The sequence below is a fragment of the Nocardia sp. NPDC055050 genome (assembly GCF_053608345.1).
In genome coordinates, this window is the sequence record NZ_JBSGVG010000008.1 from 171,262 (window position 1) to 228,733 (window position 57,472).

At 67.9% G+C, this 57,472-nt stretch carries 53 protein-coding genes (2 of these 53 running past the window's edge); 37 read left to right on the forward strand and 16 right to left on the reverse strand.

Going from position 1 to position 57,472, the window contains the following annotated elements:
* A protein-coding gene (locus ACWGCN_RS11115) for an amidohydrolase family protein (protein WP_379312666.1) crosses the window boundary here: on the forward strand, positions 1-364 show its end. 518 nt of this gene lie to the left of the window's left edge; 364 of the gene's 882 nt are visible here — the last part of the coding sequence; the start codon falls outside the window, past its left edge; it ends in the stop codon at positions 362-364.
* A 109-nt stretch (positions 365-473) separates the two neighbouring features.
* Here the strand turns inward: ACWGCN_RS11115 and ACWGCN_RS11120 are convergent, their stop codons facing one another.
* The 4 genes from ACWGCN_RS11120 to ACWGCN_RS11135 form a co-directional block, all read right to left on the reverse strand.
* Positions 474-2,759, reverse strand: a complete 2,286-nt coding sequence (locus ACWGCN_RS11120) for an NACHT domain-containing protein (protein WP_452457652.1) — start codon at positions 2,757-2,759, stop codon at positions 474-476.
* Between the two features lie 203 nt (positions 2,760-2,962).
* Positions 2,963-4,012 carry an alpha/beta hydrolase gene (locus tag ACWGCN_RS11125; protein WP_378659772.1) on the reverse strand — a complete coding sequence of 350 codons (1,050 nt, stop codon included), beginning with the start codon at positions 4,010-4,012 and terminating at the stop codon, positions 2,963-2,965.
* A 204-nt stretch (positions 4,013-4,216) separates the two neighbouring features.
* Complete coding sequence (locus ACWGCN_RS11130; protein WP_378992002.1) at positions 4,217-4,849, reverse strand: response regulator; 633 nt, start codon at positions 4,847-4,849, stop codon at positions 4,217-4,219.
* Positions 4,846-6,006: a sensor histidine kinase gene (locus ACWGCN_RS11135; RefSeq protein WP_378992001.1), complete on the reverse strand. Its 1,161-nt coding sequence runs from the start codon at positions 6,004-6,006 to the stop codon at positions 4,846-4,848. The genes ACWGCN_RS11130 and ACWGCN_RS11135 overlap by 4 nt, the downstream gene beginning before the upstream one ends.
* Positions 6,007-6,256: 250 nt before the next feature.
* Here ACWGCN_RS11135 and ACWGCN_RS11140 point away from each other — a divergent pair, with 250 nt between their 5' ends.
* Both ACWGCN_RS11140 and ACWGCN_RS11145 read left to right on the forward strand, forming a co-directional pair.
* On the forward strand, positions 6,257-7,759 hold the full coding sequence (locus ACWGCN_RS11140) for a multicopper oxidase family protein (RefSeq protein WP_452457653.1): 1,503 nt from the start codon (positions 6,257-6,259) through the stop codon (positions 7,757-7,759).
* Between the two features lie 13 nt (positions 7,760-7,772).
* Positions 7,773-9,125, forward strand: coding sequence for a TIGR01777 family oxidoreductase (locus ACWGCN_RS11145; RefSeq protein ID WP_452457654.1), 1,353 nt, complete (start codon positions 7,773-7,775; stop codon positions 9,123-9,125).
* Between the two features lie 194 nt (positions 9,126-9,319).
* On the opposite strand, the gene ACWGCN_RS11150 is transcribed toward ACWGCN_RS11145, so the two are convergent.
* A complete protein-coding gene (locus tag ACWGCN_RS11150; protein WP_378991997.1) occupies positions 9,320-10,156 on the reverse strand; it encodes a MerR family transcriptional regulator in 837 nt (278 codons plus the stop codon).
* 172 nt (positions 10,157-10,328) lie between these two features.
* Between ACWGCN_RS11150 and ACWGCN_RS11155 the strand changes: the two genes are divergently transcribed.
* From ACWGCN_RS11155 to ACWGCN_RS11185, 7 genes are all read left to right on the forward strand, one after another.
* Positions 10,329-10,922 (forward strand): lipocalin family protein, encoded by a 594-nt coding sequence (locus ACWGCN_RS11155; protein ID WP_452457655.1) that lies wholly within the window; start codon positions 10,329-10,331, stop codon positions 10,920-10,922.
* The gene (locus ACWGCN_RS11160; RefSeq protein WP_449962919.1) at positions 10,919-12,229 is read left to right on the forward strand and encodes a cryptochrome/photolyase family protein; all 1,311 of its coding nucleotides are present in this window, start codon (positions 10,919-10,921) and stop codon (positions 12,227-12,229) included. The genes ACWGCN_RS11155 and ACWGCN_RS11160 overlap by 4 nt, the downstream gene beginning before the upstream one ends.
* A 61-nt stretch (positions 12,230-12,290) precedes the next feature.
* Positions 12,291-13,208, forward strand: a complete 918-nt coding sequence (locus ACWGCN_RS11165) for an alpha/beta fold hydrolase (RefSeq protein ID WP_452457656.1) — start codon at positions 12,291-12,293, stop codon at positions 13,206-13,208.
* Between the two features lie 120 nt (positions 13,209-13,328).
* Complete coding sequence (locus tag ACWGCN_RS11170) at positions 13,329-13,976, forward strand: fasciclin domain-containing protein (RefSeq protein ID WP_378991992.1); 648 nt, start codon at positions 13,329-13,331, stop codon at positions 13,974-13,976.
* A 113-nt stretch (positions 13,977-14,089) separates the two neighbouring features.
* Positions 14,090-14,737: an ECF RNA polymerase sigma factor SigK gene (sigK, locus tag ACWGCN_RS11175; protein ID WP_378991991.1), complete on the forward strand. Its 648-nt coding sequence runs from the start codon at positions 14,090-14,092 to the stop codon at positions 14,735-14,737.
* Positions 14,734-15,465: an anti-sigma factor gene (locus ACWGCN_RS11180; protein ID WP_378991990.1), complete on the forward strand. Its 732-nt coding sequence runs from the start codon at positions 14,734-14,736 to the stop codon at positions 15,463-15,465. Before sigK ends, ACWGCN_RS11180 begins: the two co-directional genes overlap by 4 nt.
* Before the next feature lie 48 nt (positions 15,466-15,513).
* Positions 15,514-17,055, forward strand: a complete 1,542-nt coding sequence (locus tag ACWGCN_RS11185) for a molybdopterin-dependent oxidoreductase (protein ID WP_452457657.1) — start codon at positions 15,514-15,516, stop codon at positions 17,053-17,055.
* A gap of 9 nt (positions 17,056-17,064) precedes the next feature.
* On the opposite strand, the gene ACWGCN_RS11190 is transcribed toward ACWGCN_RS11185, so the two are convergent.
* Both ACWGCN_RS11190 and ACWGCN_RS11195 read right to left on the reverse strand, forming a co-directional pair.
* Entirely contained in the window at positions 17,065-17,538 is a 474-nt protein-coding gene (locus ACWGCN_RS11190) for an SRPBCC domain-containing protein (protein WP_452451440.1), read from the reverse strand.
* A complete protein-coding gene (locus tag ACWGCN_RS11195) occupies positions 17,535-17,900 on the reverse strand; it encodes an ArsR/SmtB family transcription factor (RefSeq protein ID WP_387444282.1) in 366 nt (121 codons plus the stop codon). The genes ACWGCN_RS11190 and ACWGCN_RS11195 overlap by 4 nt, the downstream gene beginning before the upstream one ends.
* A gap of 109 nt (positions 17,901-18,009) precedes the next feature.
* On the opposite strand from ACWGCN_RS11195, the gene ACWGCN_RS11200 reads away from it, so the two are divergent.
* A complete protein-coding gene (locus tag ACWGCN_RS11200; RefSeq protein WP_387444280.1) occupies positions 18,010-19,137 on the forward strand; it encodes a magnesium and cobalt transport protein CorA in 1,128 nt (375 codons plus the stop codon).
* 13 nt (positions 19,138-19,150) lie between these two features.
* Here the strand turns inward: ACWGCN_RS11200 and ACWGCN_RS11205 are convergent, their stop codons facing one another.
* From ACWGCN_RS11205 to ACWGCN_RS11220, 4 genes are all read right to left on the reverse strand, one after another.
* Positions 19,151-19,474 (reverse strand): hypothetical protein, encoded by a 324-nt coding sequence (locus tag ACWGCN_RS11205; RefSeq protein ID WP_378991983.1) that lies wholly within the window; start codon positions 19,472-19,474, stop codon positions 19,151-19,153.
* A 199-nt stretch (positions 19,475-19,673) separates the two neighbouring features.
* Positions 19,674-20,771, reverse strand: a complete 1,098-nt coding sequence (gene meaB / locus ACWGCN_RS11210; RefSeq protein WP_387444275.1) for a methylmalonyl Co-A mutase-associated GTPase MeaB — start codon at positions 20,769-20,771, stop codon at positions 19,674-19,676.
* Positions 20,768-23,032 carry a methylmalonyl-CoA mutase gene (scpA, locus tag ACWGCN_RS11215; protein ID WP_387444273.1) on the reverse strand — a complete coding sequence of 755 codons (2,265 nt, stop codon included), beginning with the start codon at positions 23,030-23,032 and terminating at the stop codon, positions 20,768-20,770. The genes meaB and scpA overlap by 4 nt, the downstream gene beginning before the upstream one ends.
* The gene (locus ACWGCN_RS11220) at positions 23,032-24,903 is read right to left on the reverse strand and encodes a methylmalonyl-CoA mutase family protein (protein WP_452457658.1); all 1,872 of its coding nucleotides are present in this window, start codon (positions 24,901-24,903) and stop codon (positions 23,032-23,034) included. The genes scpA and ACWGCN_RS11220 overlap by 1 nt, the downstream gene beginning before the upstream one ends.
* 173 nt (positions 24,904-25,076) lie before the next feature.
* Between ACWGCN_RS11220 and ACWGCN_RS11225 the strand changes: the two genes are divergently transcribed.
* From ACWGCN_RS11225 to ACWGCN_RS11255, 7 genes are all read left to right on the forward strand, one after another.
* Positions 25,077-25,751 (forward strand): TVP38/TMEM64 family protein, encoded by a 675-nt coding sequence (locus ACWGCN_RS11225; RefSeq protein WP_452457659.1) that lies wholly within the window; start codon positions 25,077-25,079, stop codon positions 25,749-25,751.
* 53 nt (positions 25,752-25,804) lie between these two features.
* Positions 25,805-26,743 (forward strand): hypothetical protein, encoded by a 939-nt coding sequence (locus ACWGCN_RS11230; protein ID WP_452457660.1) that lies wholly within the window; start codon positions 25,805-25,807, stop codon positions 26,741-26,743.
* A gap of 255 nt (positions 26,744-26,998) precedes the next feature.
* Positions 26,999-28,417: a condensation domain-containing protein gene (locus ACWGCN_RS11235; RefSeq protein WP_452457661.1), complete on the forward strand. Its 1,419-nt coding sequence runs from the start codon at positions 26,999-27,001 to the stop codon at positions 28,415-28,417.
* Positions 28,418-28,419: 2 nt separating this feature from the next.
* Positions 28,420-29,676, forward strand: coding sequence for a glycosyltransferase (locus ACWGCN_RS11240; RefSeq protein WP_387444264.1), 1,257 nt, complete (start codon positions 28,420-28,422; stop codon positions 29,674-29,676).
* Positions 29,673-30,626: an ATP-binding cassette domain-containing protein gene (locus tag ACWGCN_RS11245; RefSeq protein ID WP_378991975.1), complete on the forward strand. Its 954-nt coding sequence runs from the start codon at positions 29,673-29,675 to the stop codon at positions 30,624-30,626. The genes ACWGCN_RS11240 and ACWGCN_RS11245 overlap by 4 nt, the downstream gene beginning before the upstream one ends.
* A gap of 29 nt (positions 30,627-30,655) precedes the next feature.
* Positions 30,656-31,471, forward strand: coding sequence for an ABC transporter permease (locus ACWGCN_RS11250; RefSeq protein WP_452457662.1), 816 nt, complete (start codon positions 30,656-30,658; stop codon positions 31,469-31,471).
* A gap of 11 nt (positions 31,472-31,482) precedes the next feature.
* On the forward strand, positions 31,483-32,859 hold the full coding sequence (locus ACWGCN_RS11255) for a hypothetical protein (RefSeq protein WP_452457663.1): 1,377 nt from the start codon (positions 31,483-31,485) through the stop codon (positions 32,857-32,859).
* A 4-nt stretch (positions 32,860-32,863) separates the two neighbouring features.
* Here the strand turns inward: ACWGCN_RS11255 and ACWGCN_RS11260 are convergent, their stop codons facing one another.
* Positions 32,864-33,262, reverse strand: a complete 399-nt coding sequence (locus tag ACWGCN_RS11260; protein WP_378991972.1) for a DUF779 domain-containing protein — start codon at positions 33,260-33,262, stop codon at positions 32,864-32,866.
* Between the two features lie 157 nt (positions 33,263-33,419).
* Between ACWGCN_RS11260 and ACWGCN_RS11265 the strand changes: the two genes are divergently transcribed.
* From ACWGCN_RS11265 to ACWGCN_RS11295, 7 genes are all read left to right on the forward strand, one after another.
* On the forward strand, positions 33,420-34,415 hold the full coding sequence (locus ACWGCN_RS11265; protein WP_452457664.1) for an MsnO8 family LLM class oxidoreductase: 996 nt from the start codon (positions 33,420-33,422) through the stop codon (positions 34,413-34,415).
* Between the two features lie 382 nt (positions 34,416-34,797).
* Complete coding sequence (locus ACWGCN_RS11270) at positions 34,798-35,847, forward strand: 3-oxoacyl-ACP synthase III family protein (protein WP_378631287.1); 1,050 nt, start codon at positions 34,798-34,800, stop codon at positions 35,845-35,847.
* Between the two features lie 8 nt (positions 35,848-35,855).
* Positions 35,856-36,755, forward strand: coding sequence for a hypothetical protein (locus ACWGCN_RS11275; protein ID WP_452457665.1), 900 nt, complete (start codon positions 35,856-35,858; stop codon positions 36,753-36,755).
* Positions 36,752-38,410, forward strand: coding sequence for a fatty acid CoA ligase family protein (locus ACWGCN_RS11280; RefSeq protein WP_452457666.1), 1,659 nt, complete (start codon positions 36,752-36,754; stop codon positions 38,408-38,410). Before ACWGCN_RS11275 ends, ACWGCN_RS11280 begins: the two co-directional genes overlap by 4 nt.
* The gene (locus ACWGCN_RS11285) at positions 38,407-39,450 is read left to right on the forward strand and encodes an NAD-dependent epimerase/dehydratase family protein (protein WP_379312617.1); all 1,044 of its coding nucleotides are present in this window, start codon (positions 38,407-38,409) and stop codon (positions 39,448-39,450) included. The genes ACWGCN_RS11280 and ACWGCN_RS11285 overlap by 4 nt, the downstream gene beginning before the upstream one ends.
* 77 nt (positions 39,451-39,527) lie before the next feature.
* On the forward strand, positions 39,528-40,730 hold the full coding sequence (locus ACWGCN_RS11290) for a peptide synthetase (RefSeq protein WP_452457667.1): 1,203 nt from the start codon (positions 39,528-39,530) through the stop codon (positions 40,728-40,730).
* A 52-nt stretch (positions 40,731-40,782) separates the two neighbouring features.
* A complete protein-coding gene (locus ACWGCN_RS11295) occupies positions 40,783-40,944 on the forward strand; it encodes a hypothetical protein (protein WP_378631280.1) in 162 nt (53 codons plus the stop codon).
* Positions 40,945-41,381: 437 nt separating this feature from the next.
* Here the strand turns inward: ACWGCN_RS11295 and ACWGCN_RS11300 are convergent, their stop codons facing one another.
* On the reverse strand, positions 41,382-42,836 hold the full coding sequence (locus ACWGCN_RS11300; protein WP_452457668.1) for a PLP-dependent cysteine synthase family protein: 1,455 nt from the start codon (positions 42,834-42,836) through the stop codon (positions 41,382-41,384).
* 277 nt (positions 42,837-43,113) lie between these two features.
* Between ACWGCN_RS11300 and ACWGCN_RS11305 the strand changes: the two genes are divergently transcribed.
* The 8 genes from ACWGCN_RS11305 to ACWGCN_RS11340 all read left to right on the forward strand — a co-directional run bounded on the left by ACWGCN_RS11305 (position 43,114) and on the right by ACWGCN_RS11340 (position 51,426).
* Positions 43,114-43,854: an IclR family transcriptional regulator gene (locus tag ACWGCN_RS11305; RefSeq protein WP_452457669.1), complete on the forward strand. Its 741-nt coding sequence runs from the start codon at positions 43,114-43,116 to the stop codon at positions 43,852-43,854.
* 322 nt (positions 43,855-44,176) lie between these two features.
* The gene (locus tag ACWGCN_RS11310; RefSeq protein WP_452451414.1) at positions 44,177-45,259 is read left to right on the forward strand and encodes an ABC transporter substrate-binding protein; all 1,083 of its coding nucleotides are present in this window, start codon (positions 44,177-44,179) and stop codon (positions 45,257-45,259) included.
* Positions 45,256-46,119 carry an ABC transporter ATP-binding protein gene (locus tag ACWGCN_RS11315; protein WP_452457671.1) on the forward strand — a complete coding sequence of 288 codons (864 nt, stop codon included), beginning with the start codon at positions 45,256-45,258 and terminating at the stop codon, positions 46,117-46,119. The genes ACWGCN_RS11310 and ACWGCN_RS11315 overlap by 4 nt, the downstream gene beginning before the upstream one ends.
* Positions 46,112-47,008, forward strand: a complete 897-nt coding sequence (locus ACWGCN_RS11320) for an ABC transporter permease (protein ID WP_452457672.1) — start codon at positions 46,112-46,114, stop codon at positions 47,006-47,008. The genes ACWGCN_RS11315 and ACWGCN_RS11320 overlap by 8 nt, the downstream gene beginning before the upstream one ends.
* 13 nt (positions 47,009-47,021) lie before the next feature.
* Positions 47,022-48,362, forward strand: a complete 1,341-nt coding sequence (locus tag ACWGCN_RS11325) for an LLM class flavin-dependent oxidoreductase (RefSeq protein ID WP_378991958.1) — start codon at positions 47,022-47,024, stop codon at positions 48,360-48,362.
* A gap of 108 nt (positions 48,363-48,470) precedes the next feature.
* A complete protein-coding gene (locus ACWGCN_RS11330; RefSeq protein WP_387444240.1) occupies positions 48,471-49,406 on the forward strand; it encodes a TauD/TfdA dioxygenase family protein in 936 nt (311 codons plus the stop codon).
* A gap of 92 nt (positions 49,407-49,498) precedes the next feature.
* Positions 49,499-51,091 (forward strand): FAD-binding protein, encoded by a 1,593-nt coding sequence (locus ACWGCN_RS11335; protein WP_449962984.1) that lies wholly within the window; start codon positions 49,499-49,501, stop codon positions 51,089-51,091.
* Entirely contained in the window at positions 51,088-51,426 is a 339-nt protein-coding gene (locus ACWGCN_RS11340) for a 4Fe-4S dicluster domain-containing protein (RefSeq protein ID WP_379315814.1), read from the forward strand. Before ACWGCN_RS11335 ends, ACWGCN_RS11340 begins: the two co-directional genes overlap by 4 nt.
* Here the strand turns inward: ACWGCN_RS11340 and ACWGCN_RS11345 are convergent.
* Positions 51,416-52,135, reverse strand: a complete 720-nt coding sequence (locus ACWGCN_RS11345; RefSeq protein WP_452457673.1) for a 2'-5' RNA ligase family protein — start codon at positions 52,133-52,135, stop codon at positions 51,416-51,418. The genes ACWGCN_RS11340 and ACWGCN_RS11345 overlap by 11 nt on opposite strands.
* A gap of 184 nt (positions 52,136-52,319) precedes the next feature.
* Between ACWGCN_RS11345 and ACWGCN_RS11350 the strand changes: the two genes are divergently transcribed.
* Positions 52,320-52,661 carry a hypothetical protein gene (locus tag ACWGCN_RS11350; protein WP_452457674.1) on the forward strand — a complete coding sequence of 114 codons (342 nt, stop codon included), beginning with the start codon at positions 52,320-52,322 and terminating at the stop codon, positions 52,659-52,661.
* Here ACWGCN_RS11350 and ACWGCN_RS11355 read toward each other — a convergent pair whose 3' ends face one another.
* Together ACWGCN_RS11355 and ACWGCN_RS11360 are read right to left on the reverse strand one after the other, a co-directional pair.
* Complete coding sequence (locus tag ACWGCN_RS11355; protein WP_378991950.1) at positions 52,662-53,063, reverse strand: YybH family protein; 402 nt, start codon at positions 53,061-53,063, stop codon at positions 52,662-52,664. It abuts the gene before it with no gap.
* 78 nt (positions 53,064-53,141) lie between these two features.
* Positions 53,142-53,708, reverse strand: coding sequence for a hypothetical protein (locus ACWGCN_RS11360; RefSeq protein WP_452457675.1), 567 nt, complete (start codon positions 53,706-53,708; stop codon positions 53,142-53,144).
* 784 nt (positions 53,709-54,492) lie between these two features.
* Here ACWGCN_RS11360 and ACWGCN_RS11365 point away from each other — a divergent pair.
* The 3 genes in view from ACWGCN_RS11365 to ACWGCN_RS11375 are tightly spaced (at most 4 nt apart) and all read left to right on the forward strand, a layout consistent with a single transcriptional unit that may run on beyond the window.
* Entirely contained in the window at positions 54,493-56,025 is a 1,533-nt protein-coding gene (locus tag ACWGCN_RS11365) for a condensation domain-containing protein (protein ID WP_452457676.1), read from the forward strand.
* A gap of 4 nt (positions 56,026-56,029) precedes the next feature.
* Positions 56,030-57,349, forward strand: coding sequence for a glycosyltransferase (locus ACWGCN_RS11370; protein WP_452457677.1), 1,320 nt, complete (start codon positions 56,030-56,032; stop codon positions 57,347-57,349).
* Positions 57,346-57,472: the 5' end (the start) of an ATP-binding cassette domain-containing protein gene (locus tag ACWGCN_RS11375; protein WP_378991943.1), read on the forward strand. It continues 821 nt past the right edge of the window; only the first 127 of its 948 coding nucleotides appear in the window; the start codon lies at positions 57,346-57,348; its stop codon lies beyond the right edge, outside the window. The genes ACWGCN_RS11370 and ACWGCN_RS11375 overlap by 4 nt, the downstream gene beginning before the upstream one ends.

Consider the following 57,472-nt stretch of genomic DNA (forward strand, 5'->3'; position numbering starts at 1 on the left):
ATTCACCGGGCCCGCGCCCATCGCCGAACTCCTGCGGCGCTTCCCGACCCTGCGCTTGATCATCGCGCACATGGGGACCCCCGAGTACAGCGAGTTCCTCGACCTGGCCGAGCAGTACCCGCGGCTCTACCTCGACACCACCATGGTGTGGACCGATTTCAGCGAAGGCGATGCGCCCTTCCCACCCGCCGAACGAGAACGCCTGCGCCGCTTCGCCGATCGCATTCTGTTCGGCAGCGACTTCCCCAATATCCCGTATCCCTACGCCGAGTCCGTCGCCGCGCTGGAACGCCTCGACCTCGGTGCGGAGTGGCTGCGCAAGGTCTGCCACGACAATGCGGCGCGGTTGTTCGAGCTCGACTGATCAGAATGTAAACCGGGAATTTCCCCACCGCGATACCCACCGCCGACGTCGTCCGACAATTACCAAGCGACGCCCGATGAGGCAAAATACACACTCACAGTCAACTACCTCACCGCTCTTCCAGCCGGAACTCTCCTGGCTTCTCGAGCGCACGCATTGCATCTGCGCGTTTACCCTTCACCGGCAAGTAGAGAATATTGCTGCCAGCTGACGATTTTTGTATTAGATTGAGCGATTGCAAGGCAGACAATACACCAGGAACATGTTCGCGACTTGCTTGGTCCAAGCCCCTACTCAAAGCACTTTCCTTTCTGCCCGATCCTCGCTGATTGTAGATCTTCTTCAGAATCGTCAGCGCAACCTTATCCTGCGTGTTCAATCCCAGTTGCATGATACCTGCCGTTGTATGCGATTGCTGGGAATACTCCTCGATAGAGCAATTTTTAAAGCTCGAAGCCAACCAATCAGGTATCGATGAGACACCGTCCAAGTAGCCGATAATACAGTTTGAGAATTCCGGGAAAGGTCGCCCCATCTCGGTCAGCGATATATCCAAATAGTGGAATACACAATTTAGAAATGTAACGGATGCAAATATGTTCGAATCAACCGAGAGGTTTAGTTCTGAGAACTCAACACCATCGACTATGAAGTGTTGATGCTTCGAAGCATCATTAGAGCCCAGCGCCGACGCAACCCGGATCGAGTCCGCCAGTACAGCATCGAATTGCCGCTGATTCTGCCGATGGGCGGCGGCCTTCAATACAGATTTTGCATTCATTCCGCGATCATCTAACGTTGCCGCCGCTACTTCTACACCCAAGTCTGTCGCCGACTCGATCCACGATGCAACTGACACCAGCGGATGCTGCTTATCATAAGGGTTTGCCAGATAGTCAGCCAGATCCTCACCGTAGGCAGCATCCGCTAGATTTCGGTCGACGAAGACACGAGTATCATCACCAGCATCTGATATCGCCAACCCCGGGAGTCGAAGTAGTAATTGAATCCCTTCGCCGTCGGGCTGGCGTTTGTTAATATCAATAAACGCCTGACGCATGGTATCCATATCGATCGGACCGGTGATGTAGCCTTTTGACCTTGCGAGCGTGGCTACGCGGGTCATGATCATCTTGATCGTTTCGGGCCGAACAGCTGTAAACATGCGAGCTTCGCGCTTACAAATCGAGTCGAAGAATCTCCGCCAAGCCGAAGCCTGATCAATCTGAATGGTTACGTCCAAATCTGCAAAAGAATCGAACGCAACAAGGTATCCAATCAGGAGTGGTCGAGCAGGTAGCCACTCTGGAACAGCCCACGTCACACCAGCTTGATGTAGATATGCACCAACCTGTTCATCAGTAAAATTCCGCAAATCTACTACGTTCTGAAGAGGGAGACCCAGCGCGCTCGTCATCTCTGCCTCGGATGAGAAATAGTGCGTACGACCACAGACCACAATGCCAACACCGTCAGGCGTTGCTTCAATTAGACGCCGAACCGGTTCCAATGCCGCATACCGCACATCCTTCAGATCGACTGGACCACCCAGCCAACGCGACGGCGAGATTTCGTCAAAGCCGTCGAGCAATAACACACATGCACCGGCACGCCACGCACGAATCAAACTGTCTGGATCAAATCCAATTTCCTCCGCGTGCCTTCTTAAAACCTCGGTTTCGCTACGCAGCCCGACGCAATCCCGGAGGTTAATGTATGCAGGAAATGGCGACCTACTACTAGTCTCGAAATGACGTTTCCGCAGATTCCAATACAACTCCCGAAGGGCATGGCTCTTTCCGACGCCGAATTCTCCGACAATCAACGCACGGTATCCGTTCACCACCCGATCCGCCAGTGTCGGAATATCCGTTAGCGCACCGTCCTTATCGGTAAGAATCGCATCCACTTTAATATTTCGATGGTTAGAATTTCCAGACCGCTGCGCCTCCACGGAATAGGAAATACTCCCAAACGGCCCATTTCCTCTGAGCTTGAGATACTCAGTGGAATTGCAAAGGCGGTTCGACAGTGCGGCAATGCTGATCGCATGGATTCGAACATTTCCGCGTCGGGCCTCTTCCTCGACCACACTTCTTTGATCAGCAGTCGGTTCATCACGCGTAACAAACCACCCCGTAAGACTCTTGTATCTATTTTCTGGGCGATTCAATACAGCAAGTAGAATATTCCTTATCTTAGATGCATCTTTTTGCGCCTTTTGCTTCTTTCGGTCCACCGTAAATTCATATGCGTGAATAGCTTCTTCGGTCACAAATAACGCATCATGCTCTCGGCCCCCATGCATCACAGATCCCTGCTCGCCCCGCGGATCGTGGATCGACCGAGCGAGTGCAAGCCCCCTCATTTCGAACTCATGACCCGACTCGTCCATCCATGCCTCCACTAGTGCAGATCTCCGCTCTTACCAGACTTCGTCAAGTATCCATGGAGCCGATATCTTACGGTGCTGTGGATCATGATGCGGTTAAATGTCCGATCCTGGTCCACGTTTCCGATCACATATTCCTATGCGAGCCCGTCGCCGCATCGGATAGGCCATGATATTACGTCGCTGTTACTCGCGACGAGAATTGATCAGGCGGGGATCTCCATCCCCTCGGCCAGCAGCGGCCAGGAGTTCTTGAAGGCCTTCTGCCAGTAGCCCCACGAGTGGGTGCCCTGGGTCGACAGGTCGAAGGTCGCGGGAATGTCCAGTTCTTCCAGGCGATTCTGCAGGTTCTTGGTGCACCAGCGGGTCGTGGCCTCGATGACGCCGCCGACGACGATCTGGTTGGCCAACCCGACCGGGCCCCAGGTCACCAGGTGCGAGTCGCCGAGCTTGTCGAACTCGCCGGGCAGTCCGTTGCCGTTCGAGACGTAGAGCTTGGTGCCGCGCAGCCCCTCGGCGTTCACGACGGGGTCGTTGGCCGCCCAGGCCGGATCACCGGGCGGACCGTACATGTTCGACGCGTCGCCGCCGCCGGTTCCGACCACGACATTGACGAACTGCCTACCCACCGGGTCGCTGATCTGGGCGCAGCCGCTGTAGGCGGCGACCGAGCGGAACAGTCCCGGTTTCGCGATCGCCAGCTGTAGCACGGAGGTGGCCGTCATCGAGTTCGCCGCGATCGCGTTCCTGCCCGTCGTGGCGAACATCGTGTCGACGAGCGTGGGCAGTTCGTCGAGGAAGAAGGTCCGCCATTTGTTCACGCCCAGCATCGGATCCGGCTCGCGCCAGTCGGTGTAGTAGCTCCACGCGCCACCGATCGGCATGACGACGTTGACGTCCTTGCCCGCCAAGAAGTCGACGACGTCGGTGTTCTGTTCCCAGGTGGCAGTGTCCTCGCCGCCGCCCGCGCCGTTCACCAGATACAGCGACGGCCGCGGTACCGAGGTGTCGGCGGGGCGCTGAACCTTCACCGAGACCTCGCGACCCATGGCGGCCGAGTGGATCCGTACGGTCACCTGCCGACCGTCGATCGCGGTCACCTCGGCCCGCGAACCGTCGATTGTGACGGTCTGATTCACCACCGCGGCAATCGGTTCCGGCTCTTGCGCATGCGCCCCGCTCACGCCCATCATCGAGCCCACCACGACGAGCACCGCCGAAACCGCGCTGCGGCACCTCACCGATCCAACCTCCATGCGAAAACCGACCGCTCAGTGCGGCTCGTCACAATATCGGGCTGGATCACACTGTCGTTACCGGTTTCTTACCGATTCGTCACCGAACACCACGCCGATTCGGCGAATCATCGTGCCGCGACGGTGAATCGGGCCCGCCGATGCGCGGGCCCCTCCGCCTCGAGCAATGCCACCGCGAAGCCCACCATGGAGATTCTCGAGATATCAGCGGCCGATGACCTCTGCCGCGTAGACGGCGAGGCGAACACGGTTGTCGGTGCCGGTCTTGCCGAGCAGGTTGGCGATGTGGGTCTTGACGGTGCTGACGCCCAGGTGGAGCTGGTCAGCGATCTCCTGGTTGCCGTACCCCTGGGCCACGAGACGAAGGACGTCGAGCTCCCGTGGCGTCAGATCAGGAGTGCGGACCAGCGCCGACGGCGCCGCGAGCGCCCGATCGACCAGGCGGCGCAGCAGCGCGGGCGAGAACATCAGATCGCCCTCCACCGTGCGCCGGATCGCATCGAGCAGCACGGCGGGCTCGGTGTCCTTGACGAAATAGCCCGCGGCCCCGGCCGACAGCGCGGGAAACAGGTGTTCGTCATCGTCGAAAGTGGTCAGCACCAGCACTTTCGCGCGTGGTGACGCGGCCAGGATCTGCCGGGTCGCCGCGACACCGTCGAGTCCTGGCATCCGCAGGTCCATCACGACCAGGTCGGGCGCGAGCTCGGCGTAGAGCCGCACCGCCGCGACACCGTCGGCCGCCTCCCCGACGACGGCGAGGTCGGTGGTGTCCTCGATGAGCATCCGCAGGCCCGCGCGCACAAGGCGCTGATCGTCGACCAGCAAGACCGTGATCACGACAGCCCCATTCCCCTCGTGGTGTCCGGCAGCCGAGCGCGCACTGTCCACGTCGCGTCGCCGTTCGCGACCGTACCGACGGTGAGAGTGCCGCCGGCGAGTTCGGCGCGCTCGCGCATCCCGACGATTCCGTGTCCAGGAGGCGCCGTCGCCCCGTCGCGTCCGCCGTTGACGACTTCGATGGTGACCCCGCCTTCGCACCGGAGAATTGCGAACCGTACCGGCACATCACGAGCCGCGTGTTTCATCACGTTGGTCAGCGATTCCTGGACCAGACGCAACAGCGTGAGCCTGCTGATCGCGTCGAGTCCGCCGAGGTCGGTGTCGATTTCGGTCACGACAGTGAACCCGGCAGCACGAGCCCGAGCGAGCGCGGCCTCGACCTCGGTCGTGACCGCGTCGGAGTCAACCAGGGCGACCGTGCCGAGGGCAGGATCGCGCAGGGCGGCGAGCAAGCGGCGAATGTCGGCGAGCGCATCGGCCGCGGTGTCGCGCACATCGTCGAGCACCGCGACCACCCGCGGATCGGCTTCGCGCACAACATGTCCCGCCACCGAGGTCCGCAGCACGATCGAGGCCATATGGTGAGCGACCACATCGTGGAGCTCCCGCGCCAGCGCGGCGCGCTCGTCGAGGCGGGTACGCGCTTGCGCCTCCTCGGCGCGCACGCGCAGATTCTGCGCCAGGTCACGCTGCCCCCGCAGGTACAACCCGAGCAGCAACGGAAGTCCCACATATGCCGCGGCCTCGACGAGGGTCGACGCCCGCCCGATCGAGTTGTCGTGGAGGCCGACCCGCCCGAGCGTCACAGCCGCGGCCCAGCCCGCGGTCGACACCGCGACCGTCGACCACCGGTGGGTGCGCGCCACCACATCCACCAGGGCCACCGCGCCGAGGTACGGCGCCAGCCCGGACACTCCCCAGGCATCGGTGCGCAGCATCGGCACAGCCAGCGCCGACAGCGCGAGCGACACCGCGAGCGGCCACCGAGCGCCGGCCAGAAACACCACGGCCGCGGTCATCGCCAGCAGCCAGTAGTGCGGCGGCACGCGGTACTGGCCCGGGTAGGTGCTGGCCAGCAGCAACACCGGGATCAGCGCCAGCGGCAGCCACCGCAGCAGCCCTCGCCAGTCGCGGTGGGCGCGGATGTCGATCACGCCCCCACGGTAAGCGACCGAGTGGTTCGGGCCGCGCGAGTAGGCGGTCGGCGCGCCCGTGCGAGAGCGGGCGCGATCCGCGAGGGGGCTCGATCGGCGAGTCGTTCTGGATCGGCTCGGAGTACCAGGCGAACTGCGCGCGCGCAAGGGCCGCGCGGGTGGAATCCCGCGGACCGAGTCGGGCCGTTCGGCGGAGTCCCCGCCGCCGCCCCCGAACGAAGCTGGAGGTTCCCGCACAGAAGGAGCACACGTGGTCTCGCGACGAGGATTTCTCACCGGGCTCGCCCTCGCACCGGTGGCGTACGCGGCCGGGTGTTCGATCCGCCCCTCGGCACCTGATTCAGCACCCGGGTCGACGCGACCGTTGCCGATCCCACCGCTGGCCGCATCCACCGCCGGCGCGGACGGCGTCCGCCGATTCACGCTGCGGGCCCAGCCGGGCACGACCGAGATGATCCGGGGCAAGCAGACCCCGACATGGAGGTACAGCGGTTCGGTCCTCGGACCCACCGTGCGGGCTCGACGCGGCGAGAAGGTGGCCTTCACCATCACCAACGACCTGCCCGAACCCACGTCGGTGCACTGGCACGGCATGCACCTGCCCGCGAAGTTCGATGGTGGCCCCCATCAGATGATCGCGCCGGGTGCCCAGTGGGCGCCGCAGTGGACCGTGCAGCAGCAGGCCGCGACGCTCTGGTACCACCCACATCCGCACGGCGCGACCGAAAAGCATGTCCAGCGCGGCCTTTCCGGCTTCTTCCTGATCGACGACGACGCGTCGGACGCCCTGGATCTGCCGAAAGACTATGGCGTCGACGACATTCCGCTGGTGATCCAGGACCGCCGGTTCACCGCCGACGGCGCCCTCGACGATTCCGACGCCACCGACGTCGGCCTGCTCGGCGACACGATCGTCACCAACGGCATCGCGAACGCCCACCTGCCCGTCACCACCGACCGGGTCCGGTTGCGGATCCTCAACGGCTCGTCGGGCCGGCTCTACCAGCTCGCCTTCGGCGACGGCAGAACGTTCCAGCTCATCGCCACCGACGGCGGTCTGCTCGCCGAACCCGTTGCGCTGAAGCGGATTCAGGTCAGCCCTGGCGAGCGTGTCGAGCTGGTGGTCGCCCTGGATCCGGGCGAGAACATCACGTTACGGTCGCTGCCGATCACCGAGCGCGCGGGTATCGACCGCGCGGGCGAGTTCGGTTTCGACGACACCTTCGACATCCTGACACTGCGTGCCGGCGCCACCGTGCGACCCTCCGCCGCACTACCGGCGACGCTGATCCCGATGCCCGCCCTCGCCGCCGCGACCACCCCACCGACCCGTTCGTTCGACCTCCAATGGTTCATGATCAACAATCGCCGCATGGACATGAATCGCATCGACATGACCATTCCCGTCGACACCACCGAAGTCTGGACGGTCCGCAACAAGGACAACTGGCCCCACAACTTCCACGTCCACGACGTCCAATTCCAGATCGTCGCCGTCGACGGAACACCGCCTCCCCCAGCCCTTTCCGGCTGGAAGGACACCGTCTACACGACCCCGGGCGCCACCTACACCCTGGCCATGCACTTCGCCGACCACACCGACCCCACCTATCCGTACATGTACCACTGCCACCTGCTCCACCACGAAGACCAGGGCATGATGGGCCAGTTCCTGGTGCTGGCCCCCGGGCAGCAACCCGCACCTGCGCTGATGGACATGGACATGGGAGCCATGGATCACGGCGGATCGTGACTACAGTCGAGGGATGGGCATCGAGTGTTCTGACATCGTTGCAACACCCCGATCCGACGTTTTCGCCTGGTTCGCCCGTCGCGGTGCGTTCACGCGATTGGCGCCACCATGGCAGCCGGTCACCCTGATCTCCGAAGCCGATTCGCTGGCCACCGGGCGAGCGGTGCTCGGCCTGCCCGGCGGGCTGCGCTGGATCGCTCAACACGACCCCGAGCAGTATCGGCCGCCCGAGCGGTTCGCCGATGCCGTCGCGGCGGGCGGACCGGCCTCGTGGCCGGTCTCCCGGCTGTTGCCGTGGCAGCATATCCACGAGTTCGCCGAGGTCGGCGCCACGCACACCCGTGTCATCGATCGGGTGCGGACGCCGATTCCGGAGTCGGTGTTGCGGCCGATGTTCGAGTTCCGCTATCGCCAGCTCACCGACGATCTGGCGAGCCACCGCCGTGCGGCGCAGGCCGGCCTGCCGACCACGACGATCGCGATGACCGGCGCGTCAGGGCTGGTCGGCTCCGCGCTGAGCGCCTTCCTCAGCACCGGCGGCCACCGCGTGGTGCGGTTGGTCCGCCATCGCGCACAGCATCCCGACGAACGACAGTGGGACCCCGACGCGCCCGCCGCCGACCTGCTCGCCGACATCGATGCCGTGGTGCATCTGGCCGGGGCGTCGATCGCGGGCCGATTCACCGCCGCGCACCGGCGTGTGGTGGCCGACAGCCGCATCGAGCCGACCCGGCGGCTCGCCGAGCTGGCCGCGGCCTCGGGCGTCGAAACCTTCGTCAGCGCCTCCGCCATCGGTTATTACGGCTATGACCGTGGCGAGCAGGCGCTGACCGAGAAGTCCGAGCGCGGTGACGGATTCCTGGCCGATGTGGTCGAACAGTGGGAGGACGCGTGCGAGCCCGCCGCGGTGGGCGGAGTCCGGGTCGTGCGGGTGCGTACCGGCATCGTGCAGTCTCCGCGTGGGGGCACCCTGCGGTTGCTGCGGCCGTTGTTCAGCGCCGGTCTCGGCGGTCGGATCGGGGACGGCCGGCAGTGGTTGTCATGGATCGGTATCGACGATCTCGTCGATGTCTACCACCGCGCCCTCTGGGACGACACGCTGGCCGGTCCGGTCAATGCCGTTGCGCCACAGCCGGTTCGCAACAGCGAGTACACCCGCGTGCTGGCGCGAGTGCTGCATCGCCCGGCGCTGCTGCCGGTCCCGAGCTTCGGCCCGGCGGTACTGCTGGGCAAGCAGGGCGCGCGCGAACTCGCCGAGGCCAGTCAGCGGGTGACGCCGACCCAGCTGACGAAGGCCGGGCACCTCTTCCGGAGCGAGGATTTGGAGCAGACGCTGCGGCACCTGCTGGGGCGGACGGCGGGCTGACACGGTCCGGCACCGGTCGTCGCGAGCGGACGATGCGTGTCAGCGAGTTCGCCGACGTGGGAGTCGACTAGTTCCTGTATCGCATCGCCTGCGCATCGTTCGATGGTCGGCAGGTCAGATCGCGCGGTTGTGTCCAGCCGGGAGCGCGGTTGATCGGCGACACCGAGGCGCAAACATGATGTCCCCGAACGCATTCAGCGCAGCGCGTCGACCGCGGCCGTCAGGCTACCGATCCGCTCGACCGTGTCGGGCAACAGCACGGCGTCCCAGCCCGGGCCGCCGACGAGCACCCGGGCGCCGGACCCCGCGCAGGCGAGCACCGCCGAGGTCAACGCGGTCGACTCACGTTGCGACCACAGCAAAACCGAGGCCTCGTTCGAATGCCGGGCGAGCGCATCGGACAACGCGACCGTCGGCACGTCAGCGCCCAGCATGCGCGCACCTACCCCGGCCTGCGCCAAAGCGGCACGCAGCACATCGAGCGGGAGCGAATGCGTTTCGCCGCTGGTGCACGCGAGCAGCACGGGCGCGCTGCTGCGCGCCGGTCTCACCTGCTGCATGACCGCCGCGATGGACCACGACAGCAGGTGTTCGACGTCGATGCAGCCCTCACCGCCGCCCTGACGCGCGACGATATCGGTGAACGCGGGGCGGCACAGGGCCTCCCAGGTCTGTACGACGCCATGAGCCCGCACATGGGCGTCCAGATGGGCACAGACGGTGGTGGTGTCCAGCGCGAAGGCCGCGTCGAGCAGGCCGGCACGGTCACCGAGGGCAGGCGCGGGTCCACGGGCCGCCGCCGCGGCCCCGGCGGGACTCGCGCCCCCGCCGATCAGCTCGAGCATGTGCTCGAGCACAGCGATATCGGTGTCGGTGTAGAGCCGATGGCGGCCGGGCCGGTCCTGGGCGGGACCGATGCCGTACCGGCGATTCCAGCTCCGCAGGGTCGCGGTCGGGATGCCGAGACGGTCGGCCACCGCGCGAACCGTGAAACCGGCCGCGGCGGAGACAGGAGCAGAACCGGCGGGCATCGCCTCATTCTGCCCGGAACGCCTCGGCAGGCGTGTCACGGCCCGGCCTCCGCGCGTCGGCGCCCGGTCTCGCCCGTCGAGCCGACAACCCGCTGAACCGTCCACATCATGCATCAATAGTGCATCAATTACTGTTAGCATGGAAGAACACCGACTACGCGAGGAGTTTCCTGTGCGCACCCGATTCGGCCCGTGGACCACCGCCTTGCTGATCGCCGCCGGCCTCACCGTGGCAGGCTCCGGCTCCGCGGCCGCCGAGCCACCCGCACCGGTGCCGAGCCTGGACCTCGACCGCTATCTCGGCGATTGGCATCAGCTCGCGGCAGTACCGCAGGTGTTCAACCTCAATTGCGCACGCGACACCTCCGCGAACTACAGCCTCGACGCGCGCGGCGACATCGCCGTCCACAATCGCTGCCACACCTGGAGTGGCGGCGTCGACGAGATCCGCGGTACCGCGACCGTGAACGACCCGGTCACGAACGCGCAACTGCACGTGAGCTTTCCGGACGTCATCGGCCAGGACGGGCGCGAGGGACCGACGAACTACCTGGTGACCGCACTCGGCCCGGACTACTCGTGGGCCCTGGTCACCTCGCCGAGCAGACTGTCGGGTTTCGTCCTCTCCCGCACCCCGGCCCTGGACGAGAGCACCTGGCAGCGGATCGACGAGGCGATCAGAATCGCGGGCCAGGACCCGTGCGTCTACCTCACCTCACCCACGACCGGCGGCCGCGAGGGTGTGCTGCCCCTCTGCGCACGATGAGCGTCGCGATCGCGCTGTTCACCCGCGACCTGCGCGTTCACGACAATCCGGTACTCACCGCGGCCGTTCGCGAAGCCGACCGGGTGGTACCGCTGTTCGTCGTCGACGAGGTACTGGTGCCCGATCGCTGCCCGCCCAACCGCGCGCACTTCCTCGCCGCCGCACTCGCCGAACTCGACAAGGAGCTGCGCTCGCTCGGCGGACCGCTCGTCGTGCGCCGCGGCATGGTGGCCGATGTCCTCGACCACGTGATCGAGGAGACCGGCGCCACGAGCGTGCACCTGGCCGAGGATGTCAGCCGCTACAGCAGGCAGCGCGAGCAGGCACTGCGCCGCAACCCCGGCATCGTCGTGCACTGCCATTCCGGTTCCGTCACAGCCACCTCCGCCGAACTCGTCCCGTCGACCGGACGCGATCACTTCGCCGTCTTCACCCCCTATTTCCGGCGCTGGAGCGCGGCCCACCGCCGCACCCCGCTGCCCGCGCCCCGCTCGCTGTCGGTGCCGCCGATCCACAGCGAACCGCTGCCGGAGCCGACGGATCTCGGTTCCGGGCAACCGTCGCCGCAATTGCGGGTCGGCGGGGAATCCACCGGACGTGCGCTGCTGCACGACTGGCTCGACGGCCCGATCACCGGCTATGCCCGCGACAACGACGATCTCGCCGCCGACGCCACCTCCCGGCTCTCGCCGTACCTCCACTTCGGGTGCGTGTCCCCCACCGAGGTGGTGCGCCGGGTCGATACGGCGACCGACGGCGGACTCGCCTTCGTCCGGCAGCTGGCCTGGCGCGATTTCCACCATCAGGTGCTCGCCGCCCGTCCCGATGCCGCCTGGTCGGACTACCGCACGCGGGTGGCCGCGGGCCCCGACGACGAACAGGCCGTCGCGGCCTGGCGAGACGGGCGCACCGGCTACCCGATCGTCGACGCGGGTATGCGCCAGCTCCGTGCCGAAGGCTGGATGCCGGGGCGAGCACGGCTGATCGCGGCGAGCTTTCTCGCCAAATCACTGCGCCAGGACTGGCGGGTCGGCGCGGCCCACTTCCTGCGCTGGCTCGTCGACGCCGACCTCGCCAACAATCAGCTCAACTGGCAGTGGGTCGCGGGCACGGGCACCGACACCCGGCCCAACCGGGTCCTCAATCCGCTGCGCCAGGCCGAGCGCTACGACCCCGACGGCGTCTATGTGCGGCGGTGGCTGCCCGAGTTGGCGCACCTACCCGGTGCGAGCATTCACCGACCGTGGCGCGCGGCCATCGACCCGGCGGACTATCCCGCGCCGATCATCGACTGCGTGGGCAGCTAGACCGATGAATTCCGGCTGCGGAGATCGTCTTTTCCACAGACGCAACCGCAGAGGAGTCGCCATGCCGCTTCATGGTCAGGGATCGCCCGAGCACACGGTCGCCGTCGGTGACGTCGACCTGTGTGTGAGCACCTTCGGGCACCGGCGCCATCCACCGGTGCTGCTGCCGAACACGTCGAGACTGTTCTGGGAGGACCGGTTCTGCGACCGGCTCGCCGACGCGGGCCGGTTCGTGCTGCGCTACGACATTCGCGATACCGGCCGGTCGACCGCCTCCGCGCCGGGCGCTCCCGGCTACAGCCTCCGGGATCTGGTGGCGGATCTCGTCGGGCTGATGGATGTCTTCGAACTTCCGCGAGCCCACCTGGTGGGTTTCTCGGTGGCCGGATGGATCTGTCAGCTCGCTGCCCTCGACCACCCCGATCGGGTATCCGCCCTGACGCTGATCAACACCCGTCCGACCGCCCCCGGCCCGGCGGACCCGGATCTGCCCGAGCACTCGGACCGGATCATGGCGTTCTTCACCGAGAGACCCCACCCGGACTGGTCCGACCGGGCGGCGGTGATCGATTACGGCGTGGAACAGGCCCGGGTACGCGCGGGCACACACGGATTCGACGAACTGCGGGCCCGTCGGCACGCGACCCACATGGTCGACCGCACCACCGACATGGCCTCCAGTGTGCTCAACCTGGCATATGTCGAGGCCGGCGACCGGTGGCGGGAACGTCTGGGCGAGATCGCCGTGCCGACCCTGGTCGCGCACGGCACCGATGACCCGTTCTTTCCGTACGGCAACGGAGAGGCCATGGCTCGCGAGATCCCCGGCGCCGATCTCCTCCCGCTGACCGGCATCGGCCACGAACTTCCCGACGTCACGTGGGATCGACTGCTCGCCGCCATGCTGGTGCTCCACCCGGAATCGGTGGCCGAGGACGCCGTCGGACGAGGGTCGTCCGGTTCGACGCCCGGGCGCTAGCACCGTGTCGGGAATATCGACGGCCACGGTCGGCAATCCGAACCGCCGAGCCAGCCGAACTCCGTTGCATCCAACATCTGCGCGGCACCTCGCCGCCTCGACGGAAGTGACGGAACCACCATGCGATCCTTGCCAAAAGCCCTCGTTGCGGCGATGCTCCTCGGCTCGGCACTCGGCCTCTCTGCCTGTTCCGACGACGACTCGAGCACCACGTCCGCGAGCTCCTCCGCGCCGATGACGTCGGCACCGATGACCACCGGCGCGTCCGCGGCCGCCGACCTCGTCGGGCCCGGTTGCGCGGCATATGCCGCCCAGGTTCCCAGTGGTCCCGGCTCGGTCAGCGGGATGGCCCAAGAGCCGGTCGCCGTCGCCGCGTCCAACAACCCGATGCTCACCACGTTGACCTCGGCGGTCTCGGGCAAACTCAATCCCGACGTCAATCTCGTCGACACCCTCAACGGTGGCCAGTTCACCGTCTTCGCGCCCGTCGACTCGGCGTTCGCGAAGATCGATCCGGCTACGATCGACTCGTTGAAGACCGACTCGGCTACGCTCACCTCGATCCTCACCTATCACGTGGTGCCGGGCCAGATCGCGCCGCAGAGCATCGCGGGCACGCACAAAACTGTCCAGGGCGCCGACGTGACGGTCAGCGGCTCGGGTGACACGTTGAAGGTCGGCGACGCGAATGTGATCTGCGGTGGCGTGCGCACCGCGAACGCCACCGTGTACATGATCGACAGCGTGCTCATGCCGCCCGCGGCGTGATGACGGCGACGGCGCTTTTCCCGGCGTCGCCGCGGAAATTTCCCGGCGGCGCCCATCCGAACCCGAAGGCAGGCCGAAATCCCTCTCATGCTGATGCAAGCAGGGACCCTCCGATGACGGCCCGGCGCGGCTCCGCACCGATCAACCTGCGATCGGTCACCGAGCCCGCTCCGGCCTGCCCGACGGGCGACCGCCGCGACCATGCCGTCCAAGAGCAGCTGGTCGACCTGCTCGACGATGTCGCGGCAGGCGATCGGGCGGCGTTCGCCGAGTTCTACCGCGCCACGAGCCCGCGGGTGTTCGGGCTCGCGCTCCGCGTGGTGCGCAACCACGGCGCCGCCGAGGACATCGCTCAGGAGGTGTTCCTCCAGGTCTGGTCGCTGGCCGGACAGTACGACGCGACCAAGGCCAGCCCGATCGGCTGGCTGATGATGCTGACCCACCGGCGCGCGGTCGACCGGGTACGGGCCGAGCAGTCGGCCACCCGCCGCGACATCGTGTTCGGCCACGCCCACCTCGGCCGCGACCACGACGTCGTGGCCGAGGAGGTCACCCAGCGTCTCGACGAGCAGTCGGTGCTGGACTGTCTGCAGACCATGACCGAACTCCAACGCCAAGCGGTGGCGCTGGCGTACTACGGCGGGCGCACCTATCTCGAGGTTTCCGAGACCTTGGCGGTGCCGTTGCCGACGGTGAAGAGCCGCATCAAAGACGGCCTGAAAAGGCTGGAGAACTGTTTGACCGGAGGGAATACCCGATGAGCGAGACCGATCGGCGGACCCCTTGGTCGTGGCTGGACGAGGCTTACCCCTATGCCATCGACGCGCTGGATCCACCACAGCGACAGGCGCTCGAGGAGTGGCTCGATGCCGCAGGCCCCGACCGGGTGGCCGAGTTCCAGGCCGCCGTTCGCCGCATCCAGGAGACGATGGCGGACCTGACCGTGTTCGACTCGGTCCCGCCACCGGCACGCCTCGAAACCGCGCTGATGCGAGCACTGGATCGGTACGACACACAGCCGTCTCCGCTCGCGCGGCGCGGCGCGACCGGCAGACGCTGGCACCTTCGATGGTTGACCGTGGCCGCGGCGGCGATCGTGGCGGTCGGTGCCGGTGCCGGTATCGGGGTGGTGATCGAACGCGCGAACGACGGGACGGGTGCGGTCACCGCGCAGCAGGTGCTCGACCAGCCCGACAGCCGGGAGTCCTCGGTGGCGGTCACCGGTGGCGGCGCGATGACGGTGTACGAGTCGAAGTCGCTGGGCGCGGCCGCGGTGTCGTTCCAGGACATGCCCGCGCTGCCTGCCGACCGCGCGTATCAGCTGTGGCTGATCCGCGCGGGCACACCGACATCGGTGGCGGTGATGGACGGTCCGGCCTCGGTCGTGACCACGGTCGACGTCGCCGACACGCTCGCGGTGACGGTCGAACCCGCCGGTGGTTCACCCGGGCCGACCACCTCCCCGATCGTCAGCATGACAGTCGGCTGACCCGCTGCGGCGGGCCGTGCCGACACTCGAAACCCCAGGAGTGACAGCATGGTCCGCCGTTTCAGCTTCACCCGTCGCCATCCGGGCCGGTTCGCGGCGGCAGTCGCGGCCGCGGCCGCCGCCGCGCTGGTCCTCGGCGTCGGACACCTCGTCGCCGTGTTCATCGACCCGGTGTCCTCCCCCTTCTTCGTCCTCGGTGCCACCGTGGTCGATCACACGCCGAAGTGGTTGAAGGACAGCGCGATCCGCTGGTTCGGCACCAACGACAAACTGGCACTGGCCGTCACTATGGCCGCGGTCATGGCCGTGGCTGCCGCGATGATCGGCTTGGTGGCCCGCCGCAGCCCGGCGTGGGCGGCCGGTCTGCTCGGCGCTCTCGGTATCGCCGTGAGCGGCTTGGCGCTGCTCCGCCCTACCGCCACACCGCTGTTCGCCGTTCCGGCGGTGGTCGGTGCACTGACGGGGATGGCGGCGCTGTGCGCGCTGTTCCTCGTGCCCGCCGAGGCCGACCGGCGGGCCGGGCCGACGCGGCGCGGGTTCCTGCTCGCTCTGACGGCAGTGACGGCCGGCGCAGTGGCGGCCGGGGCGGCGGGCCGAGTCATCGGTAGCCGTCTGCGCGATATCGCCGCCGACCGGGCGGCTTTCGTACTCCCCCGGGTCGCGGCGCCGGTGCCACCGGTCACCCCCGAGATGGACCGAGTCGTGCCCGGGCTCACCCGATTCATCACTCCCGCACCGGATTTCTATCGCGTCGACACCGCGCTGCAGCTTCCGTCGTTGACTCGCGCGCAGTGGCGATTGCGCATCCACGGGATGGTGGAGCGCGAGATCCGGCTCGACTTCGACGAATTGAGCGCCCGGCGCGCGGTCGAGTCACTCATCACGCTCACCTGTGTCTCGAACGAAGTCGGCGGAGACCTCGCCGGAACCGCGCTGTGGACCGGCTACCGCCTGGCCGATCTCCTGGCCGAGGCGGGGCCCTCCCCCGATGCCGACATGATCCTGTCGCGCAGCGTCGACGGATTCACCGCGAGCACGCCATCGGCCGCTGTGCTGGGCAACCCCGACGCCCTGCTCGCCGTCGCGATGAACGGCGAGCCACTGCCTGTCGCTCACGGCTACCCGGCCCGGATGATCGTGCCCGGTCTCTACGGCTACGTTTCGGCCACCAAGTGGGTTGTCGATCTGGAACTCACGAGATTCGACCGCGCACAGGCGTACTGGACGCAACGCGGCTGGGCGACTCGGGCACCGATCAAAACCGCATCCCGGATCGACGTCCCGGCGGCATTCGCGCACCTGGACGCCGGACCGGTGATCGTGGCAGGCGTGGCGTGGGCCCAGGGGCGCGGAATCGATGCCGTGGAAGTCCAGGTCGACGACGGACCGTGGCAACCGACCACACTCGCCGCCGCCTACTCCCTCGATACCTGGCGCCAGTGGACCTGGACGTGGGATGCCTCGCCCGGCACGCATTCGCTTCGCGTGCGCGCGGTCGACGCCACCGGAGCGGTGCAGACCGACGCCAGGGCGACCCCGTTCCCCGACGGCGCGACGGGCAGGCACTCGCGCGTGGTCATGGTGGGGTGAGCGATTCGCTCAGGCTTGACCGGCGAGATAGGTCACCAGGGCGTCGACGAGACCGAGGGTGCCTTCCTCGCGTTGGTCACCGGTGTCGAAACCGTCCAGGTGGGCGCCGAATTCGACGAGGGTGAGCTTGGTGCCGGTGGTGGTGGGTTCGAATTCCCAGGTGGCCACCGAGGTGGAGATGTGGGAGCCGTTGAGCCACATGTCGTAGGTGTAGACGAGGCGTTCGTTGTCGATGATGTCGGTGTAGGTGGCGACGAAGCGGGAGGTCATCGTCTGCTGGAAAGTGCCTTCGTTGATCTCGCGGCCGCCGACCTGGAAGTCGATCGAGGACTCGCCCTGCTCCCAGCCTTCCTCGCCGCCGAACCACTTCGCCTTGATGGCGGGGTCGGCGAAGGCCTGGAAGACGACGGCGGGCGCGACGGGCACCTCGCGTTCGATGGTGAACTGGGCGTGGTTGATGGAGCGGGTCGCCGTGTCGGTCATTGTTGTTCTCCCTCTGAGTTTCTGGTTGATTCCACGAGTAGTGCCGTGAGCCGGTCCACCTGCCGTTGCGCCGGTGGACGGTGGCCGTGCAGCCAGTCGATCGCCGTTGCGAAGGCGTCCGGCACCAGTTGGTAGGTGCGCACACGGCCGATCTTCGCCGAGCTGACGAGCCGACCGGCTTCGAGCGCTTTCAAGTGCTGCACGATCGTCGGGAGCGCGACCTCGAACGGTGCGGCGAGATCCGATACCGATGCGGGCCCGCGCGCCAGCCGTTCGACGATCGCGCGACGAGTCGGATCGGCCAATGCCCGAAAGACACTGTCGAGTCCTCCGTCCGGTTCGCCGCTCGAATACTTAGGCACATACCTAAGTATTCACAGTTGGATCGATCTGCGCAACCCCCCGCTTCGGTTGCGTCCGCATCGGCCGCCGTGGGATGCTGCGGCACGATCGAAGAGAGCGAGGTGAACGATGGTCGACGGCCCTCGCATCACACCCGCTCCCACCGCGACCCGGCGCGGTATCGGAGCCCGGGTGGCGGATTCCCCGTTCCTGTCGCGCAGCCGACGGCGAGTGGAAGTCGTCCACAAACCCTCGGTACCGACCGCGCGCGCCATCATCGACTGCGCCGCCTATGTCGACGGCAAACGTCTGCCCGGCCGCTTCACCCCCGAGACCGCGCTGACCGAAATCCGCAGGCGTGGCACAGGTTTCGCGTGGATCGGCCTGTTCGAACCGGACCTGCACCAGATGGGCGAGATCGCCGCGACGTTCGGGCTGCACGAACTCGCCGTCGAGGACGCCGTCACCGGCAGACAGCGCCCGAAGTTCGAACGCTACGACGACACCATGGTCACCGTGATGCGGACCGTCGCCTACGTCGAGCACGATATGCACACCGTCAGCGAGATCGTGCAGACCGGCGAGATCATGGTCTTCCTCGGCGCCGATTTCGTGGTCGCGGTCCGCCACGGCGAACACAACGAACTCACCGCCGTGCGGCACCGGCTCGAAGACGAACCCGATCGCCTCGCGCTCGGCCCCGGCGTCGTGCTGCACGCGATCGCCGACCACGTCGTCGACACCTACATCGACGTCACCCAGGCGACGGAGTTCGACGTCGAGTCGATGGAGGAAGAGCTCTTCAGCCCGCGGAGCAAGATCCCGATCGAGGCCATCTACCAGCTCAAACGCGAGATCGTCGAGCTACGCCGCGCCGTTCGCCCGCTCGCGGGCCCGCTGCAAACCCTCACCGCGCCGCGTACTCCCCTGCCCAAGGAAGTGCGCCGCTACCTGCGCGACGTCGCCGACCATCACAGCGGCGTCGCCGAACGCATCAACGACCTGGACGAAACCCTCACCACCCTCGTGGGCGCCGCGGTGGCCAAGATCGCCGTCCAGCAGAACACGGACATGCGTAAGATCTCCGCCTACATCGCGATCCTGGCGGTTCCCACCATGATCGCCGGCATCTACGGCATGAACTTCGATCACATGCCCGAACTCCGGCAGACCTGGGGTTACCCCGCCACTCTGATCGTCATGGCCACCATCTGTGCCACCCTGATCGTCGCCTTCCGACGTATCCGCTGGTTGTGAAAATCCGGCCCGGTCAGACGAGTCGACCCCATCGGGTCGCCACGAACCCGCAGAGCGCGATGGCGGTGCTCATCCGCTTCCAGAGTCGCACCATCGCGAGCTCGAGGATGATGCCGATGCGGTCGGCACAGGTGGTGGCCTCCGCCAGTGCCATCCGGTCATAGACCAGGGCCGGATCACTGAGGATCTCATCCAGCCTCAGTCCTGATATCGCCTGATCGGACGTCAGGCCGAGTTCTGGCAGCCAGGTGAGCCGCCAGCGACCGTCGCCCCCGAGAATCGCCCGCTCGGGCGTCCTGTCGCTGCTCATGGTCCGATTCGTGCGGAAGATCGTCATCACTACCTCCTCGGCCGTCAGCTCTCGACGTCCACTTCCGAGGATCCTCGGAAATCGGCACAGGCAACAGCTGGCAAAGGAGACGAAATCGGAATATCATCCACAAACCCCGACGTGAAAGCCGAAAATCCCCGGCGATCACCCTGGATACGACTCACTGACGATGCCATCAGCTACCGGTGGGCACCGTGCAGGTGTCTCAACTCCGGTCGAAGGCCGTGAGGATCTGTTCGGCGGCGAGGGCGGGAGTGAGCGTTCCGGCGCGGACAGCCGATTCCACCTGCGCGCGAACATCTTTCACGTTCGGATTGTCGGCCAGGCGGCGCAGGATCTGGTCGTGCACCATGGTCCAGGTCCAGTCGACCTGCTGGCGGCGGCGCTTCTCGGCGAATTCGCCTGCCTCGGTGAGGACCCGGCGGTGGTCGAGGACGGTACCCCAGAACTTGTCGAGGCCGACACCTTCCAAACCGCTCATGGTGAGTACCGGCGGTTTCCACAGGGCGTCGTGCGGGTGGATCAGGCGCAGGGCGCCCGCCAGTTCGCGCGCGGCGCCCTTGGCTTCGATCTCGTGTTTGCCGTCGGCTTTGTTGACCGCCACCAGCTCGGCAAGTTCCAGCACGCCTTTCTTGATGCCCTGCAACTGGTCTCCGGTGCGGGCCAGCGTGAGGAAGCAGAACACATCGACCATGTTGGCGACGGTCACCTCGGACTGGCCGACGCCGACGGTCTCCACGAGGATCACGTCGTACCCGGCGGCCTCCAGGAGCACGATCGTCTCCCGGGTCGCCTTGGCCACGCCGCCGAGGGTGCCCGCCGTCGGGGACGGCCGGATGAAAGCGTCCGCCTCGAGCGACAACCGCGCCATCCGCGTCTTGTCACCGAGGATCGAGCCACCGGTGCGGGTCGAGGACGGGTCGACCGCGAGGACCGCGACCCGATGTCCCTTGGCCAGCAAGTACATCCCGAGCGCGTCGATGAACGTGGACTTGCCGACACCGGGAACACCGGTGATGCCGACCCGGTTCGAGACGACGCTGCCCGGTTCCGCCGCCACCCGCAGCAGCAGCTGCTGCGCGAGTTCCCGGTGATCGGAGCGGGTGGATTCGACCAGCGTGATCGCACGGGCCAGCGCCGAACGCTGCCCTGCCTTGACCTGCTCGGCGAGCGCGTCGACATCGATCGTCCGGCGAACGCCCACGGCGGTGCGCCCCTCGTTGCGTGGCGAGCCGACGCCCGCGGTGGTCCCGAGCCGAGGGTGCGCGTCGGCACCCCCGGCCACCTGTGCGCCGTCGCTCATTCGGCTGTGCCGCCACCGATCTCGTGCCCGAGTGCCGCGCCCAGTTTCTTCAGCAGGTCGATGGCCGCGTCGGCGATGACGGTGCCGGGCGGGAAGATCGCGGCCGCACCGGCCTCGTAGAGCTCGTCGAAGTCGCCGGGCGGGATTACACCGCCCACGATGACCATGATGTCGGGGCGACCCACGTCGGCCAGTGCCTGCCGCAGCGCGGGCACCAGCGTGAGGTGACCGGCGGCCAGCGAGGACACACCGACAATGTGCACGTCGTTGTCGGCGGCCTGGCGAGCCACCTCTTCGGGCGTCTGGAACAGCGGGCCCACGTCGACGTCCATGCCGAGGTCGGCGAACGCGGTCGCGATCACCTTCTGGCCGCGATCGTGTCCGTCCTGGCCCATCTTGGCGACCAGAATGCGCGGACGGCGTCCCTCGGCCTCGCCGAATTCCTCGACCAGCGCGATGGCGGCGCCGATGTTGGATGCCTTGCCTGCTTCGTCACGGTACACACCGGACAGGGTACGGATTTCGGCCTGATGACGGCCGTACACCTTCTCCAGCGCGTCGGAGATCTCACCGACCGTGGCCTTGGCGCGCGCGGCGTCGATGGCGAGCGCGAGGAGGTTGTTCTCCATACCGCCTTCGGAAGACGCTGCCGCACGGGTCAATTCGGACAGCGCCTGCTCCACCGCGACCGAATCACGGTCGGCGCGCAGCCGTTCCAGCTTCTCGATCTGCTCGGCCCGCACCCGCGAGTTCTCGACCTTGAGGACTTCGACGGCGTGGTCCTCTTCGACCTGGTACTTGTTGACGCCGATCACCGGCTGCTGGCCGGTGTCGATGCGCGCCTGGGTTCGCGCGGCGGCCTCTTCGATGCGCAGCTTCGGAATACCTTCCGAAATCGCCTGCGCCATACCGCCGTGCGCCTCGACCTCGGCGATGTGGGCGCGCGCCCGCTCGGCGAGCTGGTGGGTGAGCCACTCGACGTAGTACGAGCCGCCCCACGGGTCGATCGGGCGGGTGGTGTTGGACTCCTGCTGGATGAGCAGCTGGGTGTTGCGGGCGATGCGGGCGGAGAAGTCCGTCGGCAGGGCCAGGGCTTCGTCGAGCGCGTTGGTGTGCAGCGACTGGGTGTGTCCCTGGGTCGCGGCCATCGCCTCGATGCAGGTGCGCGCCACGTTGTTGTAGGCGTCCTGCGCGGTCAGCGACCAGCCCGAGGTCTGCGAATGTGTCCGCAGCGACAGCGATTTCGCGCTCTTGGGTTCGAACTTCGACACCAGCTCGCTCCACAGCAGCCGCCCCGCGCGCAGCTTGGCGACCTCCATGAAGAAATTCATGCCGATGGCCCAGAAGAACGACAGACGCGGCGCGAACTTGTCGACATCCATGCCCGCGGCGATGCCGGCGCGGATGTACTCCACACCGTCGGCGAGGGTGTAGGCCAGCTCCAGATCGGCTGTCGCACCGGCCTCTTGGATGTGGTATCCGGAGATGGAGATCGAGTTGAACTTCGGCATCTTCGCACTGGTGAAGGCGAAGATGTCGGAGATGATCCGCATCGAGGGCTTGGGCGGGTAGATGTAGGTGTTGCGGACCATGAACTCTTTCAGAATGTCGTTCTGAATGGTTCCGGCCAGCTGCTCGGGCGTCACGCCCTGCTCTTCGGCGGCGACGACGTAGAGCGCCAGGATCGGCAGCACCGCGCCGTTCATGGTCATCGACACCGACACCTGGTCCAGGGGGATCTGGTCGAAGAGCTGGCGCATGTCCAGGATCGAGTCGATCGCGACACCGGCCATACCGACGTCACCCTGGACGCGGGGGTGGTCGGAGTCGTAGCCACGGTGGGTGGCGAGGTCGAAGGCGACCGAGAGCCCCTTCTGGCCCGCCTGCAGGTTGCGGCGGTAGAAGGCGTTGGAATCGGCGGCGGTGGAGAAGCCCGCGTACTGGCGGATGGTCCACGGCTGATTCACGTACATGGTCGGGTACGGGCCACGCAGGAACGGCGCGACGCCGGGCACGGTGTCGAGCGGATAGCCCTGCGCGACCACAGCATCCCGATCGGCCTTGGTGAACACCGGCGGAACGTCGATGCCCTCCGGGGTCGACCAGACCAGCTGTTCGGGCGTGGTGTGGTTCGCCGTCGCCGCGTCGGCCACGAACGCGCGGACCTGCTCGGCGTCGACGTCGGCCGGCGCGGACGCGTGATCGGTCAGCGGCACCTCGGCGAAACTGCCGATGACGTGCTCGATATCGGACGTGGTCATCAGGCTCCCACCTTCTCCAGCAGCTGCGACAGAACCGCGACCGCGTCGATACGCAGGGCCAGGTACCCGTCGGGACGCTGCGTCCCGCTGAATTGCTCGACCGCCTTCTCCGGTCCGGCCAGCAGCACGGTCTCGATTCCGGCGGCGCGCAGGGCGTCGGTGGCGGCTCCCGCCTGCTCGCCGTAGCGCTTGTCCGCACCGCACAGAACCGCGATGCGCGCACCGGACTCGGTGGCGGCGGCAGTGATCGCGTCGACCGTGAGCGGACCGGGGTTGACCGACTCGATGCCGCCCGAGGCGAGCACGTTCGCGGTGAAGATGGTGCGCGCGTTGTGCTCGGCGACCAGGCCGAGCGGCACGATCAGCGCCTTCGGACGGGCACCGTTGGCGGCCAGGTAGGCATCGGAGCGGTTGCGCAGCGCTTCGAAGGCAGCGCCGTAGCGCGCATTCGGGCCAGGCTCGCGCGCCTGCTCCGAGAGCGGGGTCTCGGCGAGGTTGGGGAACTCGTTGACGCCGGTGACCGCGGTGCGGCGATGGGCGACGTCGGCAGCGCGCGCGGCGGCCGTCTCGGCGATCCGGGCCGCGAGCACACCGGTGTCGAGCGCGGCGAGGTAGCCGCCCGCCGACTCGAGCTCCTGCATGAACTCCCATGCCTTGGCGGCGAGTTCGTCGGTCAGCTTGTCGACGTACCAGGAACCGGCGGCCGGGTCCTGCACGTGCCCGAGACGGGATTCCTCGAGCAGCAGCAGCTGGGTGTTGCGCGCCAGGCGCTGGGAGAACGTCGTGGATACGCCGAGTTCGCCTGCGGGCAGGGCCGCGTCGAAGGGCAGTACGGTCACCGAATCGGCACCGCCGACGCCGGCGCCGAATGCGGCGAGCGTGGTGCGCAACAGGTTCACCCAGGGATCGCGCTGGGTCATCATGGCGGCCGAGGTGATCGCGTGCTGCGGGGCGGCGCCGAAGGCGGGCGCACCGGAGACCTGGGCCACTCGGGCCCACAGGCGCCGGGCCGCCCGGAATTTCACGATGGTGGCGAATTGGTCGTCGGTCGCCGCGAAGCGGAACTCGAGCTGACCGAACGCGTCGGCGATGTCGACCCCGGCACCGGTGAGCAGGCGCAGGTAGGCCAGACCGGCCGCGACGGCGGCGCCCACTTCCTGTGCGTCGGCGGCACCGGCGTTGTGGAAGGCGATGCCGTCCACCGTGATCGCGCGGACCGTCTCGGGCCGGGCGATCGCGCGCACGGCCAGCGCCACGGTCTCGGCGTGGTCGAGGTCTTCGGCACCGGTGAAGGCGCTGGTCAGCGGGGCCGCGCCGAGGCCGACCCGGATCTGCGTGCGATCGGCGATCGAGTACCCGTCGAGGACGCCGAACACCCGCTCGGCGGCCGTGCCGGTCGCCGCACCGGCCACCAGCGTCAGCGGTGCCAGCTCGAACAGCAGCCCACGCAGGGCAAGGGGGATGTCGTCGACGGCGACGCCGTAGGTGCCCACTCCGAGCGCGATCGCGCTCACGCCGTTCTCCAGACCGGTCAGAATCGCCCGGTTGGTGGCCTCGGCATCGTCCTCACCGGCGAACGCGCCGACGAACCAGCCGCGCTGCGGGTCGCGCGCGGCGTCGCCACCGCGCACATAGGGGAAGGCGCCGGGCAGCGGCTGCTCGGGCAGCTCGTCGCGGCGGGTGTAGAGCGGGGCGATCGTGAGCCCGTCATAGGTGGTCTCGTCGAGCAGATGTTCCGGTTCGGCGGGGAGCTCGGAAGCCTCGACCCGTCGCGCTTTCGCCAGCACACCCGCCACGCCCTTGCGCCACGCGGCGTACTCGGGCACCGGATCCGGTGCGAGCCCCGCCCCGGACTCTGAACCAATCGGCATAGCTGCTGTTCTCTCTTCCATTCGACGACCGCACCCCGGTGTGCTGCCGGTCCGTGAAATCCCACAAACGGGCCCACAGCGAACCAGGATGTATCCGGTTCCCTGATGATGCTATCTGTGACAGGGTGTCCGACCACCCGGGCCATCCCCTACCGGCCGGTACGCTTACCCGGGTGTCTCGACTGATCCGCTCCCCGCGCCTGCTCATCGCCCTGGCCGGGCTCGCCGCGCTGTTCGTGGTGGCGATGATGGTTCCGTTGCCGGGCCCGCAGCAGATCCGGGACTGGGCCGGCGACGCCGGGCCGCTGTTGCCGCTGCTGTTCTTCCTCTTCTACGCGGCGGCTGCCGTCGCGCCCGTTCCGCGCACCGTGCTCACCGTGACCAGCGGTGTGCTGTTCGGTCCGATCCTCGGTTCGGTCATCGCCCTGGCCGCCACGGCGGTGAGCGCGACCGTGGCACTGCTCGGGGTACGCAGGCTGGGCCGCGACCGGGTCGCCGAACACCTCACGCACCCGGCGGTGCGGGCGGTCGACGACCGGCTGGCCCGCCGTGGCTGGCTCGCGGTGGCCGCACTGCGGCTGATCCCCGTCGTCCCCTTCTCGATCCTCAACTACTGCTGCGGTCTGTCGTCGGTCCGCCTTGCCCCGTATCTCGCTGCGACAGTGGCCGGTTCGGCCCCCGGCACGATCTCGACGGTGGTGCTGGCCGGTTCCCTGGCAGGCGACAGCCACCCGATCGCGATCACCGTGTCGGCCATCTGCCTGTCGGTCGGGCTCATCGGGCTGATCGTCGACCTGCGGCTACCGGTCGACCCGGCAGCGCCGGAGCCGGAACCCGCCACCTCCTGACCGACGGCGCGCCTACCCCGAGCCGTCGCGATCCGCGCGGATAATCCCAGGTCATGGCGATCACGGTGGGACGCAGATCCGCACTCGCACTTCTGGCGGGACTCCCACTCCTGGCAGCGGGCACGGCCCGCGCGCAATCCTCGCTCGGCCCCGGGGTGGGCATCGACGCCCACCGCACCCCGGTCCGGTACACGATGACGGCCTTCCGTGCCGACAGTGATACCACCCTCGCGGTCTACGAGTCCGCGGACGGCACCGATTTCACCCCGGTCAGCGAGCACGCGTACGTGCCGCCGACCGGCCTGGTCCGCGATCCGAGCGTGCTGCTACACACCGACGGGAACTACTACCTCACGTACACGATCGCCGGTGACGCCGCCGCGATCGGCTTGGCCCGCAGCCGCGACCGGATCACCTGGACGTTTCTCGCCAACGTGCCGATGCTGGTAGCGGGCAGGCTCGAAGGCGCGTGGGCGCCGGAGTGGTACGCCGACGCGGCGGGGCGAGTCGGCATCATCGTGTCGCTGACCTGGGGGCACGGCTTCACCCCGCACCTGCTCATCCCGCTCGATGCCGGGCTCACCGTCTGGGCGCCGCCGGTGCCGATGCTCGGGCTCGGCACTGCCGGGCCCGGCTCACTCGGCCATATCGACACCACCTTGGTCCGTCTGGACGGACGTCTGTTCGCGTTCGTGAAGAACGAGGACTCCAAGCTGATCGAACTCGCCGTCGCCGACCGCCCGCTCGGGCCGTACAGCTTCGTCGCCGCCGGCGACTGGGCGGGGTGGGGCGGGCCACGGGAGGGACAGTCGATCGTCCGGCTTCCCGACGGCGGGCACCGCATCTACCTGGACGCCTACACCGAGGGCCGGTACCTCTTCAGCGACAGTGTCGACGGCTTCCGCACGTGGTCGCCACCGGTCGAACTGCCAGGTCTGTCGGGTCTCATCCGGCACGGCACGGTGCTGACCGAGTTCAGTCCGGTGATCTGAACTAAAACCCCATTACTCCAGGGGCACCTGATCTAGGTTGTGATTCGGAACAAATATGAAAGTGAGCTTCTTCACACTGCCCAGTTGTGAAGAAGTAATATTTCAGAAAACTCTCAGAGTTATAGACTCCGAATAGCCCAGGGTTCGCCAGCTACGTCCGGTGCGGGATCCAGAGCAACATCCGGTGACGCGCCCGCGATCACCGAATCCCCGTCGCGCCGTTCTCGGCTTGCACTCCCCATGAGGTGACCCGCCATGGAATACACCCATCTCTCCGAATTCCGGATCCGCTCCGGCGACCTGGTGATCTGGACCCCCGAGCTCACCTCCCCCGACGCCTGGCGCGACGACGAACGCCCCCTCGCCAGCGTCCACGAGCAGTACCTCGGGTTCCTCGACCCCGAAGACGCCCGCCCCGGCCGCGGCCGCTGGATCGGCACGATCTTCGAGATGGACGCCCCACTCGACGCCGACGCCTGGGCCACGACCCTGCGGCTGTGGCACGACCGCCACGAGGGCTTCCGCACCACCGTCGCCCCCACCGGCGACGGCGGCTACCACCGTGTGACCACCGCGCCCGGCACCGTTCGAGTCACCGGCGCCCCGGTCGCCGATCTCTCCGACGGCGGCGAGATCAACGAATACCTCTGCGACGCATTGGAATTGCGCCTGTCGGCACTGGTGTGGCCGCATCTGCTGGTGGCCACGGTGGCCCACGACACCGACGACTTCACCGTCCTGGTCGGCGCCGACCACTCGGTGCTAGACGCCTACTCCCAGGCCGTCCTCATCCTCGAGCTGCGCACCCTCTACACCGCGGTCACCACCGGCGGCGAGATCCGCGACTCGGCCACCTTCGGCAGCCCGGCCGACTACGCCGTCATCGAGCGCGCCGCCGCTGAGGAACTCGATCCCGACTCCCCCGCCGTCGCGGTGTGGCGCGAGTTCCTCGGCACGCCGGGCTCGCCCATGCCCCGCTTCGCCGCGGATCAGGTCGCCGTCCTCGACGGTGAACACGCCCAGCCCAGCGTCTCGCGCACCCTGCTCAGCATCGAACAGCTCGAGGAGGTCGAGGCGGCGCTCGATCGGCTCAAGCACCGGCTGTCGGTGACCGTGTTCGCCGCCCTGGCGATGGCCTCTCGGGAAACCTTCGGCGACGACCGGTTCCGCACCGTGATGCCGATCGCGACCAGGCCCGACCTCACCTGGCTCGAGTCGATGGGCTGGTTCGTCAATGTCGTCCCGGTCGACGTGACGCTGCCGCCGGGCGCGGACATGACCGTCGCACTGGAGGCCACCCGCGCCTCGCTCAAGCGCGCCCACCTCTGCAACGACGCGTCCTGGGGCCGTTCCCTGGCGATGGTCGGCGCCGTGGAAGGTCCGACCTACGGCGCGTCCTTCCTCGACATCCGCATGCTTCCGGATTACGAATTGGTCGCCGACCTGCGCGGACGCACCCTGCGGGCGGTGTCGTACTCCACCGACGAGGTGTACTTCTGGGTCGTGCGCGGCCCCGACGGGCTCTATGTCTCCACCCGCCACCCCGCGGGCCTGCCCGGCGAGGTCATGGAACGCTTCCTCGCCGAGTTCGCCAGGGCCATGTACGCGGTGACCATGGTGGCGCCCGCTCCCGCACCGGTCACCGATGCCGCGGCAGCGCTGAGCGCGGGCTGAGAATGCGTGCACTGCTGGCCTTCACCGGGAGCCGGGGCGACGCCCAGCCCGGCATTCTTCTCGCTCGCGAGCTACTGGCTCGCGGGCACTCGGTGACGCTCGCACTCTCGCCCAATCTCGTCGACTTCGCCACCGCGCACGGCGTCGCCGCCGTCGGTTTCGGCCGCGACAGCGCCGAACTGCTGCGCACCCAGCACGACGATCACCGCTTTCGCAGCCCGAATCCGCGACAGCGGGTGCGCGCGGTGCTGGATCTGCAACGGCGCGGAGTCGTCGAAGCGGTGCGCGATCTGCTCGTGCTCGCCCCCGGTCACGATGTGCTCGTGACCGGGATGGCGGGCGAGGAGGCGGCCGAGAAGGCCGCGCGACGCGTCGGGTTGCCGCTGGCCGCGGTGCACTTCTTTCCGATCCATCCGAATCGATCGGTCCCCGTGGTCCCCACCGCGTGGGGCGCCCGTATTCCGAAGGCGCTCAACCGGCGGATCTGGTCGGCGCTGCGCTGGGCACGCGACGCCGCGCTGGAACAGCCGCTGTCGGAGTTCGGGATCGTCGAACATCAACTGCCCGATCGGGTGTCGATCCAGGCCTATGACGTCGACCTGTTTCCCGGGCTGGCCGCCGAGCTGCCGGATCGACACCCGGTGACCGGCTTCGCCGTCGATGCCGACGGATTCCTCAGCGCTGCGGCCGATCCCGCGCTGACCGCGTGGCTCGACGCCGGTTCGGCGCCGATCTATGTCGGCTTCGGCTCGATGGCGGTCGACGACCCGGCCGCGCTGGTGGCGATGTTGCGCGCGGTCTGCGCCCGTCGTGGTCGCAGGCTGCTGCTGGCCGCGGGGTGGGCGGGCATCGCACCTGTCCTGTCGCCCGAGATGGCCGTCGTCGAGCAGGTCGATCACGCGTCGGTGTTCGCGCGCTGTATCGCCGCGGTACACCACGGCGGCGCGGGCACCACCGCCGCCGCACTGAGAGCCGGTGTCCCGCAGGTGATCTGCGCGATCCAGGCCGATCAGCCCTATTGGGGCCGGGCACTGGAACGGCTCGAGATGGCGGGTACCGTGCGTGCCGCCGAGCTCACCGAGGACGGGCTCACCGCCCTGCTCGATCGCGTCGCGGACCCGGACGTGGTCTCGCGAGCGGCCGCGTACGCCGGCCGGTTCGCCGGCACCGGGGTGGCACGCGCTGCCGACGAGGTGGAATCCCTTGTCCCCCTGCCGTTCCCGAGTAGTTTGTCCATCCACGCCGGGAGGCCGCAGTGAGCACCGATATCGCCGTCCGCACCCGCGGTCTCGGTAAGTCCTACGGCGACTTCACCGCCGTCGGCAGCGTCGACCTCAGCATCGCGGCCGGATCGGTCTTCGCGATGCTCGGTCCCAACGGCGCGGGCAAGACCACCACCGTCCGCATGCTCGCCACATTGCTGCGACCCGACCGGGGCAGCGCCGAGGTATTCGGCTACGACGTGGTGCGCGAGGCGACCGCGGTGCGCTCGATGATCGGGCTCACCGGCCAGTACGCCTCCGTCGACGAAACCCTCACCGCCGGTGAGAATTTGCGATTGTTCGGACGGCTGCTCGGCCTGTCGCGGCGCGCTGCCGCCGACCGGGCCGAGCAACTTCTCGAGGAATTCGAGCTGTCGGCCGTCGCGCGCCGCAGCGTCAGCGCGTTCTCCGGCGGCATGCGACGTCGACTCGATCTGGCCGCGACGCTGATCACGGTGCCACCGCTGATCTTCCTCGACGAGCCGACCACCGGCCTCGACCCGCACACCCGCGACCGCATGTGGGGCATCGTGCGCGGACTGGTCGCCCGCGGGGCCACCGTGTTGCTCACCACCCAGTATCTGGAGGAGGCCGACGCACTCGCCGACCGGATCGCGGTCATCGACCGTGGCACGCTCGTCGCCGACGGCACTCCCGCCGAACTCAAGTCCTCGATCGGTGAGCAGGTGCTGCGCCTGGACATCCCCGACACCGCCGACCTGCGCCGGGCCGAGGCGCTGATCCAGGAGATCACCGGCGACGTCCCGGAAGGGTCGTCGACGGGGACGTTGACCGTGGCACTGCACGACGTCACGCGCGGCGCCGATATCGTCGCCGCCTGCCGCGCCGAGGGCATCACCCTGCGAGGTTTCGCAGTGGACCGGCCCGATCTCAACGAGGTGTTCCTGTCGCTGACCGGGCACGCGCGCACCGTGGACGCGGCATGAGCACCCTTCGCGAAAGTTCGAGGACCACCATGACCCACACGGTCGACAAGCCGCTCCAGGTGGTGCGCGCGCCGCGCGTGACCCGTGTCGGTCCGCTTGCCGCCCTGCGGCATTCGCTGATGATGGCCTGGCGCGGACTGCTCACCTTCCGGCACAGCCCGCAGCTGCTCTACGACGCCATTCTGCTGCCGATCGTCGGTCCGGTGCTGTTCGGCAGCATCTTCGGCACCGCCATCGCCGGCAGCATGGCGGCGTATCTGCCGATCATGATCCCCGGCGTGCTGGTCCAGATCGTGCTCACCTCCTCGGTCGCCACCGGCGTGCAATTGTCCGAGGACATCCACTCCGGTGTCTTCGACCGTTTCGTCGCCATGCCGATCGCCCGGTCCGCCCCGGTTGCCGGGGCATTGCTGGCCGGGGCCGTGCGCTACCTGATCGCCGCGACCACTGTGGTGATCGTCGGCTTCTGCATGGGCTACCACCCCGCGCACACCGCCGGATTCCTGGCGGGCGCGGTGCTGGTCGTGTTCGCCACCACCGCCATCAGCTGGTTGTTCGCGTTCATCGGTGCCACCATCGCCCGCCCCGCCGCCGTGCAGGGCATGTCCATGCTGGTGCTCACCTTTCTCGGCTTCGCCTCCAATGCGCTGGTCCCCGAGGAATCGATGCCGAGCTGGATGCGGCACGTCTCGGACCTGAATCCGGTGTCCTACCTGGTCTCTGCCGTACGCACCCTCGCCGCGGAGGGCACCGTCGGCGCCGATGCCTGGTGGTCGCTGGTCGCCTCGGTGGTCGTGGTCGCTGTTTTCGCGCCGCTGACCGTGCGCACTCTCCGTTCCCGCTAAGGAGCCATTCGATGACTGTCATCGCCCCCGCTGTCGCGGTGTCCACCGACCTCAACCGGATCACCGCCGACGACGATCTGTTCTTCAAACTGCACAGCCTCTACCCGAACGCCCTGGTCAACCAGCTGGCGTACCGCTTCGACAGCGCGTTGAGCCGGGATCTGCTCGCCGACTGGCACGCGCACCTGGCGACCGGGTTCATCGCGCGCCGGGTCCGCACCACGCGCTTCCCGATCGCGCGTGCGCACTGGGAGCCCGCCACCGAATCACTGCCGCTGCGCTGGTCGGACACCCCGATTCCCGAGGAGCGGGTCCTCGACTGGTTCCTCGAGCAGGCCGCCGTCGAGTTCGACCCCGAGCGCGGGCTCGTGTGGCAGCTCGCGGGTGCGCCGCTCGCATCCGGTGGCACCGTGGTCACCTTGGTCGCCTCGCACGTGGCGTGCGACGGCGGCGCCATGATGCACGCGATCGTCGATTCCCTGGACCGGCTCAACCGCGGCGAGACACCCGACCGCCGCACCAGCGCGGGCAGGCTCGTCGGTCCGGTCGCGGGCGCGGGCCGCTTCGCCGCCGATCTCGCCGATGCGCGTAGCCAACTCGGTGCCGTCGCCCGTGGCGTCCGGGCGGCACGCCGCGCCCGCGGTGTCAGCGAACCCGCCCGCAATCCGCGCCCGGCGGCGCCGCGGCTGCCCCATGCCGACACCTGGCAGGCGGCCGAGGCCATCGTTCAGCTCGATCTCGCCGAATGGGACGCCGTGGCCACCGCGCACGGCGGCACCACCAACGGCCTGCTGATCGGTGTCGCGGTCGGGCTGCTCGGTCGCAGTGGCCGCGTCGCCGACGGCGCCGAGGTGCGCGTCGACATTCCGCATTCGATGCGCGAGGCCGACGACCCACGCGCCAACGCCACCACCGGGCTGCCGATCAGCGTCGGCTACCGGGCGGGCGAACGCGCCGATCTGCCCGCGATCCGCGCCGCGCTCAAGGCGGCGGGCCTGGCCTATCGCGATCCGGCGACCATCCCACCCATCCAGCACCTGCAACCGGTGCAGATGCTGTTGCCCAAGGTGGTGCTGCACAAATTCGCGCGCACCGCCAAGGCGCCGGAATGCCTGTGCACCAACATGGGTCGCACCGCGCAGAACATCGCGGTCCTCGGATCACACCGCGCACGCGATGTGATCATGCGCCCGGTGGTCAATCCCGGTCCGGTCGAGTTGTTCCGCCAGGTAGAGGTCGGTGTCAATCTCGCGTTCTCCTGCGATGACGACACGGTGACACTCGTGGTGACCGGCGGCGACCCCGATCGTTTCCCCACCCGCGCGGCACTGCGCGAGCTACTGGCCGCCGAATTCGCGGACTGGGGACTGACGCCGCGGTTCTGGTGACGGGCTAGGAGGCTTCCTCGACGAAGTCGACGGCCGCCTCTGCCTTGTCGATCCGCAGCGCGAACCGGAATCCGCATGCCGTCTCGAGTGAGGCGGAGCCCGGCTGCGGACGGTTGCGTACCTCGATGCTGACATCGAGGTCGTCGAACCCGACGTGGAACCGGTCGGCCATCCACAGTTGGGTGTGCCACGCCGTCTGCCCGGCGAGGACATCGCCGGGCGCGGGCCGGAAGTCCCGCAGCCGCACACAGACCGGCGTGTACCCGTCGGTGTCGGGCGCGAGGTACAGCACCACCGGGCCGTGCATCTCGAGCAGCAGCCGCAGCACACGCAGCGCATCATCGCTGGCCTCGACCGCACGGTGGCGATGATCTACCTTGCGGCCGTTGGGATGTCGAACCATAGTGCGCTCCTCGCAGTTTTCTCGCCGGTGATCGTGCTCGGGGCAACTATCGTTGCGAAAGGTTGGTCCAGGGTTGGTACCGGTCCAAACCTGCGAAGATCACCCGCGCGTGTCACCGCCACGGAATCACCGCGTGTCTGCGACGTTGACTACTGATATGGCACTCGAATCGGTTCGCTTCTCGATCCTGGACCGCTCACGCGTGCGGCGCGGGCAGGACCACGCCGATGCCCTGCGCGAGACGGTCGCGTTCGCGGTCCTCGCCGAGCAGTGGGGCTACCACCGGTTCTGGGTCGCCGAGCATCACAGCGTTCCCGGTGTCGCCGGAACCGCGCCGACCGTGCTGGCGGCGGCGGTCGCGGCGGCCACCACGCGCATCCGCGTCGGCACCGGTGGGGTGATGCTGCCCAATCATCAGCCACTCGTGGTCGCCGAGCAGTTCGGCGTGCTCGGGTCGCTGTTCCCCGGACGAATCGACATGGGCCTCGGGCGTTCGGTCGGATTCACCGACGGCGTCCGCCGCGCGCTCGGCCACGGCCTCGACGACGCCGACGATATCGACGCACGCCTCACCGAGGTTCTGGACTACTTCGCGGTGGGCAGGCAGGGTGTGCACGTCCGCTCCGCGGAGGGCGCGGACGTCCCGGCGTTCCTGCTCGCCACCGGCTCCGGGGCCGAGCGCGCCGCACGATTCGGGCTGCCCCTGGTGATCGCCCCGATCGCGGGCACGCAGGCGATGGTTGACGCGATCGAGCGGTACCGCACCCTGTTCCAGCCCTCTGCTCGAGTCTCCCGCCCGTATGTCGTCGTCTCCGCGACGGCGATGATCGCCGACTCGACCGAGCAGGCGCACCGACTGCTGCTCCCGGAGGCCTGGTCGAGCGCCTACTCGCGCACGCACGGCGAGTTTCCCGCACTGATCCCACCCGAGGAGATCGACCCGGCGACGATGACCGACCGCCAGCGCCACCTGTTCGAGCAGGCGCTGGGCCACCAGATCCACGGCACCGAGGATCAGGTGGCCGAAGCATTGGAAAAGCTGGTGAACCGCACCGAGGCCGATGAAATCCTGGTCCACACCAGCACTTTCGATCGAGCGGCGCGTCTGGAATCACATCGGCGGCTGGCCCGCGTCGTGGGCCTGGGCGGCTAGTTCTCGCCGACAAAATTCGCGAGACCACTTGTACTCCGAAAACAAACCCGCCCGGCTCGCAATTTATTCGACGGTGTAAACAATCGTGAAGTGACTCACTGCGCGAGCACCGTTCTGCAGGACCACATCACCGCGGCGAGGCGGATCGGCCCGATAGCCGTACCATTGCCCACAGCCACACAAACGCCCTGGTCCAGGTGATCTGTGAGACTCGAGTGGATTGCCGAAGTTTCCGCAACACCGTGTCGCACAAACGATCTCGGACCGGCCAGTGCGCTGGATCACTGCACCCGATGCCGGCCGATGACCGGTATGGTTCGAGTCCACCGGCGCTCGAGATTCGTCCGGTAAACCATTCTTTCGACCGCATCCGGGAGCTCACGTGTCACAATCGCGTTTCGAATCCATCGGGGCATATCTTCCGTCGAACATCTTGTCCACCACCGAATTGATCTCCCGGTTGAAAACGCCGCCGTCGTTCGATCTGGAGCGCATCACCGGCGTGAAAGAACGCCGTGTGCGCGACACCCGCCCGGAGTCGGTCGAGGACTCGTTCACCCTCGCCGTGAACGCCGCGCGCGACTGCCTGTCGCGGTCGAGCTACGCGCCGGGCGAGCTGGACGTGATCATCTCGTGTTCGATCACCCGCAGCAACGACGGCACCCGCATGTACATGGAGCCCTCGTTCGCGTCGACGATCGCCAAGACCCTCGGCGCCGAACGCGCCATCACCTTCGACGTCTCCAACGCCTGTGCCGGAATGCTCACCGGCACCTACATTCTGGACCGGATGATCCGCTCGGGCGTGGTGCGCAACGGCATGGTGGTCAGCGGTGAGGCGATCACCCCCATCGCCGAGACCGCGGTGAACGAGATCACCGAGAAATACGATCTGCAGTTCGCCTCGCTGTCGGTGGGCGACTCCGGGTGCGCGGTCGTGCTGGACCGCGCGGTCGACGACGCCGACAAGATCCACTACATCGAATTGCTCACCGCCGCAGAACATTCACACCTGTGCCTCGGTATGCCCAGCGACAAGTCGTCGGGCGTCGCGCTCTACACCGACAACCGCAAGATGCACAACGAAGCGCGGTTCCTGCTCTGGCCCGACGCCCAGGGCAGTTTCCTCGAACAGCAGGGCCGCGACTTCGCCGGCGAGCAGTTCGACTACATCATCCATCACCAGTTCGGTGCTGCCGCAGTGCCCTACATCAACGCGGTCGCCGCGCGTGAGTTCGGCGCCGAGATGCCGCCGGACCTCAATGTGATCGAGAAGTACGGAAATACTTCGACCACATCACATTTCATCGTTCTGCACGATCAGCTCGCCGACGACAACATCGCGGCGGGATCGAAACTGCTCATGGTGCCCGCCGCGTCCGGTGTCGTCGCGGGATTCCTGTCCGCCACCATCTCCTCCCTGAAGGTCTGAGGTCAACAATGGGCATTCGCATCCGAGCCACGGGCACGAGCAGGTCGACCGACACCCACAGCGTCGTCACCCACAGCGGGCGGGCCGCCGCACAATGTCTGGAGCAGGCCGGCGTCCGCCCCGACCAGGTCGGCGTGCTGATCAATACCGGCGTGTTCCGCGACTCGAACACCGTGGAACCGGCGGTGGCCGCGCTGATCCAGAAGGCGGCGGGTATCGGGCTCGACTACACCAGGACCGATCCGCGGACCTTCTCCTTCGACCTGATGAACGGCGCGGTCGGCGTCGTCAACGCCGTACAGGTGGCGGGCTCGGTCTTGGCGACGGGCAGCACCGAGCACGTTCTGATCGTCGCGGGCGACACGCACCCGTCGATGACCCGGTCGAGCGCCGACGCCGACTTCCCTTACGCCACCTCGGGTGCCGCGCTGCTGCTCGAGCAGGTCGACGACCCCGAGGGCTTCGGCCCGGTGTACACCGCGACCGCACCCGGCACTGCCGCGGGACAGGCCTACGTCGACACGGCCGCCATGGGCACCGTCGGGCGAACGCTGATGACGATCGAACGCGAACCCGACTTCGAGGACCGCATCCTCGCGGTGGCCACCGAGGTCGCGCACTCCGCGCTCGCCGACTTCGAGGGCGCCTTCGTCGCGTTGATCGCCTCCACTCCGAGCCCGCGCTTTCCCGGGCGCCTGGCCGAGGCGCTCGGCATCGACCAGGACGCGGTACGGGTGCCCGACCTGTCCGACGGCGACCCGCACACCGCCGCACTGCCGCTGGCCTACGCCCGCGCGAGCGCCGAGGGTACGCTCGCCGGCTACACCCACGTGCTGTTCGTCGCCGCGGGCGCGGGCCCGTCCGCCGCCGCGACGCTGTACCGGCTCCCCGCGGAGACCACCGCGTGACGACGGCGACCTACTGGGCCACGATCGACCGCTTCCGCACGCTCGCCCGCGAGGAGCCCGACCGCGAGGCGGTCATCTATCCCGGCGGCACGACCGCCGACGGGCTACCCGACTACCGCGACATCACCTATCGCGACCTCGATCGCTGGTCCGACGCCATCGCCGAACATCTCACCGATTCCGGGGTGGGCAGCGGCACCCGCACGATCGTGCTCGTGCTGCCGAGCCCGGAGCTGTACGCGATCCTGTTCGCGCTGTTGAAGATCGGCGCCGTTCCGGTCGTCATCGATCCGGGCATGGGTGTGCGCCGCATGGTGCACTGTCTGCGCGCGGTCGAAGCGCAGGCGTTCATCGGGATCCCGCAGGCGCATGCCCTGCGGGTGCTGTTCCCGCGCAGTTTCCGGGGTGTGCGCACCACGCTCACCGTGGGGCGCCGCTGGTTCTGGGGTGGGCCGACGCTGGATTCGTGGACTCGCACCCCGTCCGGTGCGCCGCCCGAGCGGGTGCCCGCCGATCCGGACGAGTTGCTGATCATCGGATTCACCACGGGCAGTACCGGTCCCGCCAAAGCCGTCGAGCTGACGCACGGCAATCTCGCGGCGATGGTGGAGCAGGTGCACGCCGCCCGTGGGCACACGCCACCTGGCACTTCCCTGGTGACACTGCCGCTGGTGGGCGTCCTCGATCTGCTGCTCGGGTCGCGGTGTGTGTTGCCACCGCTGATTCCGAGCAAGGTCGGCTCGACCGATCCGGCGCACGTGGTCGACGCGATCGGGCGTTTCGGCGTGCGCACGATGTTCGCCTCGCCCGCGGTCCTCATCCCGCTGCTGGAACGGTTGCGCGCGCATCCGGTCGACCTACCGTCGCTGGCCAGCATCTTCTCCGGTGGCGCACCAGTTCCGCACTGGTGCGTCGCAGGGTTGCGCGAGGTCTTGCGCCCCGATGTCGAGATCTACGCCGGATACGGCTCGACCGAGGCGCTGCCCATGTCGACGATCGAATCGCGGGAATTGCTCGCCGGTCTGGTCGAGCGCGCCAAGAGCGGCGAGGGCACCTGCATCGGCCTGCCCACCGATCGAGTGCGTGTCCGGCTGCTCGCCATCACCGATGACCCCGTCGCGACCTGGGACGACACCGAAGAACTCGGCGCACGCGAGGTCGGCGAGATCGTGGTCGCGGGCCCGAATGTGAGTACGCGCTACTACTGGCCCGCGCAGGCCAACACCGCGGGCAAGATCAGCGATGGCGAGCAGATCTGGCACCGCACCGGTGATCTGGGATGGCTCGACGAGCAGGGCCGGATCTGGTTCTGCGGGCGCAAGAGTCAACGGATCACGACCGCGCGTGGTCCGATGTTCACCGTGCAGATCGAACAGGTCTTCAACGCGGTCGCCGGAGTTACGCGCACGGCGCTGGTCGGTGTCGGCGCTCCCGGCGCCCAGCGTCCGGTCCTGTGCGTGGAGCTCGAACCCGGCGCGGACGCGGTGGCCGCACTCACGCGATTGCGGACGCGCGCCACCGAATTCGACACTCTCGCTCCGATCGCCGAATTCCTCGTACATCCGCGCTTCCCGGTCGATATCCGGCACAACGCCAAGATCGGCCGCGAACAACTCGCCCGCTGGGCCACGAAGAAACTGGACTCGCGACGATGAAGATCCTGGTCACCGGCGCGTCCGGATTCCTCGGCGGCGCCATCGTGCGGGCGCTGGTCGCGCAGGGCTCCCACGATGTCTCGATCCTGGTGCGGCGCAGCAGTATTCTCGACGATCTCGGTCCAGCCGTGGAGCACGTCACACTCGTCTACGGGGACCTGGCCGACGCGGCGTCGCTGAGCCGGGCCACCAGCGGCATGGACGCGGTGATCCACAGCGCCGCGCGGGTCGACGAACGCGGCACCAGGGACCGCTTCTGGACCGAGAACGTGCGGGCCACCGAGCTGCTCCTGGATGCGGCGCGGCGCGGCGGCGCAGGCCGGTTCGTTTTCATCTCGAGTCCGAGTGCCCTGATGGAGCGAGACGGCGGCGATCAAGTCGACGTCGACGAGTCGCTGCCGTATCCGAGCCGCTACCTCAATCACTACTCCGAAACCAAGGCCGCGGCCGAACGCGCCGTACTCGCCGCGGACACAGCGGAATTCACGACCGTGGCGCTGCGACCGCGAGCGATCTGGGGCGCCGGAGACCGATCGGGGCCGATCGTTCGATTGCTCGATCGCACCGCCGCGGGCTCGCTGCCGGACCTGTCCTACGGTCGCACCGTCGAGGCCTCGCTGTGCCACGTGGACAATATCGTGCACGCCTGCCTCCTGGCGGTGCGCTCGGACACGGTGGGCGGCAAGGCGTATTTCATCGCCGATGCCGAGAAGACCGATGTCTGGGGGTTCCTCGGTGAAGTCGCCACGCGACTGGGCTTCCAGGCCCCGGCGCGCCGGCCCAACCCGCGGGTGCTCGCCGCCGTCGTCGCGACCATCGAAACGATCTGGCGGATACCGGCGGTGGCCGATCGCTGGTCGCCTCCGCTGTCGCGCTACGCCGTCGCGCTGATGACACGCACCGCCACCTACGACACCGGTGCGGCTCGCCGCGATCTCGGCTACGTGCCTGTGGTGGATCGCGAGACCGGTCTGGCCGGATTCCTGGCGTGGCTCGACGAGCAGGGCGGCATCGAGGTGCTCGCCGAGAACCTTCGATAGTTCGCGGCCACCGTCACACCCGCCACGACACCTTCGGCACGGCCCGCGCGGCACCGACGACGCCCCAGGAGGCAATCATGAACGGCAGCAAGGTTTTCCGTCGTCCGGTGACGACCACCGAGCGGATGTATTTCCCCATGCGCGAGCTGGCCCCGCCCTTCCTCATGCAACTGGTGGTTCCCGGTGAGGGCAACATCGACCCGGATGCATTGCGCACAGCGGTAACCACCGCCGCGGCGGCCACCCCCGGTGCGCGACTGCGGCGGCGCGGCAACGAGTGGGTCGACAGTGACATCGCCCCGGCCGTGCGCGTTCTCGACCACCGGCTGAGCTACCCCGCCCTCGAGACCGATCCGGTCCTCACGGGCGCGATCGGACCGACCCCTGATGCCACCGTCGAGGTGCTGCTGCTCGCCGGCGCGCCGACCACGCTGATCTTCCGCGTCTTCCACGGCGTGATGGACGGCATCGGCATGGTGGCGTGGGTGACGAATGTGCTGCGCGCACTACGCGGTGAAGACCCAGTTCCCCAGCCCGATCCGATCGCCGACCAGGAACTCGTCGCGAGAATCGGCGCTCCCGGCAGGCCGACTCCGATGGTTCCGCGCTACCGCACCGCCGTCGGCCGAGGCCGGCAGCGCCGCGATCTCGCGCCGCATCTGCTGCGTCATCGCCGGATCGCGGCCGCTGGTTCCGGCGCGTTGGCCCGCGTCTGTGCCCTGCTGGCCGCCGAGACTGCCGGCACCTCGCGCATCATGATGCCCGTGGATCTCCGTCGCCACGACCCGGCGCTGCGCTCCACCGCCAACCTCGCGCTACCGCTGTTCCTCGATATCGAGCCCGGACGCGACTGGATCTCGATCAAAGACCAGATCAAGGCCGGTTTGCACGAACGGCGCGAGCTGAATCAGCTGGCCAGCACCCGCATCACCCTGGTCCCCGACCCGATCAACCGCGGCGTGCTGCGCACCACGAACTGGCTCGGCGCCCGCCTCGGCCGAAACCTCGCCTCGGCCACCGTCTCCCATATGGGCCGCTTCACCGCCGACGAACTCGCCGTCCCCGGCTTCCGCCCGACCGGACTGTTCGTCCTGCCCCAGCACAGCATCGCCATGCCCCTGCTGTTCGGGCTGACCGAGTTCGACGGCCACACCGACCTGACCGTGTCGGCACGCAACGGCGTGGGCATCGAGGCCCGCCTCGAAGCCCTGCTCGATCGCATCGTCGCCATGCTCGAAGCCGACCTTCCCGCACCGAGCCCGGCAGACCGGCAGCGGTAGCCACCCGCCCGACTCCGGCGACCAGGTCGCTATCGCGACTATCCTGGACACCGTGGGCATCATCGGTGAACTCTTCCCAGGCAAGAAGCTGCAGAACGAGGGCAGCGGCGACTCCAACGGTCAACCCCACCTCGACTTGGACCTCGAAGCAGGCGTCATCCGGGTCTCCGGCGCCACTACCGCGCCCCCGACCGACGACGAACCCGACGCCTGACCTGCCACCGTCGGTCCGCGTGACCGGCTCGGCAGTGCGTTGTCGTTCGCGGGCCACTCGATCGACGCGACCGTTCTGACATGCCGTCTCTGGGCCGGGCCGGCGCTCGCATGCGCCGCGGTCGCCTCGCGAGTCACTAACCACCGAGGAAGGCCGTCCAAGCGAGCATCGAAGCGGCGAGCGCGTTCTCCCATTCCGGTTCCCGCTCCCATGGTTCGTCGCGCGATCCCGAAGGCGGAATCGCCCGCCGATTCGGGGTCGAGGCGGCGACCGGATCCCTCCATCGGCGCCCACCCCAGCGGGGGTGGTCGCCGCCCATCGCTACCGTCGCCATCACTGCGCCGAGGAAGCGTCGGCGGCCGGATGCGCGCGTCGGCCATGGACGGAGGCCACCGCGGACACACCGAGCGCCCCCAGCGCGGCCCGTGTCATGGGTCTCATGACGCCTCCGCGCGCACGAGTGCGGCGACGAACGCAGCAGCGTCGACCCCACCGACCACGCGGCCCTCGTGCACGATCAGCACCTCACCGTGATAGTCGGCGAGCCGTGTCACCGCGGCTCCCACCGGCTCGGTGGTGCCGGCGAAGGCCGGCGGCGGATCCAGGTGCGCGCCGATCGGATCCTCGTCCGGAGCGCCGACGAGGCGCGCCTGCGTTGCGGTACCCAGCACCTCGGCGACCACCACCGGCCCCGCGGTCTGCCGGGCGAGGACGACCGGAAGAGATCGTCGCGAAGCCAGTTCTCGGCGGACCGACGCCACGGTCGTTGTCGACGGGAGCAACCGCGCCTCGGCGAGCACCGACGAACCCGCCCCGACCGACCGGGCTCCCTCGACCACACCGAGCGCCGAACCGACCGTCAGCTCACCATGGGCCGCGAGCAACGGAAATCCGTACTGCCCGAGCCAACCGTCGTCGAAGTACTTCGACAGGTATCCGCGTCCCGAGTCGGGCGCGATCACCACCACCACGTCCTCGGGCCCGAGCGCGCGGGCCACCCGCAGCGCCGCGGCGATCGACGTGCCGGAGGAACCACCGAGCAGCAGGCCTTCCTCCTTGGCCAGCCGGTGCAGCACTCGGAGCGATTCCCCATCGGAGATCCGCTCGACACGATCGATCACCTCGGTGTGGTAGGACTGCGGCCATTCGTCGAGCTCGGTGTCGGGATGCCGGTAGTGGCCCACCGACTCGACATACCAGGCACGACCGTCACCGCCGCCGTACACCGATGTCTCGGGATCGACGCCGACGACCTGGACCCGGCCGCCCGAGACCTGCTTCAGGAATTCCCCTGTGCCACTGACGGTTCCGCCGGTGCCGATGCCCGCGACAAAGTGGGTGACGCCGCCGCCGGTCTGCGCCCAGATCTCGGGACCGGTGGTTTCACGATGAGCGGTGGGGTTGGCCGGGTTGTCGTACTGGCCCGCGAACCAGGCACCCGGGATTTCCTCCGCGAGCCGCAGCGCGACACTGCGCAGGTGCTCGGGGTGCCCGACCGGACGGCCGCCGGGTGTCACATGCACCTCGGCGCCATAGGCCCGCAGCAGCGCGATCTTGTCGCGGCTCGACTTGTCCGGCACGACCACCACCGTGCGATAGCCGCGCGCCGCCGCGATGGCGGCCAAGCCGATGCCGGTGTTGCCGGAAGTCGCCTCCACCACGACCCCACCGGGCCGCAACTCCCCCGCGGCCTCGGCCGCGTCGAGCATGAACAGCGCCGCCCGATCCTTCACGCTCCCCGCGGGATTGAGATATTCGAGCTTCACATACACCGTGGCGGCGATGTCGTCGGTGATCCGGTTCAACCGGACCAGCGGGGTGTGCCCGATGGCCTGGTCGATGGAATCGAACACCGTGGCGGTGCGCACGGTGTGGTCGATGTCGATGGTCATGCGTCCGAACTTCCTGTTTCGCCGAGCGACCGCGGCACTACACACCGCCGTCGCAGATAGTCGGGGTCGAAACCGCTTTCTCCGAGCACAATTCAGCGCGGACCCTCGGCCGCGCGTGCACATTCCAGATTCCTCGCCACCGCGCCGCGTCGACAGGTTTGTTCTCACCCGGATTCGATCGGCGCCTCGTGAATTACTCGCACCGGTGCGCCGAATCATTGCGCCTGGACAGCGTGGTGGCGATAGTTCTCGGCACGTCGTCGACCAGGAGGCCGCCATGACCGCGACCGAACCACCCCGCTCCGGCGCACAAGCCGTCGACCGTGCCGTGTACGTGTTGAACTGCTTTCAGGGCGGGGACCCCGAATTGTCGCTGAGCGAATTGGCGCAGCGGGCCGGGCTCCCGGTGAGCACCACCTTCCGGCTGGCGCAGGCGCTGGTGCGCGGCAGGCTGCTGGAGCAGGACCCGGCAACCGACCGCTACCGGATCGGACACGGACTGGCGTGCCTGGCCCGTCCCGCGCTGTCACGGCTCGGGCTCGACGACGCGGCGCCGCACCTGTACGCGCTGGCCGCCGGCATCAAGATCACCGTCAGTCTCAGTGTCGCCGATGCCGACGAAGCCCTCACAGTGTTCCAGGCCAGGCCACCGATCCATTTCTGCCACAACCAGATTCCGCAGGAGCGGCGACCGTTGAGCACCAGCGCGGTCGGTCACGCGCTGCTCGCGCATGCCTCGGTGGGACTCGACCGCGGCAACGGCGAACTCTTCGACACCATTCGCCGACGTGGGTTCGCCATCGAGGAGATCGACAGCGACGAACCGATCCGCGCGATCGCCGTCCCGGTCCACGGTCCGGATCGGCAGGTGTGGGGTGCGATCGGTGTGCAGGCGCGCGCGGTACGTCTGGATCGCGATCTCGTTCGTGCCGTACTGCCCGCCATGCACCAGATCGCGGTACGTATCGGTCCGTATTTCCATACCGCGGCCGCAGGTGAGGGATTCGACGCACCATGATTTTCACGATGTGGAAACAGTATTGCCGAGCCGTTATCTGTTGACGCACTATTGAATACAGGCGGCGTCCCCTACGCCGATCCCGCTCACGAAAGTCTCATCATGATCGAATCCCCCGCGCTCGTCCGCCGTCGTACGGTGGACTTGATGCGCCTGTCCCCCGGATTCTGTCGCAGCTGAAACAGCGGCGGCATTCCTCCGTCGCCGATCTCCACTTTCTCTCATACCCGTTGATCCGCCCTTCGTGTGCGGATCGTCGCGGCGTGCGCCCCTGGTGGCCCGTCGCGTGGTCCTCCCACGCCGTAGAAAGAATTCGCGAACCATGTTGTCCAATACCTTCCGACGACGTCCGCTGCGTGCGCTCGCCGCCGCGCTCGTCGCACCCGCCGTTCTCGCGGTCGTCACCGCATGCGGCGGTACCGATGCGGTGACGACCGCCGACGGCAAGACCGTACTGCGCTACCAGGGACAGACCGGACAGGTCACACCGTACGAGCTCGCCGACAACCTGGGCTACTTCACCAAGATCAGCTTTCAGTGGGAGGGCGACACCACCAGTGGCCCGGCCAACATCCAGGCGGCCGCCACCAAGCAGGTCGAATTCGGTAGCGCGTTCAACGGCGCGGTGGTCAAGCTCGCCGCGGGCGGCGCGCCGGTGCAGGCTGTGCTCAGCTCCTACGGCTCCGATGCCAAGTCGTTCACCGGCTACTTCGTGCGCGACAACGCCGGCATCACCAACGCCCGTGACCTGATCGGCAAGAAGGTCGGCGTCAACACCCTCGGCGCGCACCACGAGTTCGTCACCCGCGAATGGCTGCACCAGCAGGGCCTGAGCGAGGCCGAGATCAAGCAGGTCCAGCTGATCGTGGTGCCGCCGGTCAACACCGAGGAGGCGCTGCGCAGCGGTCAGATCGACGTCGGCGCGCTCGGCAGCGTATTCCGGGAGACCGCCGTCGAGCGCGGCGGCCTGCACCCACTGTTCACCGACAAGGACATTTTCGGCGAGTTCGATTACGGCACCTACGTTTTCCGCAAGGACTACATCGCGCAGAATCCCGAGGCCGTCAAGGACTTCGTGCAGGGCACCGCGCGTGCCACCCGCTGGCTGCAGCTCACCCCGCGTGATCAGGTCGTCGCCAAGTTCACCGAGATCATCAACAAGCGTGGCCGCAACGAGAACCTCAAGCTGCTCGACTACTGGCGCAGCCCCGGCCTGCCGGTGCCCGGAGCGGTGATCGCGGACAAGGAGATCCAGATCTGGATCGACTGGCTCGAGCGCAACGGCGAACTGCCCAAGGGCAAGATCACCGCCAAGGACCTGTTCACCAACAAGGACAACCCCTACGCCAACGGCACCTACCAGCCGACGAGCGGCCCGACCGGAGAGGTGGTGGCCGCGAAATGACCGGCACCCCAGCCAAACTCGCGTTGCGATCGGTGGGCAAACAGTTCGCCGTGCGCGGCACCGACGAGAAGTTCACCGCGATCGACGACATCTCCATCGAGGTCGAAGCAGGCGAATTCCTCGTCCTGGTCGGGCCCAGCGGCTCCGGCAAATCCACGCTGCTCGATCTGCTCGGCGGGCTGAGCAAGCCCAGCTCCGGCCAGATCCTCCTGGACGGAGCCCCGATCACCGGTCCCGGCCTCGACCGCGGTGTGGTGTTCCAGCAGTACGCGCTGCTGCCGTGGCGCACCGCCCGCGCCAACATCCAGTTCGGCCTCGAAGCCAAGGGCATCGCTCGCAAGGAACGCAAGGCGATCGCCGAGCACTACCTGGAACTGGTCGGCCTGGCCGGCTTCGGTGACCGGTATCCGCACGAATTGTCCGGCGGCATGAAGCAACGAGTGGCGATTGCGCGCAGCCTGGCCTTCGATCCGGAAGTGCTGCTGATGGATGAACCATTCGCCGCGCTCGACGCGCAGACCAGAGAGTCGCTGCAGGACGAACTGCTGCGGATCTGGCGCACGACCGGCAAGACGATCCTGTTCATCACCCACGGCATCGACGAGGCGGTGTACCTGGGCCAGCGCGTCGCGGTACTCACCTCGCGTCCCGGCCGGGTGAAGGCCGTGATCGATATCGACATCGACCGCAGCGGCGAAATCGATGTCCGCTCCAGCGAACAGTTCCGCGACTACCGCCATCGGATCTGGACGGAACTGCAAAGCGAGGTGAGCCGGGCCCAGCGCCTCGAACTCGCCGCCGACGACAGCACGGCCGCCGCGGCGGTCGCGTCCACCGACAGGAGTCCCGCCCATGTCTAGCGCCGTCCCCCTGCTCGTCCGTCCCGTCGAAGTCGCCGCCGCCGAACCGGCCGCATCGCCGGTTACCCCCATCGCGGCAGCCGCTGCCCGCTCCACGCTCACCCGGGCGGCGGGCTCGGCGGGCAGCGCGGTGCTCCGCATCGCCAAACCACTGCTCGCCTTCGCATTGCTGCTCGGGGCGTGGGAGTTGGCGCCCCGGTTCGGCCTGGTCGACGAGGTATTCCTCCCGCCGTTCTCCACGGTGGTGCAGGCCTTCTTCGAGTTGGCGGGCAACGGCCAGCTGGCCGAACACACCTCGGCGAGCCTCACCCGCTCGGTCACCGGCTTCTCCTTCGCCCTGGTGATCGCCGTCCCGGTCGGCATCGCCATCGCCTGGTACAAGCCGGTATCGGATTTCCTCAATCCGGTGCTCGAACTGTTCCGCAACACCGCCGCGCTCGCGCTGCTGCCGGTGTTCGTGCTGATCCTCGGCATCGGCGAGACCTCGAAGATCGCGCTGATCGGCTACGCCACGTTCTTCCCGATCCTGCTCAACACCATCACCGGCGTGCGCACCGTCGACCCGCTGCTCGTGAAATCGGCGGTCTCACTGGGCTTCTCGCCACTGCGGTTGTTCCAGAAGGTGATTCTGCCCGCGGCGATCCCGTCCATCTTCACCGGCATCCGGATGGCCGCGGCGGGCTCGATCCTGGTCCTCATCGCCGCCGAGATGATCGGCGCGCGAGCCGGTTTGGGCTATCTCATCACCGCCGCACAGCAGAACTTCCAGATTCCGCAGATGTACGCGGGGATCGTCGCGATCTCGCTGATCGGTCTCGGTTTCAACTTCGCCCTCGTCGCGCTGGAACGCCGGCTCTCGCGCTGGCGCACCTCACCGACCAATGCCTGATCAGGAGATCACCATGGCTCGCAAGACTTTTCACCTGAACGCCTTCCTGATGGGCGTCGGCCACCACGAGGCCGCGTGGCGCCATCCCCGCACCGATGAACAGCGCGTACTCGATGTGCGCCACTTCCAGGAGCTGGCCCGCATCGCCGAGCGCGGCAAGCTCGACTCGGTGTTCTTCGCCGACACCCTCGCCGTGGGACCGCGGATCGAACGCAACACCCTCACCGTGTTCGAACCGATCACCCTGCTGTCGGCGATCGCCGCGGTCACCGAGCGGATCGGCCTGATCGCCACCGCGTCCACCAGCTACAACGAACCGTTCAATCTCGCACGCAAGTTCGCCTCGCTCGATCACATCAGCGCGGGCCGGGCCGGATGGAACATCGTCACCTCCGGCAATGTCGACGAGGCCTACAACTTCGGGCTCGACGCGATACCCGAGCATGCCCGCCGCTACGAACGCGCCGAGGAATTCGTCGACGTGGCGCTGGCACTGTGGGACAGCTGGGAAGCCGAAGCGATCGTGCTCGACACCGAGACCGGTGTCTTCGCCGACCCGAGCCGGGTGCACACCCTCGACTACGCGGGCGAACGGTTCCGTGTGCGCGGCCCACTGAACTCCCCCCGTGGACCGCAGGGTCGTCCGCTGCTGGTGCAGGCCGGGTCCTCGGAATCGGGCAAGGAGTTCGCCGCTCATCGTGCCGAAGCCGTGTTCACCGCCCAGCGCACCCTCGACGAGGGCGTGCAGTTCTACCGCGATCTCAAGTCGCGCCTGGCGAAATACGGTCGCGCCCACGACGACTTGAAGGTGCTGCCGGGCCTGGTGCCGTTCATCGCCGACACTGTCGAGGAGGCCAGGGCGCTCGAGCAGGAGTTCACCGACCTGATCTCGCCCGATTACGCACTGCGCCAACTGTCCTCGATGCTCGGCGTCGATCTCACCGCGCACGCGCTGGACGCACCGTTGCCGCCGCTGCCCGCCGAGAGCGAGATCGAGGGCGGCAAGAGCCGGTTCACGCTGGTCAAGCAACTCGCCGAGACCGAGGACCTCACGGTGCGTCAGCTCATCGGCAAGCTGGGCGGCGGCCGCGGTCACCGCACCTTCGCCGGCACCCCCGAACAGGTAGCCGATGAGCTGCAGAGCTGGTTCGACGCGGGCGCGGCCGACGGGTTCAACATCATGGCGCCCTACCTGCCCGGCGGCCTGGCGGACTTCGTGGACCGCGTGGTGCCGATCCTGCAGGAACGCGGACTGTTCCGCACCGATTACGAATCCACCACCCTGCGCGGCCATTACGGGCTCGCTCCGGTGGAAAGCCAGTTCGCCGAGCAGGACGCACGGGTGAGCGCCTGATGCGCGCCCGCCGACTCGATATCGAGTTCATGCGGGTGGTGAGCAGTTCCTGTCGGGAGTGAGGACTCCCGCACCCCCGCAACAGACTTCCCACGAAGGACCACCGACATGACCACCATCGAAAACCCCAGCGTCGTCACCGCTCTCGAGATCACCCCGGTCGCGGGCCACATCGGCGCCGAGGTGACCGGCGTCGACCTGCGCGAGGAACTCGCCGACTCCCAGGTCGACGAGCTCACCGCGGCGCTGCACCGGCACAAGGTGCTGTTCTTCCGCGACCAGCAGATCGGGCACACCGAACAGATCGCGTTCTCGCGCCGCTTCGGCGCGGTCACCCCGTCACACCCCTACGACGACGACGCGCCCACCGAGCACCCCGAGATCCTGGCTGTCGACAGTCGCCTCTACGAGAAGAAGTTCGGCCGCAAGAAGTTCAGCTACACCAACCAGTGGCACACCGACGTCTCGCCGCTGATCAACCCGCCCGCGGCCTCGATCCTGCGCGCCGAGATCGCGCCGGAGACCGGCGGCGACACCCAGTGGACCAACCTCGCCGCGGCCTACGCCGGGCTGCCGGAATCGCTGCGCACCTTCCTGGACGGGCTGCGCGCCGAGCACCGCTTCGGCGGCCGGATCCCGCCGTGGGAGGCGGGCAGCGAGTACGCCCGCAAGATCGCCGCCGCGCCGCTGGTGACCGAACACCCCGTCGTCCGCGTCCACCCGGTGACCGGTGAGCGCGTGCTGTTCGTCAACCCCGGCTTCACCACCAGGATCCTGGGGCTGACCCCGCCACAGAGCGATGCCCTGTTGCAGCTGCTGTTCGACGAGATCTCCCATCCCTCCTACACCGTCCGCTTCCGCTGGAGCAAGGGCTCCATCGCGTTCTGGGACAACCGCGCCACCGCGCATCTGGCCCCCAGCGACCTCGACCACCTCGACGTCACCCGGGTCCTCTACCGCACCACCCTCGAGGGCGACATCCCGGTCGGCGTCGACGGCCGGTCGTCCACCCCGATCGCCGGCGCGAAGTTCACCGGCGCCTGAGAACCGTTGCGGTGCCCGCGTCCTCGATGCGGGCACCGCATTCTCGGCCCTCGGTGGCCACCACCTCCCCGCGCGACACACAGGAGCACACTATGACCGAACCATGGCACACCAGGACCGACGTGCTCGTCATCGGCGGCGGTCCCGCGGCATCCTGGGCCGCGATCCACGCCCGCGAGGCAGGCGCCGAGGTGATCCTGGTCGACAAGGGCTACTGCGGAACCAGCGGCGCCACAGCACCTTCGGGCACCGGTGTCTGGTACGTCGCGCCCGAGGCCGAGGCCCGCGCCAACGCGAAAGCGAGCAGGGAAGCCCTCGGCGGCTACCTCGCCGACCACTACTGGATGGATCGTGTCCTCGATCAGACCTACGTCAACATGAACCGGCTCGCCGTCGAGGGCCGCTATCCGTTCCCGGTCGACCCGGCCACCGGTGCGCAGTTGCGGACGGGCGTCCAGGGGCCGGAGTACATGCGCCGGATGCGCGCGTGGCTCACCCGGCTCGGCGTCCAGGTCCACGATCACTCCCCCGCGCTGGAACTGCTGGTCGACGAAGCGGGCGCGGTGCGCGGCGCGGCGGGCTACCAGCGTCAACTCGACCGGGACTACCGGATCACCGCGGGAGCGGTGGTACTCGCGACCGGTGGTTGTGCGTTCCTCTCGCGTGCCCTCGGCACCAACGTCGACACCGGTGACGGCGCGCTGATGGCGGCCGAGGCCGGCGCGCGATTCTCCGGTATGGAATTCTCCAACGCCTATGCCATCGTGCCCAAGGGTTCCACCATCACCAAGACCGCCTACTACGGCTACGCCACCTTCTTCGGCGAGGACGGCAGGGTGCTCGAGGAGGCGGGGTCGACGAAGGGCCGCTCGGTGATCGCCCGAACCCTCCTGCAGGAGAAGGTGTTCGCCCAGCTGGATCGCGCGGACGAGAGCGTGCAGGCGCAGATGCGGGTCGGTCAGCCGAACTTCTTCCTGCAGTTCGACCGGCGCGGCATCGATCCGTTCACCGACCGATTCGAGATCGACCTGCTCGCCGAGGGCACGGTGCGCGGCACCGGCGGCATCGACGTGGTCGACGACGACTGCGCGACAACGGTTCCCGGCCTCTACGTCGCGGGGGACGCGGCCACCCGCGAACGCATCTGCGGTGGTTTCACCGGAGGCGGGAGCCACAACGCCGCGTGGGCGATGTCGTCGGGAAGCTGGGCAGGCACGGGCGCCGCCGAACATGCTGTGACAGCGGCCCGATCCACTGGTGCGGTGCACGGCATCGGCGGGGTCGGCCTGCGCCCCGGCGACGCACCGTCGGTGACCGCGGCGGAAGTCGTCGCCGCCGCGCAGGACGAGCTGATCCCCTTCGAGAAGAACTACCTGCGCCACGGTGACCGGATGCGCCCCGCACTGGCTCGCCTCGACGAACTGTGGGACGTCGCGGCAGCCGGTCTCGGCGGCGGGACCGGCGACGAGCGGGTCAGGGCCCGGCAAGCGGCGGCGATCACCGCGGTCGGACGTCTCGTGTACCGATCCGCGTTGGCGCGCACCGAGACTCGCGGCATGAGCAAGCGCGCCGATCATCCCGACCTCGACGCGGCACAGCATCACCACCTGCACTCGGGCGGTCTCGACCGGCCGTGGGTCGATCCGTCGGACGCGCACAACTCGGGTCTGGCGGTGGCGTCGTGATCGAACTACTGCGCGCGCAGGACTGCATCGGCTGCGACAAGTGCGTGAGCGCCTGCCCCACCAACGTCTTCGACCGCGTCGACGGCGGGATCCCGGTTATCGCACGGCAATCCGATTGCCAGACCTGCTTCATGTGCGAGGCGTACTGCCCCACCGACGCGCTCTACGTCGCGCCCGAGGTGACCCCGCTGCCACCGGACGCGCCGGTCCCCACCGAGCACATCGGTCGATATCGGGAGAAGCTCGGGTGGGGACACGGGCGCATCGCCGGCGCCCAGCTCGCGGTGGGGCCGCGGCTTCCGCACGGCGCGCCGCCGCCGCGGCTCAACTCTTGAACGCGGCCACCGTCGGCTGCCGCAGCGGACCGAACAGCGGGTCGTCGAACACGCTCTGCTCGACGACCGGGTCCGGCTCCCGCAACAGCTCGGCGGTGCTGATGTCGGACCAGTCGTAACGTCCGTCCTCGCACTGCATTTCGACCATCGAGACCGCCGAGACGGTGTCGTCGAGGGCGAAGTCGGCGAACCCGTCCTCGGCGAGCGCGGTGCGGATCTCGTGCACCGGCGACGGGTGGGTCACGTGGGCCAGCGCCAGGTAGGGACGCAGCGGCTCCCCGAAATCGGGGATCCGCTCGCGGATCCACACATCGGTCAGCGCGTCGGTCAGATCCGCGCGCACCCGCAGCAGTTCCTCCGACACAGTGACCGGCAGCCGGATCGTCTCGGCGGTGACCTCGGGCGGCCCGAAGGCGAGCTGGAACGGCGCGAGTTCGGCGAGCAGGTCGCGGGCGCCCGCCACCAGCGCCGCCAGGTGCACCCCTTTGACCCCGTCGGCGAACCCGATGCCCTGCACGCCGATCCGCAGCCGGGCGGCATCGACCTGTTCGAGTCCGGGCAGGCGTGACAACGTGGGCGCGAAGATCTCGACCAGCTTGTCGGCGACCGGCTGGGTCGGCATGATCTGCCAGTTGTAGAACGAACGACCCGGCGTCCACCCCGGACGCCACCACCAGCGACTGGCAACAGTCATTTCGCTCGCGATCATCGTGCGCCACCTCCCGATCTCGGCCGACCCGCGGGTGAACACCCGGCTGGCCGGTCGTCCGCCCGACACGATCGGCACCGATGCTGCGATGCCAGTTACCTCACAGCGACGGTATTCCCGGTGTGATCGGCGGGCAACCTGGTGAGACCGTTCCGTTGTGTCTTCGACGCACTACACTGACGCCATGCCTGTTCGACGGCTGATCACGCTCTCCGCGTTCGCCCTCCTGCTTCCCCTCACTGTTTCCGCGTGCACGATGACCGGACCCGGTACCACCTCCGAATGCAGTGTGAGCGGGTGCACCGTCACCTTCGATCGTGGAGTGAGCGCCAAAGCCTCGGTGCTCGGTATCGACGTGGAGCTCGTCGCGGTGAACGGTGACATGGTCACCTTGAGCGTCGGCGGTCAGCCGATCACGGTTCCGGTCGGCCAGTCGCAGGCCAGCAACGGAACCGATGTGCGGGTCAGCGAGGTGACCGACGACAAGGTCGTCGTCGTCTTCGCGACCGGCCTGAGCCCGAACTGATCATCCGGGCACGTTCGACCGTTCTCCCGCTTCGCTGACCACCCAGGGCGCGTTCGGTTGATCGAGAATCCAGCGCCAGCTCCCGTCGGGTTGTCTGCGCGCCACCTCGACGGTCGCGCCGGTGCCTCCCGGCAACCGCGACGACGTCAGCGCTAGATCGCCCGCGAGCAAGGCGGGCGCCTGGTGCCCGGGTTGGAACACCGGTCGATCGGCGACCAGCCGCGCGTACGCCGCCCGTATCTCGTCCACGCCCGTCGCGACGACACCGTCGGGCAGTGCGAGCACCGCGTCGGACTCGTACAGCTCGACGAGTCCGTCCACATCACCGGCGTTCAATCGCTCGACCACCAGCCGACTCAGATCCTCCGGGCGCTGCGCACGTTCGCGCATCTTCTCGGCCATCGCCACCCTCCCTCGACTCGGGTTGTGCGACAACGGTAACGCCGGGGTCCGACATGAATCGGGCACTCGGCACGGAGGTCAGGGGTGGTCGTGCATCGTCACCGCGAATCGGTGCCAGTTCCCGTCATAGGGGGTGTAGACGGGCTGATATCCCGCACCGCCGTGATCCGGCGGCGGAGTTCCGGGCGGGAAGTAGGCCAGACCGCCCACAATCGCCATGTCGTCGATAGTGAACTGGCACCCGCCGTCACTGGACCTGACCCTGTCGGTCCGAATGACCCCGAACCACTCTTCCTCGGATTCCCGGCAGCTCTGCGCGGCATCGGTCATCGCGTCGGCCGACAGCCACCACCCGACTTTCTCCGGCAACCCGAACCACACCAGACCCAGCCCGGCGATCACCACTACCGGCGCGACGGCGACGGCTCGGTACTCCCGATACCGAGCACACCCGATCGGCGCCAGAATCATCCACGACAGCCCGCAGGCCAGCAGTATCAGTACCGCGAGAACCCAGCCGAGAACGTCGATGTGCGTGGCATCGACCACTAGCATCAGCGCGATCGCCCCCGTCGCGGCCCCGGTGGTGACCCGCATCGTCACCGACCATCGCCGTGGCGCCCGAACCGTCCCCACCGTCGTCATCAGCCCACTCTACGAGCGCCCCGCCCCCGCAGTGACGGCGAAACCCCCGAAGGCCAACGGCCTCCAGGGGTTTCGCGGACACCACGTGATGTCAGCCGATCACAGCGGCGGGAATCCCGACGATCCGGTCGCCATCCAGTTCCAGAACTCGGTGACGCGGTTGAGGACCAACGCCATGATGTCGAGGGCAGTGCTTCCCATTGTCTTCCTTCACATCCGAACGAACACTTCGCGCGTTCACCATAGCAACCGGCATCGAGTGAGCAACGTTGTGATAACGGACAGATGACAGCGACCATGATGGTCTCCGGTGACGAGCCCGATCGCCGTGACCGGATAATTCCGGCAGCCGATCATCGGATGCACCGGTCGCCATATAGCGAAATGCCCATATGAAACGCGCCAGGTGAACATCAGGGAAACGCACCTGTACAGACGGCTGCCGACAGTGTGATGGTGCCTACAAAAATCATCCCATCCGGAATGAACAAAATATAGACAGACAATCACGTACCCGAATACGGCCTTTTCCAACCCCGATGCAGGACAGGTGAATCCGTGCCGCAATCGCGAAAAGCGGCAGGCAACAGAGTTTTGTTCAGCTAAACCGTGATGCCCATCACTGTGCCGCTCTCAGCAGAATCACATATACGATCAATCTCGCCGAGGCTTCACGGAAATGTTTTCACCGCCGAAGTTCAACGCAGCAGGTGACACAGTGCGGTGTTCTCCTCCCCCATCCTTCCGCCGCTTCGGCATGCATTCGTCACGAGGTGAACCGGTCATGGAATACACCCACCTGTCCGAATTCGAAATCCGTTCAGGCGCTTTGTCGATGTGGACGCCCGAGCTCGCCGCCGACGCGTGGCAGCCCGACGATCGCCCGCTCACCAGCGTGCACGCCGATTACTGCGCGAGCGTCGATCCCACCGATCCGCTGCCCGGTCGCGGGCGCTGGATCGGCACCGTCTTCGAGATGGACGCCCCGCTCGACGGTCCCACCTGGCGTGAGACGCTGCGGCGCTGGCATGCCAGGCACGAGGGTCTGCGCACCACGGTGACCACCGCATCGGCGGGCGAGCCGCGCAGACTCGTCGCCGCGCCCACCGCCGTCGATATCATCGAACAGCCCGTTGCCGACTGCACCGACGGTACCCGGATCAACGAATTCCTCAGCGGCACACTCGAAGAGCGCCTGTCGCCACTGGTGTGGCCGCACTGCCTGGCCGCCACGGTCGAGCACGCAGGCACCGGTGACTTCACCGTCCTCGTCGCGGCCGATCATTCCGTGATGGACGCCTACGCACAGGCCATCCTGATCCTCGAACTGCGCACGCTCTACCGGGAGGTCATGGCGGGCGAGGCGTCGCGCGAGTCGGTCACCTTCGGTAGCGCGGCCGACTTCGCCGTCCTGGAGCGAGCGAGCGCGGCCGAACTCGGTCCGGATTCGCCCGCGGTCGCGACGTGGCGCGAATTCCTCGCCGACGGTGCCATGCCGCGCTTCGCCCCGCAGGCCCAGCGGCCCGCGCGCGCGGATCTGCCCCAGCCCAGTGTGTCGCGACGGCTGCTCGATCTCCCCGAACTCGAGCAGGTCGAAGCGGTTCTCGACCAGGTGCGCCACCGGATGTCGGTGGCGGTGTTCGCCGCGCTGGCGGTGGCCAATCAGCGGCGGTTCGGCGCGGACCGGATGCGTACCGCGATGCCGATCGCGACCCGCCCCGATCTGCGCTGGCTGGAGTCGATGGGCTGGTTCGTCAATGTGGTCCCGGTCGATATCGCGCTCACCCCCGGTGTCGGCATCGCCGGAGCCATGGATCTGGCGCGGGCCGCACTGCGTCGTTCACGCACCGCCAACGACGCCTCCTGGTCGCGCGTCCTCGACCTGCTCGATGTCGCCGAGACGCCGCGTTTCGGCATCTCCTTCCTCGACATCCGCGTACTGCCCGGCTACGAATTGGTCGCCGACCTGCGCGGACGGACCCTGCGGGCCGAGTCGTACTCGGCCGACGAGGTGTTCCTGTGGGTTGTGCGCGCCGCCGACGGCCTGTACGTGTCGACACGGTATCCCGCCGGCTTCCCCGCCGAGGTCATGGACGAGTTCCTGACCGCGTTCGGTCAGGCACTGTCGTCGATCACGGCCGCGGTGCACGCGGATCCGGCGGTCGACCAGGCCGGCGCCGGCCAACCGTCCGCAGCGGTTCATGCGGGGTCGGCGGCCGACGGACTGCCGCCGTCGGTGGTGGCGGAAACACCGATGCCGACCGATGCCCGAGCACTGCGAGCCGACACGCTGCGTGTCGCCGTGCAGGCGGGGTGAGCGGATGCGCCCCCTGTTGGCCTTCACCGGCAGCCGAGGAGACGCCCAGCCCGGCATCCTGCTGGCTCGTGCGCTGCGTGCGCGCGGTCACGACGTGACCTTGGCGCTCGCCCCGAACCTCGTCGCCTTCGCCCGTGACCACGGGGTTGCGGCGGTGCCGTTCGGCTGCGATACGGCCGACCTCTTGGTGGCACAGCGCACCGATCGACGGTTCGCCGGCCGCGATCCGCGCGCCCGGCTACGGGCGCTGTTCGATCTGCAACGGCGTGGCGTGCCCGAGCAGCTTCACGACCTGCGCGCACTGGCACCCGGACATGACCTGGTGGTCGCGGGGATGGCAGGCGAGGAAGTGGCCGAGGCGGTGGCGCGGGCGCTCGGACTGCCGTTCGCGGCGGTGCACTTCTTCCCGATCCAGCCGAACAGTACGGTCCCGGTCGCGCCGGTGCGCTGGGCGGACCGGCTTCCCGGGTTCGTGCACCGAGGGGGGTGGTCGCTCCTGGCACGGGCACGTGCGGCCGCGTTGGCCCCCGTTCTGCCGAGCGGGCGGCCGCCCGCTCGGGCGGCGACAGCGTCATCGGTAGCGTCCGACGAAGCTGGGGCGACTGCGCGAATCCAGGCCTATGACCCGCGGTTGTTCCCTGGTCTGCGTCAGCAGTTGCCGGGCCCGTTCACGGGATTCCTGACCGATGTGGACGGATTCCTCACCGGTGTACCAGGTTTCGCGAGCCACGCACCTGCCGCCACCGCGGCCGGGGCCGAGGATCTCGATGCGTGGCTCGATGCGGGAACCGCGCCGATCTATGTCGGGTTCGGTTCCATGGATGTCGGCGATCCGGCTGCCTTCGTCGCGATGTTGCGCGAGGTGTGCGCCCGGCGGGGCCGTCGGCTGCTGCTGGCGTCGGGCTGGGCGAGGATCGATCCGGGATTCGAGGATGCCGTCGCGATCGTCGGTCACATCGATCACGCTCGGATACTGCGTCGTTGCGCCGCGGCCGTGCACCACGGCGGCGCCGGGACGACGGCGGCCGCACTGAGAGCGGGTGTGCCGCAAGTGATCTGCTCGGTCCAGGCCGACCAGCCCTACTGGGGCCAGGCGTTGCGGCGGCTCGGTCTCGCGGCCACGATTCCCGCGACGAAGCTCACCGCCGAACGCCTCGACGCACTACTCGACCAGGTCTCGCGTCCCGACGTGGTCGAGCGAGCGGCCTCCTGGGCCGCCGGTTTCACCACCGACGGTGTCGAGCGAGCCGCCGATGCCGTCGAGGCGCTGCTGGGTTCGCCGGACGCCCCTGAACTGCTCCATTCCGCCGGGAGGCAACTGTGAGTACCGACATCGCCATCCGCACCACCGGTCTCGGCAAGTCCTACGGCGATTTCACCGCCGTCGGCAGCGTCGACCTCACCATCGCGGCGGGGACCGTGTTCGCCCTGCTCGGCCCCAACGGCG

Coding starts and splice junctions, on each gene's coding strand:
- ACWGCN_RS11290 (WP_452457667.1), top strand. CDS start 39,528: ATGAACGGCAGCAAGGTTTTCCGTCGTCCGGTGACGACCACCGAGCGG.
- ACWGCN_RS11170 (WP_378991992.1), top strand. CDS start 13,329: ATGCGATCCTTGCCAAAAGCCCTCGTTGCGGCGATGCTCCTCGGCTCG.
- ACWGCN_RS11300 (WP_452457668.1), bottom strand. CDS start 42,836: ATGACCATCGACATCGACCACACCGTGCGCACCGCCACGGTGTTCGAT.
- ACWGCN_RS11325 (WP_378991958.1), top strand. CDS start 47,022: ATGGCTCGCAAGACTTTTCACCTGAACGCCTTCCTGATGGGCGTCGGC.
- ACWGCN_RS11315 (WP_452457671.1), top strand. CDS start 45,256: ATGACCGGCACCCCAGCCAAACTCGCGTTGCGATCGGTGGGCAAACAG.
- scpA (WP_387444273.1), bottom strand. CDS start 23,032: ATGACCACGTCCGATATCGAGCACGTCATCGGCAGTTTCGCCGAGGTG.
- ACWGCN_RS11310 (WP_452451414.1), top strand. CDS start 44,177: ATGTTGTCCAATACCTTCCGACGACGTCCGCTGCGTGCGCTCGCCGCC.
- ACWGCN_RS11350 (WP_452457674.1), top strand. CDS start 52,320: ATGCCTGTTCGACGGCTGATCACGCTCTCCGCGTTCGCCCTCCTGCTT.
- ACWGCN_RS11285 (WP_379312617.1), top strand. CDS start 38,407: ATGAAGATCCTGGTCACCGGCGCGTCCGGATTCCTCGGCGGCGCCATC.
- ACWGCN_RS11255 (WP_452457663.1), top strand. CDS start 31,483: ATGACTGTCATCGCCCCCGCTGTCGCGGTGTCCACCGACCTCAACCGG.
- ACWGCN_RS11220 (WP_452457658.1), bottom strand. CDS start 24,903: ATGCCGATTGGTTCAGAGTCCGGGGCGGGGCTCGCACCGGATCCGGTG.
- ACWGCN_RS11120 (WP_452457652.1), bottom strand. CDS start 2,759: ATGGACGAGTCGGGTCATGAGTTCGAAATGAGGGGGCTTGCACTCGCT.
- ACWGCN_RS11275 (WP_452457665.1), top strand. CDS start 35,856: ATGGGCATTCGCATCCGAGCCACGGGCACGAGCAGGTCGACCGACACC.
- ACWGCN_RS11345 (WP_452457673.1), bottom strand. CDS start 52,135: ATGATCGCGAGCGAAATGACTGTTGCCAGTCGCTGGTGGTGGCGTCCG.
- ACWGCN_RS11260 (WP_378991972.1), bottom strand. CDS start 33,262: ATGGTTCGACATCCCAACGGCCGCAAGGTAGATCATCGCCACCGTGCG.
- sigK (WP_378991991.1), top strand. CDS start 14,090: ATGACGGCCCGGCGCGGCTCCGCACCGATCAACCTGCGATCGGTCACC.
- ACWGCN_RS11365 (WP_452457676.1), top strand. CDS start 54,493: ATGGAATACACCCACCTGTCCGAATTCGAAATCCGTTCAGGCGCTTTG.
- ACWGCN_RS11360 (WP_452457675.1), bottom strand. CDS start 53,708: ATGACGACGGTGGGGACGGTTCGGGCGCCACGGCGATGGTCGGTGACG.
- ACWGCN_RS11305 (WP_452457669.1), top strand. CDS start 43,114: ATGACCGCGACCGAACCACCCCGCTCCGGCGCACAAGCCGTCGACCGT.
- ACWGCN_RS11265 (WP_452457664.1), top strand. CDS start 33,420: ATGGCACTCGAATCGGTTCGCTTCTCGATCCTGGACCGCTCACGCGTG.
- ACWGCN_RS11165 (WP_452457656.1), top strand. CDS start 12,291: ATGCCGCTTCATGGTCAGGGATCGCCCGAGCACACGGTCGCCGTCGGT.
- ACWGCN_RS11330 (WP_387444240.1), top strand. CDS start 48,471: ATGACCACCATCGAAAACCCCAGCGTCGTCACCGCTCTCGAGATCACC.
- ACWGCN_RS11150 (WP_378991997.1), bottom strand. CDS start 10,156: ATGCCCGCCGGTTCTGCTCCTGTCTCCGCCGCGGCCGGTTTCACGGTT.
- ACWGCN_RS11205 (WP_378991983.1), bottom strand. CDS start 19,474: ATGACGATCTTCCGCACGAATCGGACCATGAGCAGCGACAGGACGCCC.
- ACWGCN_RS11235 (WP_452457661.1), top strand. CDS start 26,999: ATGGAATACACCCATCTCTCCGAATTCCGGATCCGCTCCGGCGACCTG.
- ACWGCN_RS11160 (WP_449962919.1), top strand. CDS start 10,919: ATGAGCGTCGCGATCGCGCTGTTCACCCGCGACCTGCGCGTTCACGAC.
- ACWGCN_RS11250 (WP_452457662.1), top strand. CDS start 30,656: ATGACCCACACGGTCGACAAGCCGCTCCAGGTGGTGCGCGCGCCGCGC.
- ACWGCN_RS11180 (WP_378991990.1), top strand. CDS start 14,734: ATGAGCGAGACCGATCGGCGGACCCCTTGGTCGTGGCTGGACGAGGCT.
- ACWGCN_RS11185 (WP_452457657.1), top strand. CDS start 15,514: ATGGTCCGCCGTTTCAGCTTCACCCGTCGCCATCCGGGCCGGTTCGCG.
- ACWGCN_RS11145 (WP_452457654.1), top strand. CDS start 7,773: ATGGGCATCGAGTGTTCTGACATCGTTGCAACACCCCGATCCGACGTT.
- ACWGCN_RS11200 (WP_387444280.1), top strand. CDS start 18,010: ATGGTCGACGGCCCTCGCATCACACCCGCTCCCACCGCGACCCGGCGC.
- ACWGCN_RS11125 (WP_378659772.1), bottom strand. CDS start 4,012: ATGGAGGTTGGATCGGTGAGGTGCCGCAGCGCGGTTTCGGCGGTGCTC.
- ACWGCN_RS11320 (WP_452457672.1), top strand. CDS start 46,112: ATGTCTAGCGCCGTCCCCCTGCTCGTCCGTCCCGTCGAAGTCGCCGCC.
- ACWGCN_RS11190 (WP_452451440.1), bottom strand. CDS start 17,538: ATGACCGACACGGCGACCCGCTCCATCAACCACGCCCAGTTCACCATC.
- ACWGCN_RS11355 (WP_378991950.1), bottom strand. CDS start 53,063: ATGGCCGAGAAGATGCGCGAACGTGCGCAGCGCCCGGAGGATCTGAGT.
- meaB (WP_387444275.1), bottom strand. CDS start 20,771: ATGAGCGACGGCGCACAGGTGGCCGGGGGTGCCGACGCGCACCCTCGG.
- ACWGCN_RS11335 (WP_449962984.1), top strand. CDS start 49,499: ATGACCGAACCATGGCACACCAGGACCGACGTGCTCGTCATCGGCGGC.
- ACWGCN_RS11240 (WP_387444264.1), top strand. CDS start 28,420: ATGCGTGCACTGCTGGCCTTCACCGGGAGCCGGGGCGACGCCCAGCCC.
- ACWGCN_RS11370 (WP_452457677.1), top strand. CDS start 56,030: ATGCGCCCCCTGTTGGCCTTCACCGGCAGCCGAGGAGACGCCCAGCCC.
- ACWGCN_RS11230 (WP_452457660.1), top strand. CDS start 25,805: ATGGCGATCACGGTGGGACGCAGATCCGCACTCGCACTTCTGGCGGGA.